52 protein-coding genes and 2 pseudogenes (1 of these 54 running past the window's edge) are annotated in these 57,671 nt (G+C 59.1%); 43 read left to right on the top strand and 11 right to left on the bottom strand.

The genetic code is table 11. The features are described from left to right. Positions 1-623: 623 nt before the first annotated feature. The 4 genes from J2R80_RS41965 to J2R80_RS41950 all read right to left on the bottom strand — a co-directional run bounded on the left by J2R80_RS41965 (position 624) and on the right by J2R80_RS41950 (position 6,832). Positions 624-1,010 carry a response regulator transcription factor gene (locus J2R80_RS41965; RefSeq protein WP_253640875.1) on the bottom strand — a complete coding sequence of 129 codons (387 nt, stop codon included), beginning with the start codon at positions 1,008-1,010 and terminating at the stop codon, positions 624-626. A 93-nt stretch (positions 1,011-1,103) separates the two neighbouring features. Next, positions 1,104-1,775, bottom strand: a complete 672-nt coding sequence (locus J2R80_RS41960; protein ID WP_253640874.1) for a response regulator transcription factor — start codon at positions 1,773-1,775, stop codon at positions 1,104-1,106. Beyond that, a complete protein-coding gene (locus J2R80_RS41955; protein WP_253640873.1) occupies positions 1,772-4,444 on the bottom strand; it encodes a PAS domain S-box protein in 2,673 nt (890 codons plus the stop codon). Before J2R80_RS41955 ends, J2R80_RS41960 begins: the two co-directional genes overlap by 4 nt. A gap of 1,083 nt (positions 4,445-5,527) precedes the next feature. Beyond that, positions 5,528-6,832, bottom strand: coding sequence for a dicarboxylate/amino acid:cation symporter (locus tag J2R80_RS41950; protein WP_253640872.1), 1,305 nt, complete (start codon positions 6,830-6,832; stop codon positions 5,528-5,530). Between the two features lie 635 nt (positions 6,833-7,467). Here J2R80_RS41950 and J2R80_RS41945 point away from each other — a divergent pair. The 26 genes from J2R80_RS41945 (at position 7,468) to J2R80_RS41820 (ending at position 35,339) form a co-directional block, all read left to right on the top strand. Next, positions 7,468-7,605, top strand: a complete 138-nt coding sequence (locus J2R80_RS41945) for a hypothetical protein (RefSeq protein WP_253640871.1) — start codon at positions 7,468-7,470, stop codon at positions 7,603-7,605. A gap of 720 nt (positions 7,606-8,325) precedes the next feature. Then, positions 8,326-9,375: an aromatic ring-hydroxylating dioxygenase subunit alpha gene (locus tag J2R80_RS41940; RefSeq protein WP_253640870.1), complete on the top strand. Its 1,050-nt coding sequence runs from the start codon at positions 8,326-8,328 to the stop codon at positions 9,373-9,375. 3 nt (positions 9,376-9,378) lie between these two features. Beyond that, positions 9,379-10,131 (top strand): GntR family transcriptional regulator, encoded by a 753-nt coding sequence (locus J2R80_RS41935; protein WP_253640869.1) that lies wholly within the window; start codon positions 9,379-9,381, stop codon positions 10,129-10,131. Positions 10,132-10,141: 10 nt separating this feature from the next. Beyond that, positions 10,142-11,122 (top strand): PDR/VanB family oxidoreductase, encoded by a 981-nt coding sequence (locus J2R80_RS41930; RefSeq protein ID WP_253640868.1) that lies wholly within the window; start codon positions 10,142-10,144, stop codon positions 11,120-11,122. A 730-nt stretch (positions 11,123-11,852) separates the two neighbouring features. Then, positions 11,853-12,533 carry a molybdenum ABC transporter permease gene (locus tag J2R80_RS41925; protein WP_253640867.1) on the top strand — a complete coding sequence of 227 codons (681 nt, stop codon included), beginning with the start codon at positions 11,853-11,855 and terminating at the stop codon, positions 12,531-12,533. A 102-nt stretch (positions 12,534-12,635) separates the two neighbouring features. Further along, positions 12,636-13,898: a serine hydrolase gene (locus J2R80_RS41920; RefSeq protein WP_253640866.1), complete on the top strand. Its 1,263-nt coding sequence runs from the start codon at positions 12,636-12,638 to the stop codon at positions 13,896-13,898. Positions 13,899-14,717: 819 nt separating this feature from the next. Further along, positions 14,718-15,809: a hydrogenase small subunit gene (locus J2R80_RS41915; RefSeq protein ID WP_253641104.1), complete on the top strand. Its 1,092-nt coding sequence runs from the start codon at positions 14,718-14,720 to the stop codon at positions 15,807-15,809. A 23-nt stretch (positions 15,810-15,832) separates the two neighbouring features. After that, entirely contained in the window at positions 15,833-17,623 is a 1,791-nt protein-coding gene (locus J2R80_RS41910) for a nickel-dependent hydrogenase large subunit (protein ID WP_253640865.1), read from the top strand. A gap of 4 nt (positions 17,624-17,627) precedes the next feature. Next, positions 17,628-18,347 carry a Ni/Fe-hydrogenase, b-type cytochrome subunit gene (gene cybH, locus J2R80_RS41905; RefSeq protein ID WP_253640864.1) on the top strand — a complete coding sequence of 240 codons (720 nt, stop codon included), beginning with the start codon at positions 17,628-17,630 and terminating at the stop codon, positions 18,345-18,347. A gap of 11 nt (positions 18,348-18,358) precedes the next feature. Further along, entirely contained in the window at positions 18,359-18,943 is a 585-nt protein-coding gene (locus J2R80_RS41900) for a HyaD/HybD family hydrogenase maturation endopeptidase (protein WP_253641103.1), read from the top strand. Positions 18,944-18,959: 16 nt separating this feature from the next. After that, positions 18,960-19,250: a HypC/HybG/HupF family hydrogenase formation chaperone gene (locus J2R80_RS41895; RefSeq protein ID WP_253640863.1), complete on the top strand. Its 291-nt coding sequence runs from the start codon at positions 18,960-18,962 to the stop codon at positions 19,248-19,250. Between the two features lie 189 nt (positions 19,251-19,439). Beyond that, the gene (locus J2R80_RS41890) at positions 19,440-19,850 is read left to right on the top strand and encodes a hypothetical protein (RefSeq protein ID WP_253640862.1); all 411 of its coding nucleotides are present in this window, start codon (positions 19,440-19,442) and stop codon (positions 19,848-19,850) included. Between the two features lie 20 nt (positions 19,851-19,870). Continuing rightward, positions 19,871-20,734 (top strand): hydrogenase expression/formation protein, encoded by an 864-nt coding sequence (locus tag J2R80_RS41885; protein WP_253640861.1) that lies wholly within the window; start codon positions 19,871-19,873, stop codon positions 20,732-20,734. A 103-nt stretch (positions 20,735-20,837) separates the two neighbouring features. After that, a complete protein-coding gene (locus J2R80_RS41880) occupies positions 20,838-21,932 on the top strand; it encodes a hypothetical protein (RefSeq protein WP_253640860.1) in 1,095 nt (364 codons plus the stop codon). Beyond that, positions 21,925-22,266 (top strand): hydrogenase maturation nickel metallochaperone HypA, encoded by a 342-nt coding sequence (gene hypA / locus J2R80_RS41875; RefSeq protein WP_253641102.1) that lies wholly within the window; start codon positions 21,925-21,927, stop codon positions 22,264-22,266. Before J2R80_RS41880 ends, hypA begins: the two co-directional genes overlap by 8 nt. Beyond that, positions 22,266-23,213, top strand: coding sequence for a hydrogenase nickel incorporation protein HypB (gene hypB / locus J2R80_RS41870; RefSeq protein WP_253640859.1), 948 nt, complete (start codon positions 22,266-22,268; stop codon positions 23,211-23,213). The genes hypA and hypB overlap by 1 nt, the downstream gene beginning before the upstream one ends. Then, entirely contained in the window at positions 23,210-25,468 is a 2,259-nt protein-coding gene (gene hypF, locus J2R80_RS41865) for a carbamoyltransferase HypF (RefSeq protein ID WP_253640858.1), read from the top strand. Before hypB ends, hypF begins: the two co-directional genes overlap by 4 nt. 1 nt (position 25,469) lies before the next feature. Further along, a complete protein-coding gene (locus tag J2R80_RS41860; RefSeq protein ID WP_253640857.1) occupies positions 25,470-25,706 on the top strand; it encodes a HypC/HybG/HupF family hydrogenase formation chaperone in 237 nt (78 codons plus the stop codon). Next, entirely contained in the window at positions 25,703-26,845 is a 1,143-nt protein-coding gene (gene hypD / locus J2R80_RS41855) for a hydrogenase formation protein HypD (RefSeq protein ID WP_253640856.1), read from the top strand. The genes J2R80_RS41860 and hypD overlap by 4 nt, the downstream gene beginning before the upstream one ends. Further along, complete coding sequence (hypE, locus tag J2R80_RS41850; RefSeq protein ID WP_253640855.1) at positions 26,842-27,888, top strand: hydrogenase expression/formation protein HypE; 1,047 nt, start codon at positions 26,842-26,844, stop codon at positions 27,886-27,888. Before hypD ends, hypE begins: the two co-directional genes overlap by 4 nt. A gap of 401 nt (positions 27,889-28,289) precedes the next feature. After that, positions 28,290-29,402 carry an alanine dehydrogenase gene (gene ald, locus J2R80_RS41845; RefSeq protein ID WP_253640854.1) on the top strand — a complete coding sequence of 371 codons (1,113 nt, stop codon included), beginning with the start codon at positions 28,290-28,292 and terminating at the stop codon, positions 29,400-29,402. 640 nt (positions 29,403-30,042) lie between these two features. Further along, positions 30,043-30,237: a 4Fe-4S dicluster domain-containing protein gene (locus J2R80_RS41840; protein ID WP_128971097.1), complete on the top strand. Its 195-nt coding sequence runs from the start codon at positions 30,043-30,045 to the stop codon at positions 30,235-30,237. A 194-nt stretch (positions 30,238-30,431) separates the two neighbouring features. Further along, entirely contained in the window at positions 30,432-31,928 is a 1,497-nt protein-coding gene (gene sufB / locus J2R80_RS41835; RefSeq protein ID WP_253640853.1) for a Fe-S cluster assembly protein SufB, read from the top strand. 72 nt (positions 31,929-32,000) lie between these two features. After that, positions 32,001-32,753 carry a Fe-S cluster assembly ATPase SufC gene (gene sufC, locus J2R80_RS41830; protein WP_253640852.1) on the top strand — a complete coding sequence of 251 codons (753 nt, stop codon included), beginning with the start codon at positions 32,001-32,003 and terminating at the stop codon, positions 32,751-32,753. A gap of 19 nt (positions 32,754-32,772) precedes the next feature. Continuing rightward, positions 32,773-34,095, top strand: a complete 1,323-nt coding sequence (sufD, locus tag J2R80_RS41825) for a Fe-S cluster assembly protein SufD (RefSeq protein ID WP_253640851.1) — start codon at positions 32,773-32,775, stop codon at positions 34,093-34,095. Next, positions 34,092-35,339, top strand: coding sequence for a cysteine desulfurase (locus J2R80_RS41820; RefSeq protein ID WP_253640850.1), 1,248 nt, complete (start codon positions 34,092-34,094; stop codon positions 35,337-35,339). The genes sufD and J2R80_RS41820 overlap by 4 nt, the downstream gene beginning before the upstream one ends. A gap of 228 nt (positions 35,340-35,567) precedes the next feature. On the opposite strand, the pseudogene J2R80_RS41815 reads toward J2R80_RS41820, so the two are convergent. The 6 genes and pseudogenes from J2R80_RS41815 to J2R80_RS41790 form a co-directional block, all read right to left on the bottom strand. Next, positions 35,568-35,702 (bottom strand): annotated as a pseudogene (locus J2R80_RS41815) (transposase); the annotation flags it as partial. A 508-nt stretch (positions 35,703-36,210) separates the two neighbouring features. Then, complete coding sequence (locus J2R80_RS41810; protein ID WP_253640849.1) at positions 36,211-38,094, bottom strand: TRAP transporter large permease subunit; 1,884 nt, start codon at positions 38,092-38,094, stop codon at positions 36,211-36,213. A gap of 3 nt (positions 38,095-38,097) precedes the next feature. After that, positions 38,098-39,123 (bottom strand): TRAP transporter substrate-binding protein, encoded by a 1,026-nt coding sequence (locus J2R80_RS41805; RefSeq protein WP_253641101.1) that lies wholly within the window; start codon positions 39,121-39,123, stop codon positions 38,098-38,100. A 165-nt stretch (positions 39,124-39,288) separates the two neighbouring features. After that, positions 39,289-40,299, bottom strand: coding sequence for a transketolase family protein (locus J2R80_RS41800; RefSeq protein WP_253640848.1), 1,011 nt, complete (start codon positions 40,297-40,299; stop codon positions 39,289-39,291). Beyond that, positions 40,296-41,141 (bottom strand): transketolase, encoded by an 846-nt coding sequence (locus J2R80_RS41795; RefSeq protein ID WP_253640847.1) that lies wholly within the window; start codon positions 41,139-41,141, stop codon positions 40,296-40,298. Before J2R80_RS41795 ends, J2R80_RS41800 begins: the two co-directional genes overlap by 4 nt. Positions 41,142-41,161: 20 nt before the next feature. Beyond that, complete coding sequence (locus J2R80_RS41790) at positions 41,162-41,911, bottom strand: SDR family NAD(P)-dependent oxidoreductase (protein WP_253641100.1); 750 nt, start codon at positions 41,909-41,911, stop codon at positions 41,162-41,164. Between the two features lie 139 nt (positions 41,912-42,050). Between J2R80_RS41790 and J2R80_RS41785 the strand changes: the two genes are divergently transcribed. From J2R80_RS41785 to J2R80_RS41735, 11 genes and pseudogenes are all read left to right on the top strand, one after another. Continuing rightward, complete coding sequence (locus J2R80_RS41785; protein WP_253641099.1) at positions 42,051-42,932, top strand: LysR substrate-binding domain-containing protein; 882 nt, start codon at positions 42,051-42,053, stop codon at positions 42,930-42,932. 391 nt (positions 42,933-43,323) lie between these two features. Further along, a complete protein-coding gene (gene nifD, locus J2R80_RS41780) occupies positions 43,324-44,826 on the top strand; it encodes a nitrogenase molybdenum-iron protein alpha chain (protein WP_253640846.1) in 1,503 nt (500 codons plus the stop codon). Between the two features lie 66 nt (positions 44,827-44,892). Beyond that, positions 44,893-46,449 carry a nitrogenase molybdenum-iron protein subunit beta gene (gene nifK, locus J2R80_RS41775; protein ID WP_253640845.1) on the top strand — a complete coding sequence of 519 codons (1,557 nt, stop codon included), beginning with the start codon at positions 44,893-44,895 and terminating at the stop codon, positions 46,447-46,449. An 89-nt stretch (positions 46,450-46,538) separates the two neighbouring features. Then, positions 46,539-48,185 (top strand): nitrogenase iron-molybdenum cofactor biosynthesis protein NifE, encoded by a 1,647-nt coding sequence (gene nifE / locus J2R80_RS41770; protein WP_253640844.1) that lies wholly within the window; start codon positions 46,539-46,541, stop codon positions 48,183-48,185. 9 nt (positions 48,186-48,194) lie between these two features. Further along, complete coding sequence (nifN, locus tag J2R80_RS41765; protein ID WP_253640843.1) at positions 48,195-49,601, top strand: nitrogenase iron-molybdenum cofactor biosynthesis protein NifN; 1,407 nt, start codon at positions 48,195-48,197, stop codon at positions 49,599-49,601. Next, complete coding sequence (gene nifX / locus J2R80_RS41760; protein WP_253640842.1) at positions 49,598-49,993, top strand: nitrogen fixation protein NifX; 396 nt, start codon at positions 49,598-49,600, stop codon at positions 49,991-49,993. Before nifN ends, nifX begins: the two co-directional genes overlap by 4 nt. Before the next feature lie 6 nt (positions 49,994-49,999). Next, positions 50,000-50,464, top strand: coding sequence for a NifX-associated nitrogen fixation protein (locus tag J2R80_RS41755; protein ID WP_253640841.1), 465 nt, complete (start codon positions 50,000-50,002; stop codon positions 50,462-50,464). 8 nt (positions 50,465-50,472) lie between these two features. After that, a complete protein-coding gene (locus J2R80_RS41750; RefSeq protein WP_253640840.1) occupies positions 50,473-50,682 on the top strand; it encodes a CCE_0567 family metalloprotein in 210 nt (69 codons plus the stop codon). Between the two features lie 3 nt (positions 50,683-50,685). Next, the gene (fdxB, locus tag J2R80_RS41745; RefSeq protein ID WP_229157522.1) at positions 50,686-50,985 is read left to right on the top strand and encodes a ferredoxin III, nif-specific; all 300 of its coding nucleotides are present in this window, start codon (positions 50,686-50,688) and stop codon (positions 50,983-50,985) included. 411 nt (positions 50,986-51,396) lie between these two features. Further along, the gene (locus tag J2R80_RS41740) at positions 51,397-52,257 is read left to right on the top strand and encodes a host specificity protein (RefSeq protein WP_253640839.1); all 861 of its coding nucleotides are present in this window, start codon (positions 51,397-51,399) and stop codon (positions 52,255-52,257) included. Positions 52,258-52,956: 699 nt separating this feature from the next. After that, positions 52,957-53,351: pseudogene (locus J2R80_RS41735) on the top strand (Rieske (2Fe-2S) protein). 9 nt (positions 53,352-53,360) lie between these two features. On the opposite strand, the gene J2R80_RS41730 reads toward J2R80_RS41735, so the two are convergent. Further along, positions 53,361-53,951: a hypothetical protein gene (locus tag J2R80_RS41730; RefSeq protein ID WP_253641098.1), complete on the bottom strand. Its 591-nt coding sequence runs from the start codon at positions 53,949-53,951 to the stop codon at positions 53,361-53,363. A gap of 276 nt (positions 53,952-54,227) precedes the next feature. On the opposite strand from J2R80_RS41730, the gene J2R80_RS41725 reads away from it, so the two are divergent. The 6 genes from J2R80_RS41725 to nifB form a co-directional block, all read left to right on the top strand. Next, positions 54,228-54,548, top strand: a complete 321-nt coding sequence (locus J2R80_RS41725; RefSeq protein WP_253640838.1) for an iron-sulfur cluster assembly accessory protein — start codon at positions 54,228-54,230, stop codon at positions 54,546-54,548. A gap of 20 nt (positions 54,549-54,568) precedes the next feature. Further along, complete coding sequence (locus J2R80_RS41720; protein WP_253640837.1) at positions 54,569-54,850, top strand: hypothetical protein; 282 nt, start codon at positions 54,569-54,571, stop codon at positions 54,848-54,850. Next, positions 54,847-56,052 carry a cysteine desulfurase NifS gene (nifS, locus tag J2R80_RS41715; protein ID WP_253640836.1) on the top strand — a complete coding sequence of 402 codons (1,206 nt, stop codon included), beginning with the start codon at positions 54,847-54,849 and terminating at the stop codon, positions 56,050-56,052. The genes J2R80_RS41720 and nifS overlap by 4 nt, the downstream gene beginning before the upstream one ends. Beyond that, on the top strand, positions 56,049-56,273 hold the full coding sequence (gene nifT, locus J2R80_RS41710) for a putative nitrogen fixation protein NifT (RefSeq protein WP_253640835.1): 225 nt from the start codon (positions 56,049-56,051) through the stop codon (positions 56,271-56,273). The genes nifS and nifT overlap by 4 nt, the downstream gene beginning before the upstream one ends. A gap of 14 nt (positions 56,274-56,287) precedes the next feature. Continuing rightward, complete coding sequence (locus tag J2R80_RS41705) at positions 56,288-57,133, top strand: SIR2 family protein (protein ID WP_253641097.1); 846 nt, start codon at positions 56,288-56,290, stop codon at positions 57,131-57,133. Positions 57,134-57,474: 341 nt separating this feature from the next. After that, positions 57,475-57,671, top strand: the start of a protein-coding gene (nifB, locus tag J2R80_RS41700) for a nitrogenase cofactor biosynthesis protein NifB (protein WP_253640834.1). Its footprint extends 1,363 nt past the window's final position; 197 of the gene's 1,560 nt are visible here — the first part of the coding sequence; the start codon lies at positions 57,475-57,477; its stop codon lies beyond the right edge, outside the window.

The raw sequence follows: 57,671 nt of genomic DNA, 5'->3' as shown, positions 1-57,671 counted from the left end.
AGCCTGCTGTTTTCGAGCGAGATACCGCTTGGAGTACAGCTGCACCGTCAGGTTTCGCTCCTACTGGGCAGCCGATCCGATGCGCAATCCAATAGATGGAGTTGCTCGCATCCGGTGATGGTCTACGTCAGATCAGAACAAGATGCGCCCGGTCGCCATTGGCGGCCGGCGTTTCGCTTGAGTATCTGGGCGGCTTGGCTGCGGAGGTCTTGTACACCATCTAACATGAGCAGAGTTGGGGAGCGTCGAGGAGGCCGCTTTAAGGGTGGTTTGAGGAAAGCGCAGAGCGATGGGAGGTAGGCAGGGAAAAATGCGGCGACTGGCGCCGTGGCGGAAGGAGCTCGCGCAGAACGTTCGCGCTTGAGCTTGTCGAACACCCTCTGCGCAATGTCCCCCGAAGTGCCAAAAAAAGGACGAGTAGAGCCTAGAAGCATACTCCGACCCTTGGTGGCAACGTCGTCCTGAGCGGCCTGATGCCTGGGCAGCTCACGGGCCAAGAAGGCAATGCGGCATCGACTGGCGCTGGGCCACCTGATTTCGCAAAGGCCGCTTCAGTAAGATCGTACCGAGTTCGCCGGATCTCGACATTCGGTACTGAAATGGCTCGCTGCCGGCTGATCGTTTCAAGTGCATCCTCCGTTGCGGTTTTCCTTCAGTGCGGCATCGAGGTGCTCGATCAGTGCATGTCCGGCGAAGGGCTTGGCCAAGAAGCCAACCGCTCCTGCACTCAGAGCTGAGGCGCGCACGCGGTCGTTCGGGAAGGCAGTAATGAAAATGAACGGCACCCCGTAACCGCGAGACCGCATTTCCGCCAGCAGGTCCAAGCCGCCCATAACGGGCATCTGCACGTCCGTAATTACGCAGGAGGTCTCGTTCAACCGCGGCGATCTCAAGAAATCCTCCGCCGATGTAAATGTTTGAACGATGTAGCCGCGCGATTTCAATAGGTTCTCCGTCGCCGCACGAACAGATGCGTCGTCGTCAACGACAGAAATCAAAGGCGTGGACAAGACGATCCCTCCTGGCGCGGGACTAACGGCTGCCGAGGCATTAGCCACCCTGGGCGAAAAGTGGGCTCGAGTGACGAAATTGTAAAATCATACTTAGGTTTGTTCAGAACGATTCGCGCCGATCCCCAGGGTCTCAGCCATTCTGATCAGATCGGCCAGCGAGCGGGCACGCATCTTTCTCATTACGTGTCCCCGGTAGATCTTGACCGTAATCTCGGCGAGCCCAAGCTCAGCGGCTACCTGCTTGTTCATCAGGCCGGAAGCGACCAGCTTCATCACCGCCTGTTCGCGCGGGCTCAGGGTCTCAAATAGCGACTGCAGGTTTGCGACTGTTTGCTGGGCCTCCCGTCTTTTGCGGTCGCGCTCGGTCGCGGCGATCACCGCGTCAAGCAATTCCTGATCGCGAAACGGTTTGGTAAGGAAATCGACCGCGCCTCCTTTCATCGCCCTGACGCTCATGGGAATGTCGCCATGGCCGGTAATGAAAATGATCGGAATATGTATGTTCAACTTCCCCAGCTCGGTTTGGAACTCCAAGCCGCTCAAGCCTGGGAGCCGGACATCAAGAACCAGACAGCTAACAACATCCGGAAGTGCGTTCTGCAGCATTTCGCGGGCCGATCCAAATGCAACGACGTCCAATCCTACCGAATGAAAAAGGTTGGTGAGCGACCGACGCATGGAGATGTCATCCTCGACGACGAAGACGATCGCCTTTGTCGAAGCCTCAGGATTGCTGCTTGGCGAGTCAGAGCGTCGCGTCATAAGACGATCTCCTCATGCAACGGCAGGGCAAACTGGAATGTCACGCCCGGCTGCTCCTTGCGCACCACTGACAGCCGTCCTCCGTGAGCCTCAACGATCGACCGGCAGATCGAAAGACCCATTCCAAGGCCGCTGGATTTCGTGGTGAAGAAAGGCTCTAGCACGCGGTCCGCATCATTCTCGGCGATCCCGACGCCCCAATCTGTCACGGCCACCTGCACATGCCCCATATCGTCCATAGACGACTGAATCAGCAATTCACGGGACCGGTCCGTGACTGCGTCCATGGCTTCGATCCCGTTCATCACCAGATTGATGATCACTTGCTGCAGCTGAATCCGGTCACCGAGAATCGTAGGCAGCGCTGCCGTCAACTCGGTTCTTAACGCCACCTGGTGGCTCACCAGCTCTCGCGTCACCAGCGCAATGACGTCCCCAACGACCTCATTGATATCGAGCGGCACCATCTCGATCTCGCCCTTCTTCGCAAGAGCGCGCACGCGACGGATCACTTCGCTTGCCCGTATTGCGTCTTCGATGATCCACTCAACCGAAGAGCGCGCGGCGGATAGATCAGGAGTTTCGCGGCCCATCCAACCGAGGCACGCGTCAGCGTTGCTGATAATGGCGGCGAGTGGTTGGTTGATTTCATGGGCAATGGAGGTTGTCAGCTCTCCTAACGTCGTCACACGTGTCACATGCGCAAGTTCCGCCTGTGCCTTCCGCAACTGTTGTTCGGCTTGATTTGCGCGAATAATAGCGGTGATGTCGGTGCTGACGCCGCGGTAGCCAAGGAACTTGCCGTTCGCATCAAAAAAGGGCTTGCCGCTCGTCCGAACGTAGATCGGAGATCCGGTCCGGTTGACAGTACGGTAGACCAGATCCCGGAACGGCAGATGCGCCTCAAGTGTGGCCCGGTGCTGCCGCCACTTCTCAGGTTCCTCTTCCACATCGCACGCAATGTCCCAGCGGAGCAGGCCGATCAATCCTGTCGCTAAGATTCCCGCAGCGCTGGTGTGCTCGGACAAGCGCGTAACCTGGTGATCCGGCCCGGTCTCCCAGAGCCAATCGGAAGCTGTCTCGGCGTAATCGCGAAAGCGCTGCTCGCTTTCGCGCAGCGCAGCCAGTGTGTTTTCCAGGCGCTCTCTGGCGGCGTATTGCTCGGTCACATCCATATGCGTTCCGATCAGTTCGCTCACGCAGCCATCGTTGCCGACCACGATATGCGCAACGGAGTGTATGCGCCTTATCCCGCCGTCTTTTAGAAGAATTCGAAAATCATACTCGAAGCGATCTTCCTTGAGCTCGATAGCCTGGCGCTGCACCTCCTGGAGCCCGGGGAGGTCGTCTGGATGGATGCGCGAGCGAATGGTCTCTATTGTTACGGTCTCTTGCGGATCAAACTCAAACAGACGATCGACCTCGGCGGAGCGATACACAAAATCGAGTCCGTGAACGTCCCAGGACCAGCTGCCCGTGTGACTGAGATGCTGGGCTTCGGCGAGATAGGCCTCACTGCGCCGCAGCTTCTGCTCTGCTTGCCGCTCCGCGGTAACATCCGTCGCTGCCCCGACAAACTCAATATCACCGCTGGCGGTTCTCGTGGCTCGTGCCCGCGCATGGATGTGCTTCACCGAGCCGTCCGGCAGCAGCAGCCGGTATTCATGCTCGAAATCCTTACGATCTCGCATCGCCCGATCAATAACCTCTTGAACCGAAGCCCTATCATCTGGATGGGTGCGCTCGACGACGAGGTGCGGCGACGGAACGGTCTGCGGGTCCAACTCAAATATTCGAAACGTCTCCTTTGACCAGAAGACCTCGCCGGTGACGACATTCCAGCCGAAGCTGCCTGTATGGCTCAGCTCCTGGGCCTGGGCCAAATGTGCTTCGCTCCGCTGTAGGGCAAACTCGGTCCGCTTCCGTTCGGTGATATCTTCGCAGGATATCAGAACAATGGGCCGGTCATCAGCCCAGATCATGGCTTTGGCATTTTCACGTACCCACAGTACCGAGCCGTCGTTCCTGACTTTCCGGGCCTCCCAGGTTCGCGATTGACCGATATCTTCAAGGCAGGCGCGAATGCATTCGCGAGCTAACTCGCGATCCTCCTCCAGAAAGACTCCCAGGATGGAGTGGCCGATCAGTTCGGAACGCGCATAGCCGAACTGTGCCGCGCCGAACGAATTGCTATTGAGGACGGTACCGGCTTCGTCGACCATGACGTACATAGCCGGATTGTGTTCGAAGATTGCTTGCCAGCGTTTCTCGCGGTCCTCCAAATCGGCCGCGCTGATCCGGAGCATGGCTGCGGCCTCACGCGCGGCTTGGCTTTCCTGGCGCACTTTTCCGATCAGGTGCGTTCCGACGATCGAGACAACGAAAAACGCAACGACCACCGGAAGATCTTGTGGATCATCGATCCGCAGACTGAACGCTGGCGGCGCAAAGTAGTAAGCGAGAGCTGCGATGGCCACGACGCAAAGCGCGGATGACGCGATGAAGCTGCCCATCAACGAAAACAGCAACACGACTAACAAATAGGCGAACGCCGTCGCAGCGAACTGCGCGTGAAGGTACAAGCAAGCCAGCGTTACCACGGCCAACGTTATGCTGCCGAAGGTAAACTGAGGCGCTGAAACTTTGAAACTGCTGATCTGGCTACGCATTTTTATACCGTCCGGCCTTTTCTCCGGCGGGAGAGCTATAACATTTTAGGCAAAAATGGGGCAATCCTTTCGCTGCCGACAGAACTTCGTGAGCGGATCCGAGATCGATTGCCTTCTGTTGAACTCAGCACGCGCCGAAGAAATACGCATTACAAACGTACGTATAGTTGTCCTAAACCTTTCAATAGTGCGCGCTAACCTGTGTACAATCGAGGCTGCGCTGTCTGGTTTCCTCCGCGGCCGGTGACCTCGGGGCAGGCATTGGAGGTTGCGGCCCTAGGATCGCCGCCGGGACCTGTTGGCACGCCACGACGAGGACAAGGGTTACAGTTCAGCGAGGACGTCGCGGCCGAAAAAGCACCCCGCTCGCCGAATCCGGAAAGGATAGATGCAAGCTGCGGGACCACGCATCTCGCGGTCGATCATGCGGAAGGGAACGCAATGTAATGTGCCAAGATAGTAAGGCGAAGTTATGCAACGGCTGTCTATGACTCGCGGCCATCTCAGCTCAGGTTTCGTGCCGATGAGCCGTTAGCCGGAATCGAGAGCGCGTATATGACGCCGAGCCGACACTAGCTTCTTCGAGCCGCCTCGTCTCAGTCAAGGTGCCAATCTAGTCCACGCAGATCACACTTATCGCGATCTGGATACGTACCGTTAGACTGAGTCGAACGCGGAAGAAGCTACCGCCTAGCCGGCCGGGCGAGGCGAGTGCGGTGACCACGGACGTGGCCATTTGTGGGCAGGTCAACACCTTGGTCCGTCACGCTGGATACGTTCTTTCGCAGTCTTACTGTCTGGCTCGGCAATGTTGCACAGGCGCTCGGCTGGCCAGAAGCCTAACCTCGAAAGACCACGCTTGAAAATGACTTTCCAAAATTGCAGCTCCTTCTCGCGTGCGGTAGCGCCTCACAGGCGACTGCCGGGGGCGTGAAGCGGAGCAAGAGCTGCGTTCTGGAGATCCAGTGGGAGAAAGCTCCGACTCGCAGTTCGAGCACGGTGCCGACTTGAACTACGAAGAATCGTGAATGCGGTTGCGCTTGGATTCGACGCGTCTTGCAATGACGGCGACCGAGATCCGGGCTACCTCCTTGTGTCGACAGTGGTGGGCCGGTCGAGCCGAGCGTGCAACGTCGCGTGCTCTAGCTCGCCTTCCCACCAGGATACGAACACGGCTGCAATGCCATTGCCGGTGATGTTGGTAAGGGCGCGTACCTCGCTCATGAACTTGTCGATCGAGAACACGATTGCCATACCCGGTACCAGCGCTGGGTTGACGACCGACAATGTTGCGGCGAGCGTAATGAAGCCCGCGCCGGTGACGCCGCTTGCCCCCTTGGAGGTCAGCATTGCCACGAGCAAGATCGTGAGCTGTTGGCCAAAGGTGAGATCGACTCCGAGTGCTTGGGCAATGAACAATGTGGCAAGTGTCATATAGATGTTGGTGCCATCGAGGTTGAAGGAGTACCCAGTTGGGACCACCAGGCCGACCACGGGCTTGGAGCAGCCCAGCCGCTCAAGCTTCCCCATCAATTGCGGCAGCGCGCTTTCCGAGGACGAAGTGCCGAGCACGATCAAAAGCTCGTCCTTGATATAGGCAATGAACTTGAAAATCGAAAAGCCGACGATGCGTGCGATAATGCCGAGCACAACCACCACAAAAAGCGCAGCCGTCACGTAAAATAGTGCGATCAGACCGATCAGATTGCCGAGCGCTGCCGGCCCGAACTTGCCAATCGTGAAGGCCATGGCGCCGAAGGCCCCGATCGGGGCCGCTTTCATAATGATGGCGATTACGCCGAACACCGCGTGCGCGACGTCGTCAATCATGCCGCGCAGCCGCTCCCCGCGTTCTCCTAGCGCCATCAGAGAAAAACCGAACAGGATCGCGAACAGGAGCACCTGCAAAACATCGCCGCGAGCGAACGCGCCAACTATGGTATCGGGAATGATGTTGAGAACGAAATCGACGCTCTTGGAGGCTTCCGCTTGCTTGACGTAATTGGCGACCGCTGCAGCGTCCGGCTTGACTGCAAGGCCATGACCGATTTGGACCAGATTACCCATAATAAGGCCCAACAGCAGCGCAAAGCTGGAGACGATCTCAAAATAAACCAATGCCTTGACGCCGACGCGCCCGACTTTCTTTGCATCCTGAATGTGTGCGATGCCGGATGCGACGGTGCAGAAGATGATCGGCGCGATCACCATCTTGATGAGTTTGATGAATCCGTCACCGAGCGCCTTGACCCAATCGTTGGTCGCGACAGATGGCCACAGCCAACCGACCAAGGCGCCAACCACGATGGCGATCAACACCTGGACATAGAGGATCTTATACCAAGTTTGCGACGCGCGCGCGGGCGCCGCGGTTGCCATGGTGGTCATGACGCTTCCTTCCCGAATATACCCGAATGCAAGCCGCCGCGTCGTTGAGAGGCGACAGCATCATGCGAGGCTCGTCGTTTTAGCCGTGTCCGATTGAAGACGATCCGAGAAGCGGCGCGTCTTCCCAAAGGCAGGCGTTCAGTTACGTTATCTTTTTTCGCTAAGCAAGATATGCACCAGATGCCCGATCTGGGCCAATCAAGTGCCCGCGGATAAACCGTCTCTCGCCGTTGGCTCGGTCCAGGTGCTCGGACCGCGGTTGCAAGCTCGAACATGACGTTGCAGCATAATGTGTATGTTTGGTCGGCTGGGCGCACCGCGGGCACGTCTCGATCTGGAAACTTGGCGTGATCGGTATGCGCCGACTGATGAGATTGATGCAACACTGCGTGAGATTGGTAAAATCGATAGTTTCGATCGTAGGCATTCACACGATGGAAGTCTGGCACATCGAAGATCTAGGACCCGATTGCCGCAAATTCTGTGATGGAGGCGCTGCATTTTCGCTAGCGGCAAAGCATGTCCGTTCGCGGGGCATTTGTCTCCAGGTGAAGTGACCGCACAGTTCAGCAGAAGGCGGAGATCTGGCTGTGCGCACAAGAGCCCGCAGAGGGCGTCCAAGAAGAAGCAATCTTATGGCCCTTGAAGTCCTGCCGTCTGTTGCCGAGTTCAGCGGCAACGTGGCCCTCAAAGACGGGGTACCGTCGTCGCTGCTCGACCTCGCGGTTGGCGAGAATGGAACACCGCACATGCTCGATAGCTCCCGCATGTAGGCGCGCACTACAGAGCCGAATCGTGGCTCAATGAGAATCTCCGAGCACGAGCGCATGCGGCGCGGCGCAAGATGAATGGGCGCGCTGATTCCGTCGTTTTTATCGGATTGTTCAAGCATTGCGCGATGCTTGAGCAACGTGCCTTCACGCCATTCATGCGCATCGGGGGAGGGGCTGCCACTATCGTAAATCGCGCAGAGGCGCGCTTCGGCAAAAATTGGCGGAGGCCATTCGGATCGCACGGACCGATGGCGCCTTCTGCTTGGGTGTTGGACGTCGCCCATCGACTTTGCTATCGCTTTGGGGGAGCGCGCGTATGCACGATATTGGCATCAATAAAGGTGCTGCCATCGCGCTGCGCATTTCACCTGGAGCTATCAAGCTCGATCCGATCTCGGGCTATCGCGCGGTTGTCGCGCACGCTGGACGGTGCTGAGAGCCCGATCAGGCTAGGGACGCAGCAGATCGCATATGAGGACAGCGCAGATTCTGGCGCGAGATGCGGTCGGGCATGCGCGCCGGCGAGGTCGAACTCAGCGGGTACTGCCGTTTTGCCGCGCGCTAACCCAGCTGATGCTCGGCTGGCGAGAGCAGTTCAGGCCCCTTTTCTGTATACATACTTTTCGGACTAGAGACTCAGTTGCGCATTTATGGCCACACTTCAACCGAAGTTACCGGCGAGTGTATACATGCAGTGTCCAGAACTGGAGGGGTTGATACATGAGCCGGTGCTTTCCGATGAATGCCTGGTACGCAGCCGCTTGGGATGCCGAGGTGAAGCAGGCCTTGCTGCCGCGCACGATCTGCGGCAGGCACGTGGTGATGTATCGGCGCACCAATGGCGAAGTGGTAGCGCTCGAGGACGCCTGTTGGCATCGACTAGTGCCTCTCTCAAAAGGCCGCCTTGAGGGCGACAGCGTCGTCTGCGGCTATCATGGTCTGAAATTCAACGCGCAGGGCCGCTGCACCTTCATGCCCTCGCAAGAAACGATCAACCCCTCCGCCTGTGTGCGTGCCTATCCCGTCGTCGAGCGCCATCGCTTCGTCTGGCTATGGATGGGTGATCCGGCGCTAGCCGACCCGGCCTTGGTGCCGGACATGCACTGGAACGATGATCCCGCTTGGGCCGGCGATGGTGATACCATTCATCTGAAATGCGATTATCGTCTGGTTATCGACAACCTCATGGACCTGACGCACGAAACTTTTGTGCACGGCGCCAGCATCGGCAATGACGCCATCGCGGAAGCGCCGTTTGACGTCACTCATGGGGAGAAGACCGCCACCGTGACGCGCTGGATGAAGGGGATTACCGCGCCGCCATTTTGGGCCAAGCAGTTGCAAAAACCTGGTCCGGTGGACCGCTGGCAAATCATTCGTTTCGAGGCCCCGTGCACGATCAATATCGACGTCGGGGTGGCGCCCACTGGAACCGGCGCGCCCGAAGGCAATCGCGCTGCCGGCGTCAATGGTCTTGTCCTCAACACGATCACGCCCGAAACGGAAACGAGCTGCCACTATTTCTGGGCATTTGTGCGCAATTATCGGTTGAACGAACAGCGCCTGACCACCGAGCTCCGCCAAGGTGTTTCTGGCATCTTCCGTGAGGACGAGGTCATCCTCGAGGCGCAGCAGCGCGCGGTTGACGAAAATCCTGACCGCGCCTTTTACAATCTTAATATCGATGCGGGCGCGATGTGGGCCCGCCGCCTGGTAGACCGGATGATCGACGCCGAGATTCCGTCGCACAGTCGGCAGGCCGCGGAGTAGGGCATGACCGAGCGCGAAGGCGATCGCTCCGTCTCACAAACTGTACGCGCCCAGCTCAGCTTGCGCGATCTGATCCTCTCCGGAGATTTGCGGCCGGGGGAGCGGATCTCCGAATTGCAGGCTGTTGAAACGACCGGCGCTTCGCGCACCCCGGTGCGAATGGCATTGGTCCGCCTCGAAGAGGAAGGACTTCTGGAAGCGCTTCCTTCTGGCGGCTTCATGGTGAAGGCGTTCTCCGAGCGAGATGTCCTGGATTCGATCGAACTGCGTGGCACGCTCGAAGGTCTGGCCGCTCGTTTTGCAGCCGAGCGCGGTGCTTCGTCGCGTGATCTCGAGCCTCTGAAACGATGCCTTGACGAGATCGACGGCGTGGTGCGGCAGGATCCAATCTCCGTCGACGCTTTCTCCTCGTACGTTGCGCTCAATGCGCGCTTTCACGCCATGTTGACCGAATTGTCGCGTAGCCCGCCCTTGATCCGGCAGGTGGATCGCGCCTCCGCGCTGCCCTTTGCCTCCCCGAGCGGCTTTGTGGTGACCCAATCGACACTGCCGGATGCGCGCGACACGCTCATGATTGCGCAAGATCAACACCGCGTCGTGATCGACGCAATCGAAAACCGCGAAGGTGCGCGCGCTGAGGCGATCATGCGCGAGCATGCGCGAGTGGCGGCGCGCAATTTGCGCTTTGTGCTCCAGAACAAGACGCATTTTGACCTACTGCCGGGGCTGGCGCTTATCAGGATGGCAGGCGAGTAAAGGAATCTGCATGCGGTTCATTGAAAGCTGGATACCGGCAACCCTTGTCGCGACGCGCGATCTGACGCCTTCGATCCGCGAGTTGCTAATCAGACCGGAAAGCTTTGATGTCGCGACCTATCCGGTCGGCAGCCATATCAATGTCGCTGTCACTATCGATGGGCGCCCAGAGACGCGGTCTTACTCGCTGGTCGGCGAAGCCGACCGAGGCGGCTATCGTATCGCGGTGCGCCGCGCCGAGGACACCCGCGGCGGCTCGCGGTACATGTGGTCCCTTGCGCCGGGTGCGCGGCTGAGCATCACATTGCCTGCCTCGTTGCTGCAGATCGACTGGGCGCGCCGGCACTACTGCCTGATTGCGGGCGGCATCGGCATTACGCCACTGGTTGGGGCAGCTCAGGCGCTCGCCCGTCGCGATGCCGATTTCACGCTGCATTATGCTGTGCCCTCCCGCGAGCAAGCCGCCTATTTGGATGTCCTCGCCCCCTTGCTGAACGAGCGGCTTATTGTCCATGCAGGCAATGAGGAGCGCCGGCTCAATTTCGATAATCTGTTCGCCTCGCTGCCGCCTGACGCCTTGACCATGTTGTGTGGTCCGATGCGGATGCTCGATGCCGCGCGCCGGGCCTGGGATAGCGCAGGACGAACGGTGTCCGACCTGCGCTACGAAACCTTCGGGTCGAGCGGCTCGCTGCCGACTGAAGGATTTCGGGTTCGCTTTGTCGATCGGAACCTCGAAATCGAAATTCCGAGTGATCGCTCGCTGCTGGACGTACTCAATGAATCCGGTTGCGAGGTGATTGCGGATTGCCGGCGCGGCGAGTGTGGTGTTTGCGCCATCGACATCATCAAGATCGACGGTGAGCTTGATCATCGCGACGTCTTCTTCAGCGAGCCGCAGAAACGCGCGAACGAAAAGATCTGTGCATGTGTCTCCCGCGCCCGGGGCACTATCACGGTCGATATACGGCACCGCCCGGAAGCTCTGTAGGTCGCTGCAAACCGTTTTCGGTGCCTCCCTCACAACTAGCTGCATGTCGCGTTTATCACGGTGCGCACATGATTACCGGATAAAGGCGTCGCTGCTTGGAGGTCCTTTGCGGCCATGTCCAGCAAGGCATGAATTCCGATACCCTTGCTACCAGCCGCGTCCATTATCGTAAATGGCACTGTGGCGGGTTGTGCTTGCGCTCAGCCGCGCCCGCGTTCGAGCGAACTCTAAACGACCGGGGCAATTTTCGAAACAGAATCCACTTAAGGGGCGCGTCGAGTGATCATGAAGCGCCGTAAGATCCAATAACAAACCCTAGGCGGGGGCAAACCCTGCCGCATCATTGTGCCGTCGCTGTCTGCTCGGGAACAAAGATGCCGGAAACCTGACAGAGCGCAAGATCCACTCCACGGCGGACTCGTCGTCTGTGCGTATTTTCTCACGTCGAGCCTAGGGTGGTGCACCACATTGCGCAAGCGGCACAGGTATTGCTGGATGACGAGCGAGGAGCTGCCGCCGTCAAGACCAGTCGAAGCGGCCCGTGACAGGAGTTTCCTATGAAGTTTGCGACGCTGCTCTTGCTCGCGAAAACGACGCGCGTCAATGTGGTGGCCGCCGCGAAGGTCTGCACCACTAAGAGGCGCTGCGCGTTCCATACCTCGGCGCGCCGGATGTGCACACGATCACTGCCTCGAGACAGCGACCGTCTCTCACTGGGGCGCTGAAGCCTATGGATGCGTTTTCGGCAGAGATTTGGCAATCCGTTGCGCTTACGATCGAGCTCGCCAGCGTGACGACCATGATCCTCCTGGTGATTGGCGCGCCGCTCGCGTGGTGGCTAGCGTGTTCACATACTGTTTTGCGCGAGGCGGTGGCAGCGATCATCACGCTACTGCTGGTGCTGCCGCCGACGGCACTCGGTTTCTGTGTCCTCGTGCTGCTCGGCCCCGGCGGACCGGGGGGGCTTCTCGCTTCTTTCTGGGGCGAGCGCTCGCTCGCCTTTACCTTCGCAGGAATCGTAGTCGGATCGGTGCTCTCGGCGCTGCCTTTGGTGGTGCAGCCGATCCGCAACGCCTTTGTCGCGATGGGCGACCCTCCGCTGGAAGCTGCGGCGCGGGTTTCTCCGTTGTATGCCTTCATTACCATCGGTTTGCCGCTGGCACGATTGGAGTTTGTCAAAGCCGCTGTAATTGGCTTTGCTCATACGATCGGCACATTCGGCGTCGTGATGATGATCGGCGGCAATATTCCTGGGCGCACCAAGGTGTTGTCAGCCTACGTCATAGACTACGTCCAAGCATCACGCTGGCGCGAGGCGGGTGTGGTTGCGGGCGGTATGGTGATGTTTGCTTTTGCGGTCATCTTCACCTTAGCTCTCCTCGACAGACGCTGTGCCAGGAGAAGCACATGAGCGCAGGCGCGCCAGACCGGACCGAGTGGCTTTCGGCTCGTCAGACCAGACATGCCAGAGCTGGAACAGCGCAAGCCAGCTCCGTCTATTGGCGAGGATAGAATGAACAAGCTTGTTATGACCGCAGTGGTTGCTGGAATCAGCTTCAATTCAGTACATTCAGCGCCTCTGCCCGAGGCCATGGCCGATGACGTCGGAGTTTCTCAGCAACGCCTTGCCAAGCTAGATGAGTTCTTCGATCGTGAGATCGAAAGCAAGCGCGTGCCGGGCGCGGTGGTTGCAATCGCCCGAGACGGCAAGCTGATTCATTACAAGGCGTATGGCCAACTTGATCCTGCAAAAGGATCGTCGATGCGCCTCGATGCGATGTTCGCGCTTGCATCTATGACCAAGCCGATGGTGGCCGTTGCCGGGCTCACCCTCATGGAGCAAGGTCGCCTGCCTCTACAGGGCAGGCTTACGGACTATTACCCGGAATTCGCAAACATGAAGGTCGCGGTGCCACGGCCTGACGGTTCGTTAATGTATCAAGCGCAGAGTTCTCCGATCTACATCCACGATCTTTATCGGCACACATCAGGTCTCACCTATGGCGCGCCTCCAGATAGCCCAGACCAAGTGGCGCGTCTCTACCCGGATTTTGCAGCCCCGCCGCTAAAGGGTGACAAGCAGGCGTTCATCCAGGCCATTACCAAGTTGCCGCTAGCGCACCAACCGGGGACGGAATTCGAATACGGCTTCTCGACCGACGTGCTCGGAGCTGTGGTGGAACAGGTCAGCGGACAACGATTGGGCGACTATCTTGCCAGCAACTTGTGGAAGCCGATCGGGATGCAGGATGCCACTTTCCATTTGTCCACATCACAACGCGAGCGCCTCGCGCATCCGTTTCCAGACGACCCGCTGACTGGAAAGCAACAAGAGATCGAGCTCCTCGAAAGTCCGACACTGTTTGACTGCGGAGGGGCCTGCGCGTTTGCGACAGTCGGTGACTATGTGCGCTTCGGGCAAATGCTGCTAAACGGCGGGGAGCTCGATGGGCAGCGCATTCTCGGCCCGAAGACGGTGCGCCACATGATCTCCAACCACCTCGGGCCGGAGATCAAGAATAAGATTGCCAATGTGGAGGCGCATCGCGCCGGCTTCGGCTTCGGACTCGGAGTGGCTGTGCGCATAAGCGAGGGTATCTCGGCGGTTCCGGGCAATCCAGGTGAGTTCACCTGGACCGGCGCTTACGGAACACAATTTTTCTGCGACCCGAAGGAGCGTCTGATCGTGGTGGTCGGAACGGCCGCGCCCGGAGAAATCCGCAAGTACTATCGCGAACAAGTCCAGTACATCGTCTATGCTGGAATAACTCGATAATTCGCCCGGCGTTGACCCGACGACAGTTTTGGGTGGTTGGAAACCGGCGTTGCCGCTGGACACCGATGACTGAACTCAGCGCCGGAACGGCTATCCTCGGCCGGATTGCGCCGATGCTAGGAACGAACGTGACGCTTCCGGCATCGCGAAGAGACTCTCGTAGGCGAGTGCGGTGTCGCGATATGCTAAGAGGACCGCGGCTTGCCGTCGATTGGCTCGCGCGATGCTCTCCTAGATGTCGCTTTAGAACATCCAGACCGTCGCGTCCGATCCCTTGGTAATGCCGTGCGGCAGCCACACTGAATGACAGACAGATCAGATCGATCCGCCTCGCAAATCAAAGCATGTGCGCTGCGCGGCTCGGCATCGCGTTCTGTTCGGCGCTGGGCCGGCCACTTTGGCGTGTTTCCGCAGTCGGACTACGACGCGGATCGAACCCCATTTGCCCCGCGGAGAGCAAGTCTGATTGAGATGGACGGTGCCCGTCAACTGCACCAACTCGTTCTGTCACCAACTCGTTCAAGAAGCGGTATGCGCGCGCTTGTTCCGATTGTGCAAAAGCCGGTATGACGTGGTCGCCCTGGATTGGCAAATAATTGTGCTGCTCTGTTGAAGTTCTCACATCGACGTTCAAAGCCCGACATCACTGGCGTGACATGGCTCAACGGCGCGAGCCTGGGGCTTGCTGGCCGGCTCGCCGATAGGGCAAGAGTCGAAAGGCTGGCTTGGCGCCCAGTCAAGCGTTGGGTTCCGATGGCCTGTTTCTTGCTGCTGCGCTAGCAGTTCGGTCGGCCGACGACGACTCACATGGAAGGCTTCATGAGCGGGGCAACGGAGACGCTTTACAGCGTGATCAGACGTCAGGGCATCACGCGTCGTAGTTTCCATAAATTCTGCAGTTTGACGGCCGCCAGCTTCGGACTTGGTCCGCTTGCCGCAAGCACTATTGCCGACGCCCTGGAGACCAAACCGCGCGTACCCGTCATCTGGCTGCACGGGCTCGAGTGCACCTGCTGCTCGGAAAGCTTTATCCGCTCGGCCCATCCGTTGATCAAAGACACGCTGCTGTCAATGATTTCGCTCGACTATGACGATACGATCATGGCGGCGGCTGGACACCAGGCTGAAGCCATCCTGGAGGAAGCCCGCGCCAAGTATAAAGGCAAGTATGTGCTTGCGGTCGAAGGTAATCCGCCGCTGAAGCAGGGGGGCATGTTCTGCATTGACGGCGGCAAGCCGTTCGTTGAAAAGCTCAGGTCGATGGCGGAAGAGTCGATGGCGATCGTCGCTTGGGGCACGTGTGCGTCCTGGGGGTGCGTGCAGGCGGCCAGACCCAATCCGACGGGCGCGGCGCCGATCGATCAGGTGATCAAGAACAAGCCGATCATCAAGGTACCCGGGTGTCCGCCTATCGCAGAGGTCATGAGCGGCTTGGTGACTTTCATCACCACGTTCGGAAAGCTTCCGGAGCTCGATCGCCAAGGGCGCCCAAAGATGTTTTATTCCGAGCGCATTCACGACAAATGCTATCGACGTTCCCATTTCGACGCCGGCCAATTCGTCGAAGAGTGGGACGATGAGTGCGCACGCAAGGGTTATTGCCTCTACAAGATGGGCTGCAAGGGGCCAACCACCTACAATGCCTGTTCGGCCCTTCGCTGGAACGGCGGTGTTTCATTTCCAATTCAATCCGGCCACGGCTGCCTCAGTTGCTCCGAAGACGGCTTTTGGGACAGAGGTTCATTTTACGACCGACTCACGACCATCAAGCAGTTCGGCATTGAGAAGAACGCCGATCAGATTGGTATGGCTGCTGCAGGGGTAGTTGGGCTGTCCGTCGCCGCCCATGCGGCGGTCACTGCCGTGAAGCGGTTGACCAACAAGCCGGATCGCACAGCCTCACAAAAATAAGCGGAATTGAGAAGAGGACGACGGTGGCCGGACAGATACCAAAAGGGTTCAATCTCGATCGCTCCGGCAAGCGAATCGTCATCGATCCGCTGACGCGGATCGAAGGCCACCTGCGTGTCGAAGCCAATGTCGATTCCGACAACGTGATCCGCAATGCGGTTTCGAGCGGGACGATGTGGCGTGGCATCGAAGTCATCTTGCGCGGACGTGATCCGCGCGACGCCTGGGCGTTTACTGAGCGGATTTGCGGTGTCTGCACCGGCACCCATGCGCTGACCTCCGTGCGCGCGGTTGAGAATGCGCTAGGGATCACGATTCCGGAGAATGCCAATTCGATCCGAAACATCATGCAGCTGTGCTTGCTCGTGCATGATCATCTCGTGCATTTCTACCATCTGCACGCGCTCGATTGGGTCGACGTGGTATCCGCGCTCAAGGCCGACCCCAAGACCACCTCCGCGCTGGCGCAGTCCATCTCGCCGTGGCCGTTGTCATCCCCTGGCTATTTTAAGGATTTGCAGATCAGGCTGACTAAATTTTTCGGATCAGGGCAACTAGGTCCCTTCAAGAACGGCTATTGGGGGCATCCGGCCTACAAGCTGCCAGCGGAGGCGAACCTGATGGCCGTGGCGCATTATCTGGAAGCGCTCGACTTCCAGAAAGAGATCGTCAAAATCCAGGCCGTCTATGGGGGCAAAAATCCGCATCCTAACTGGCTGGTCGGCGGCGTGCCCTGCGCGATCAACATCGACGCAACTGGTGCGGTGGGTGCGATCAACATGGAGCGACTTAATCTCGTATCCTCGATCATCGACCGTTCGATCGAGTTTGTCGAGCAGGTCTATCTGCCCGACGTCGCAATGATCGGCTCGTTCTATAAGGATTGGCTACATGGTGGCGGACTTTCAAGCAAAAGCGTAATGTCCTATGGCGACATCCTCGAAAACGCCAACGACTGTTCTGCGAACAATCTCAAGCTGCCACGCGGCGTCATTCTTGATGGCAATCTCGAGGAGATATTGCCGATCGACCATAGCGATCCGGACCAGATCCAGGAGTTCGTCACGCACTCGTGGTATAAGTACCCGCGCGATTGCTGTGGACTGCATCCATGGGATGGCATCACCGAACCGAGTTTCGAGCTCGGGTCAAAAGTCAAGGGGAGCAAGACAGATATCGAGGAACTCGACGAAGGTGGCAAGTATTCGTGGATCAAAGCGCCGCGCTGGCGCGGCCACGCCGTCGAAGTCGGACCTTTGGCGCGATACATCATCGGTTATGCGCAGGGCAAGGCCGAGTTCAAGGAGCCGACCGACAGACTGCTCAAGGGACTCAATCTTCCCCTGACGGCGATGTTCTCGACGCTTGGCCGTACCGCGGCGCGGGCACTCGAATGCCAGTGGGCGGCGCATCAGCTGCGTTATTTCCAGGATAAGTTGGTCGTCCATATTAAGGCAGGCAATACGGCAACTGCAAATGTCGCAAGATGGAAGCCGGAAAGCTGGCCCAAGGAGGCCATGGGCTACGGTTTCACTGAGGCGCCGCGCGGTGCGCTTGGGCACTGGATCAAGATCAAGGACACGAAGATCGACAACTATCAATGTGTCGTACCGACGACATGGAACGGATCTCCTCGCGATCCCAAGGGCAATATTGGCGCCTTTGAAGCCTCCCTGATCGGCACCCCGTTGGCCGATCCGCTGCGCCCCCTGGAGATCTTGCGTACGATCCATTCCTTTGACCCGTGCCTGGCGTGCTCGACCCATGTGATGAGTCTTGACGGCCAAGAGATGGCTTCAGTCAATGTTCGTTAGGGACATGCTGAACAACGCTCCGCAGCCCCCCGCTGCCGTCGATGCGGCACCGACCGAGCGCGGCATCGGCCGTCGCGGCGCCTACGTTTATGAGGCGCCGGTGCGACTGTGGCACTGGGTCAATGCGGCGGCCATTCTGATGCTGGCCTTGACCGGCTATCTGATTGGAACGGGGACGCCGGCGATGTCGGGACAGGCAAGCGGCAATTACCTGTTCGGTTATATCCGATTTGCGCATTTCTCTGCGGGATATGTGCTCAGCGTCGGCTTTCTTCTGCGTATTTACTCGGCCCTGATTGGAAATCGACATGCCATGCAGATCTTTTGTGTTCCGCTCTGGCGCGGGTGCTTTTGGCGCGAGGTGCACCACGAGATTCGCTGGTACGCGTTCCTTGCAGTTGAGCCCGACAGACGCGTCGGGCACAACCGCCTGGCTCAGCTCGCAATGTTCCTTATGTTTACGCAAACGATCACCTTCATGATCGTCACAGGTTTTGCACTTTATGGGCAGGGCGCCGGTAGCGACAGTTGGCAGGACAGGCTGTTCGGGTGGGTGTTTTCAATCTGGCCAAATAGCCAGGACGTCCATACCTGGCATCATCTCGGTCTGTGGGTGATCGTGGTCTTTGTGCTGGTTCACATCTACGCGGTGATCCGGGAGGACATCATGTCGCGCCGGAGCATCTCCTCGATGATTTCGGGTGAGCGCGAGTTACGCGATTGAATGGCAAGCGGATACTAGTTCCGGAGAACAAGCAACGGATCCTTGTGCTTGGCATCGGCAATATCCTGTGGGCCGATGAGGGGTTCGGCGTGCGGGCGGTAGAGGAGTTCCATCGCCGCTATGTAGTCGCTGACAATGTCACCATCCTTGATGGCGGCACGCAGGGGCTCTACCTGGTAAGTTATCTTGAGCAGGCCGATTGCATGATCGTGTTCGATGCCATCGACTTTGCACTCCCGCCCGGACAGTTGAAGCTCATGCGGGATGCCGAGGTGCCAAAATTTGCTGGCGCCAATAAGATAAGCCTACATCAGACCGGTTTTCAGGAGGTCTTGAGTGCGGCCGATCTGCTTGGCCGCTGCCCGCGAGACCTCGCTCTCATCGGATGTCAGGCGCTGGACCTGGAGCATTGGGGCGGTCCGCTGACAGCTCCGGTGCGCTTCCAGATTGCGCCGGCGATCGAACTGGCTTGCAAACTCCTGGCGCAGTGGGGCTCGCCGGCCACACCGCGAACGACGCCGCTGCCCGCATCAGAACGGCTGTTGGCGAACAATATCGACCATGCAAGTTATGAGATGGGAGCGCAGCCAATCTAGCGGCCCGCGATTGATCATGTGCCTCGGCTTGCCAATGACGATTGTTGAGACGGACGACATCACGGCACTTTGTGAGTATCGCAACGAACAGCGGCGTGTCTCGGTCATGCTGCTCTACGGCGCCCCGGTCGGCGCCAGGGTGCTCGTTCATATCGACAGCGCCGTGCGACTCTTGGATGAGGATGAAGCAAGACTGATCTCGGAAGCTCTCGACGGGCTTGACGCCAGCCGTAACGGCCAGGACTGCGATCCCTTCTTTGCAGACCTGGTCGGCCGTGAGCCGCAATTGCCCGAACACCTACGTTAGCGGTTCTGCTGCGGATGTTGCGGTGACTACGCCTGCCCGCAAATCGATCAATCGCGCGCACCTTCTGCATGGAAAGATCAAAATGCTTCGAGCCATTGATTCCGGTCTCCCCCACAGCGAGACAGTGATTGGCACGTGCCTTGCTACATCTCACCTAGCTCAAACCAAGAACTATCAGAAAGGAGTCTGATGAAATTCAAGCTGGCGCGGCATGATCTGGCACCCTGTCCGTCCGAGGTAGAGAGCGTCGGCGCGGATGCACGCCTCGTCACGCACGCTTCCGCGAGCACGCCGGAAGTGCCGCTGGCGGTCGATGCCGTACATTCGCTCCGGGCCGTCCATCTCGCATTATCCCTTCCTGAATTGATCAAGGCTTTTCGGCGTTGCGTGCAAAGCACAGGGCCTGCGCATGCGTTGGCTGGAAAGCTGGTCGGAAGACTCGGCCCGCGTCGTCGATTGACGCCAATTTTGTGCCATCGGCACGATACGCTCTGCCTGATCGGCAGGCGTCTGGACCGTTTGATCAGGATCGACCGCATCGTCGTACCGATCATTTGGCTGTACGCGGGTAGCATTTGTGCCGGCTATGCCTCCCGATAGATCCAACGGGACATCGTATCATGAAGACAGCGGTCCGCGTCGTATCCGAGGACGCCGAGCAGGTGGTGAGCAAGTCTGCCACGGGCACGGAAAGTCTCGATGTATTCCATAGCGGGCTCACGACTATGGAGGCGGTAGCCAAGCGCGCTCGGCGCGACGGCAACGAGCTTGCAAGGAACTATCCGAATGTCACGGTGCTGTTGTCGAATGTCGCCGCTGCCGCTCGCGGCCAGAGGCAGAGCACTCGGACGCAACTGTACGGACTCGCCAATCTCAGCAAGCTCGAGCGCAAGCTGATTGGCGAGGTGCTCGGGGAGGGCGAGGTCGCCGGCGTGGTTGCGCTGCCAGATGGCTCCTTTGCGCAACTCCGGGAGGCGGTCCTTGCGGGAATCTGGCGCGTGCGTATCGGGGCCGAATCGGCGCACGAATATGTCGAGGTTGGGGCAATCCCGCAGATTGTGCAGCGCGCCGCAACTGAGTTGACGTCTGCCGACTTTCCGATCGGCGCGGCGCCGGACGGCGCCATGAACGTGCTCGCGGTGCTTGCGGAAATACGCGCGCGGGCGCGTGTGTGGCGGTCGGGCATGCGGGCGCATGTTATCAATCTGACGTTGCTGCCGATGAGTGCTGTGGACATGACGTTCCTGCAGCAAAGTTTGGGCCATGGTCCGGTCCAGCTCATCTTCCGCGGTTACGGCACATGCCGCGTGCAGGCGACAGGAGTGAGGAACGTCTGGTCGGTGCAGTACTTCAATTCTTTGGACGACGTCATCCTCGATACGGTGGAGGTCGGAGACGTGCCGATCGTTGCCTTGGCTGCTGACGAGGATTTCGAGGACTCCGCCGGGCGCCTGCAGGAAATTATGGAGGCGTACCTCACATGAAGAACTTAAAGATATTCGAAATTCAGTGGGATCTCGCAGACAGCGTAGACAGCGCAGGCAGCGCGGCTGCCGTTCCGCGCGAGCTAATGACGCAGCGGTGCATATGAGCTTCGCGATCCGCAATAAAATCGATGTCACGGTCTGGCTTGCTGCCGACGTAATTGCCGCGGTCGAGATCCTACCGCGAGCCCGGCCACCGCTGGCGCGGCTGTTCGTCGGCAAACCGGCCTCGTCGCTGCTCAAACAGATCCCGCGGCTCTTCGCATTGTGTGCCGTTGCGCAGCAAACCGCGCTTCTGTCTGCGATCGAGACGGCGCGCGACGAAGCGATCAGCCCCACGACAAGGCAGCATCGTGTTGCGCTGGTCGTTGCCGAGCGCATCGCGGAATTGCTGCGGGGTCTCTTGGTCGGACATCTTGCCCAGGACACCGCCAGTGCCGCGGCTATTCGCTCCGTGATGCAGGGAATGTCAGCACTTATCGGTAGCGGACAACCGGCCTGCGGTCCTGCTCGACGCGAAGCGACGGCAAGAATTGTGGCTGGGCTGGCCGCGATCGGCATGCCGAACGGAGATGGCGCGCCCAGGCCCTGCAGCCCATTGGCAATTCGCATAGCCGCGCTGGACGAGATCGACCTGAAATCGATCCGGATCGCGCACTCGTTCCTGTCCGTTGCCGACGACCGCAACATCATTGAACGGCTGCTCGGTGATGACCCGACATTTTGTCATTGTCCCGACCTTGGGGGGCGTGCGCCCGAGACGGGTCCATGGGCACGCCAAATGACGCGTGATCGGCTCTGGCTGGGTCGGTCGGGTGCGGTCGAGCGGCTGAAGGCCAGAATTGCAGAAATCGTTCGGCTCTGCGATTGGCTCAATTCCGGCGCTCATATTGACTCAGCGGAGCCTGGGATCATCGAAAGCTACCGGTTGGGTTCTGGACGCGCCGCGACCGCGGTCGAATGCGCCAGGGGCAGGCTCTATCACGCGGTTGAGCTTGATCCTTGGGGCCAGATATACCGCTTCGAATTTCTTGCTCCGACGGAATGGAATTTCCATAGGAGCGGACCGGTTGTCCGGAACCTGCACGGCGTGGTGCTGAGGGCGAGACGGCATCAGAAAGCGGTTCGTGCGGTGATTGAATCGCTTGATCCCTGTGTCGGATTCACACTCAGGTTTCGCAAAGTTGACGATGCATGAAATGGCGATTTGTCTGGGCATCATCCAAATCGTCGAGGAGGAGATGCGTCAGCGATCGTTGTCGCGGGTGCGGAGCATCTGTCTGGAAATCGGGGCGCTCAGCCATATCGCGCCTGATGCGATCAGGTTCTGCTTTGCTGTCGTTGCGACGCGAACGATTGCCGAGGGGGCAGCTCTTGAGATCCTCGAACTTCCGGGTGTCGCCTGGTGCATGAGCTGTTCTAACAGTGTGGAAATTGCTCGCCGCGGTGACCCCTGTCCTTGCTGCGGCAGCTATCAGTTGCAAGTAACGGGCGGCGAGCAGATGCGAGTGAAAGAACTGGAGATCGATTGATGTGTACCGTTTGCGGTTGCAGCCAAGCGACGTCTTCGATCGAACTTGCCGGAGCACGTGATCCGGAGAGCCAAGGCCGTTGCTATCCTCATAGTCAGGACGATTGCGGGCGCCATGACGTACATTTTCACGGCGACGAGAGCGTGCAGAATTCATCCCATGCCCGCCACAGTCATGATCACGAACATTATCAGAGTGATGGTCGGCAAGCGCTTCTGAGCTGCAGCGCCGGCCCAGCTGGATCGAAGGTCAAGGGCGCGAGCCGCGAACGCATCATTCGGGTCGAGCGTGACATCCTCGGCAAGAACAATGCGATCGCCGCCGACAACCGGACGCTCTTCGCGGCCGATGAACTGGTGGTATTTAATCTTATGTCGAGTCCCGGTGCTGGCAAAACCTCGCTGCTCGTCCGCGCCGTATCCGAGCTCAAGCTCAGCTATCCGACCGGCGTCATCGAGGGCGATCAGCAGACCTCAAACGATGCCGAACGCATTCGAGCGGCCGGCGTGCCAGCTATTCAAGTCAATACGGGTAAGGGGTGCCATCTCGATGCTGCAATGATTGGCGAGGCTTATCGCCGCTTGCCGCGGCTCACGCGCGGTATTCTCTTCATCGAGAACGTCGGTAACCTGGTCTGTCCCGCGGCCTTCGATCTTGGCGAGGCCTGCAAGATCGTTGTGTTGTCGATGACCGAAGGTGAAGACAAGCCGCTGAAATATCCCGATATGTTCGCGGCTTCTTCACTCATGGTGATCAACAAGATCGATCTGGCCTCACTGCTTGAGTGCGATCTGGACAAGACCATTGGATATGCCAGACGCGCCAATCCAAAGATCGAAGTGCTTACGGTCTCGGCCCGTACCGGCGAGGGTTTTGACGCGCTCTACGCTTGGATCGATAGAAAGGTGGTCCACCAAAGGCAGGCCGTAGAGGACGCCAGGCGATGAGCGCCGCAACCATTTGCGACCGAACACGACTGCGCGTGCGCGTGAGCGGAGCGGTGCAAGGGGTCGGCTTTCGTCCTTACGTCTATGGCCTCGCTACGCGGTACGGATTGGCAGGATTTGTCGCCAACGGCCCGGAGGGCGTCACAATCGAAGTCGAAGGTGGCCGTGCGTCAGAATTTCTTGCCACATTGCCGCTCGAGGCGCCTCCGTTGGCGCGCATCGACCACATCTGCGTTCAGGAGACAGCGGCGCTCGCGACAGAAAAATTTTCGATCGGCGCGAGCGAAGGCGGAAAATTGTCAACGCACATCATCGCCGACGCCGCGACCTGCGCGCAATGCCTCAGCGAGCTGTTCGATCCACAGAATCGCCACTACCTTTATCCCTTCATTAGTTGTTCCCATTGTGGTCCACGCTACACTATTGCCGGGCGGCTCCCATACGATCGCCACAACACGGTGATGAAGGCGTTTAGGCTGTGCGCCGCCTGCACGGCCGAATATGCGGATCCGGCGAGCCGCAGGTTTCATGCGGAGGCGATCGCGTGTCCAGAATGCGGCCCTCGGCTTAGCCATGGGATCAACGCCATTGTCGCTGCAATCGCAGGCGGTCAAGTCATAGCCATAAAGGGTCTCGGCGGCTACCAGCTCCTTTGCGATGCCCGTAACGAGGACGCTGTGCAGCGCCTGCGCAGCAGAAAGCAGCGCCGTCAGAAACCGTTTGCAGTTATGCTCGGTTCCATAGAGTGCGTCAACGAGATCGCGGAAGCGAACGCTCTCGAGCTCGCGCTGCTCGAATCCGCAGCGCGGCCCATTGTGCTTTTAACTTCGCGCAAATGTCTAGCGCCCGCCATAGCGCCCGGCTTGTCTCGCGTTGGCGTCATGTTGCCTGTAGCGCCGCTGCATCATCTGATCTTTCATGCGCTTCGCTCGACAGGAGCGTGGATTGCGGAACCAAGCCCGGTCATCGTCGTCACCAGTGCCAATCCTTGCGGCGAGCCGCTCCTGATCGACAACGCGCAGGCGCTGCGCCGACTCGAGGCGATCGCCGACCTTGTCGTGACCCATGATCGGGATATTTTGACGCGTGCTGATGACTCCGTGGTCGCGGTGGTGGCTGGCCGCTCCCAATTCATTCGTCGCGCTCGTGGCTATGCTCCCGAACCGATCCGGCTCGCGCAGTCTGTGCCGCCCGTGCTCGCCGTCGGCGGCGCGCTGAAATCGACCGTCACCATCACGCGGGACAACCAAGCGTTCGTCTCCCAACATATTGGCGATCTCAATACGCCCGAAGGCATCCGTGTGTTCGAGGGGACGATTCAACACCTCACATCGATCCTTGACGTAGAGCCTGTCGTCATCGCTCATGATCTGCATCCCGACATGGCATCCACCCGCTTTGCGCAAGCAAGCGGCCGCGCGCTGATTGCAGTCCAGCACCACCACGCACACGCCGCCGCCGTGATCGCTGAACATGGCCATGCAGGACCGGTGCTAGCTCTGGTGCTCGACGGCCATGGCTTTGGCTCGGATGCTGGTAACTGGGGTGGCGAGCTATTGTTGTGCGAAGGCGCGATGTGCCGACGCATCGGGCATCTCGCGCCGCTGCAAATGCCTGGCGGCGATCGCGCAGCCCGTGAGCCGTGGCGCATGGCGAGCGCGATACTACACTGGCTCGGACGGGGTAACGAAATCGCGCCGCGCTTTGCAGCGCAACGGCAAGCTCGATGTATCTCGGCCTTGCTCGATCAGTCGGGCGGGGCCAGCACGACCAGCGCGGGCCGGCTATTCGACGCGGTGGCGGCGCTGCTGGGGATTGTGAGTTGGCAGAGCTATGAAGGAGAAGCCGCGATCAAGCTCGAGGCGCTAGTGCGGCGGACTGCGATTCTAGAGGCCGGGTGGACGATCGATGGTGGCGTGCTGTCGCTTCGTCCGCTGTTTGCGCGATTGATTGCGGACGACATTGACGCCGCAGGCGCAGCCGGCCTGTTTCATGGCACCTTCGCCGCTGCCTGCGTTGACTGGGTCATGCGCTCCGCGCGGATAACCGGCGTCAATACCGTCGTTTTGAGCGGAGGCTGCTTTCAGAACGCGGTACTGATGGATGAGATCTGGCGCGGGTGCTGCGCTGCCGGCCTGACCCCGCTGGTGCCACAGCGGGTGCCGGCCAACGATGGTGGTTTGAGCCTTGGCCAAGCCTGGATTGCCGCTTTGCAGATTGCTGGACAGTCGTCCGCCACCGAACGGAGAATCTGATATGTGTCTTTCGGTTCCGGCAAAGATCGTAAAACTTCTTCCCGACCACATGGCCGTCGTGTGCATCGACGGTGTTAGCCTGGAGATATCGATTGCTCTTATCGACGAGCTCGACGTCGGTGATCACGTCCTTGTCCATGTTGGGTACGCGCTGGCCAAGATCGATCCGATAGAAGCCAAGCGCACGCTGGAGCTCCTGCAGGAGCTAGGCAGCGCAGGGCAGGAACTCCGGCCATGAAATATGCCGACGAATTTCGCGACAAGACCCTTGCGCAGCGGCTCGCCGGTGCGATTAGCGCCGAAGCTGATCCGCAAAAGGCCTATCGGTTCATGGAATTCTGCGGTGGACACACTCATGCGATATCACGCTATGGCCTTGAGGATCTGCTGCCCGCGAATATTCGCATGATCCACGGGCCCGGTTGTCCGGTCTGTGTCCTACCTGCCAGCAGGATCGACATGGCGATTCGTCTCGTCGAGCGGCCGGAGGTCACCCTTTGCGTCTACGGCGACCTGATACGGGCGCCTGGCTCGCAAGGACGGTCCCTGTTGCGAGCCAAGGCGCTCGGCGCAGACATCCGGATGGTGTACTCGACGGTCGACGTTATCCGGATCGCCGAACAGGCGCCGAGCCGCGAGGTCGTGTTCTTTGCCATCGGATTTGAGACCACGACACCCCCGACGGCCGTGATGATCCGGATAGCCGAGAAGAAGCGGCTGAAGAGCCTTAGCGTGTTCTGCAACCACGTGCTTACACCCTCTGCGATGCAGAGCATTCTCGAGAACCCGAAAATCCGCAATATCGGCGGGGCTGCAATCGACGGTTTCGTCGGGCCTGCACATGTCAGCACGATCATCGGGACGCAGCCTTACGAGCTCCTGGCGGAACAATTCGGCAAGCCGATCGTGATCGCGGGATTTGAACCGCTCGACGTGATGCAGGCGATCCTGATGCTGGTGCGACAGGTGAACGAAGACCGCTACGACGTGGAGAACCAATACAGCCGTGCAGTGAGGCGTGAAGGCAATCGGCGCGCCAAAGACGAGGTCTCGCAGGCATTCGAACCGCGTGAGCAGTTCGAATGGCGCGGGCTCGGTTTCGTACCAAATAGTGGACTGAAGCTGAAGCGGGCCTACGCGCGGTTCGACGCGGAGGCGCGTTTTGCGATGCACGAACTGAGGGTCGCCGACAATCCGGCGTGCGAGTGCTGCGCCATCCTGCGCGGCGCCAAGCGGCCAGTCGATTGCAAGCTGTTTGGAACCCTCTGCACGCCGGAAACTCCCATAGGATCCTGCATGGTCTCATCGGAAGGCGCCTGTGCGGCGTATTGGACATATGGCCGCGTTCGCGATGATCAGGTGAGCCGAACGTCATGAGCGTACAGGGCTATCAACGCAAGCTCGATCTCGAGAACGGACGCGTTGATCTTTCCCATGGGGCCGGGGGACGAGCCATGGCACAGCTGATCTACAGCCTTTTTCACCGAGCCTTCGGTAATGAATGGCTTGCCCGCTGCAATGATCAATCGGCCTTTGACGTTGCGACGGGTAAAATGGTGATGACGACCGACGGTTATGTGGTTTCGCCGCTGTTCTTTCCTGGCGGCAATATCGGCTCACTCGCTGTGCACGGGACGATCAACGACGTCGTGATGTCCGGCGCGCGCCCTCTCTATCTGTCGGCCAGCTTCATCATTGAGGAGGGGTTCCCGCTGTCTGATCTGAAGGCGATTGCGGATTCGATGGGCGCGGCAGCGCGCGGCGCGGGCGTTTACATCATTGCGGGGGACACTAAGGTCGTCGAGCGCGGCAAGGCTGATGGTCTGTTTATCTCCACGACCGGAATCGGGGCTCTGGCCCATGGGTTCGATCTCTCCGCCGATAAGGCTATGGTCGGGGACCGTGTGTTGGTGTCGGGCAGCCTTGGCGACCATGGCGTGGCGATCATGTCAAAACGCCAGAACGTCGGGTTTCAAACCGAGATCGTGTCGGATTCCGCAGCGCTACATGACCTTGTCGCCGTTATGATTGCGGCTGGCGGCGCCGGCATCCGGGTGATGCGCGACCCCACGCGCGGCGGTCTTGCCGCAACCCTCAACGAAATTGCGCATCAATCGGGCCTTGGCTTCCGTCTACAGGAAGCAGCCATTCCGGTGAAGCCAGCGGTCGCGGCAGCCTGCGAACTCCTTGGGCTTGATCCGATCCATGTCGCCAATGAGGGCAAGCTCGTTGCGATCGTCACGCCCGATTTGGCCGATGCAGTGCTTGCAGCTATGAAGGCGCATCCGCTCGGACGCGATGCTGCTGATATCGGCGAGACGGTAGCTGACGATCACAAATTTGTGCAGATAGCGACCAGTTTCGGCGGCGGACGGATCGTCGATTGGTTGTCAGGCGAACAGTTGCCTCGGATTTGTTGAACAATCCACGCCCATTTGCGACGAGCATGAAGGCGTCAACCGTGCGCATCTAGGAATCAGATTGATGATCAATGGTCATTTGGCCATCAGCGGTGGCAAACAATCCAGCCTCTGGGTAAATCCTGCCTCACTGGCAGACTACGTTGTTCGTTCTTCGACAAGGTCGGCAAGACTGGATTCGTTGTTAACTTTTCCGCGAGCCGAGAATTCGATTAAGCGCGTCATCTCTATCGCGGAGTACGACGGTTAAGCTTAGCGAGCACGGTCGCTCAACCCATTCGGCATCGAAAACCTGCGCGGCTGGTCAAAGATCGCTGAATTCCTGCGCCATTTGGGCTGCTGCGTCGCAATATCGCTGCGCTCTTTCAATTAGAAAGGCGCACTAGGCAGGGAGTTTGCAAATGAAGGTCGGAGTTCCCAAGGAAATCAAGGCACACGAATATCGCGTGGGCCTGACCCCTGGAGCCGTCCGCGAATACGCGGCAGCAGGACACCGCGTAATGATGGAGACCAATGCCGGCGCTGGCATTGGCGCAACCGATGACGATTATCGCAGCGCCGGTGCAGCGATTCTGGATTCTGCAGCTGAGGTATTCGCATCGAGCGAAATGATTGTGAAGGTCAAGGAGCCTCAGCCGTCCGAATGGAGCCAGCTGCGGGATGGCCAGATCCTGTTCACCTATCTGCATCTGGCGCCGGACCCGGAGCAGGCCAAGGGGCTTCTAAAATCGGGATGCACCGCAATCGCTTATGAGACCGTGACTGATGGGCATGGTGGCCTTCCGCTGCTGGCTCCGATGAGCGAGGTCGCAGGCAGGCTCGCGGTCGAAGCGGCGGGTAGCGCCCTAAAGCGCAGTGCAGGCGGACGAGGGCTGTTGATCGGTGGCGTGCCCGGTGTTCAGCCGGCCCGCATCGTGGTGATCGGTGGTGGCGTCGTTGGTACGCACGCGGCACGGATGGCGGCCGGTCTGGGTGCAGAAGTGAGTATCATCGACCGCTCGATACCTCGGTTGCGCGAGTTGGATGAGCTATTCGAAGGGCGCGTTCGAACCAGGTTTTCGACCATCGAAGCTGTGGAGGAAGAGGTATTTGCGGCCGATGTTGTGATTGGTGCCGTGCTCGTTCCAGGTGCGAGTGCGCCGAAGCTGATCCGCCGGAGCATGCTGAGCTCGATGCGTAAGAGGGCCGTGCTCGTGGATGTCGCTATCGATCAGGGCGGCTGTTTTGAGACTTCGCACCCAACCACTCACGCCGATCCAACCTATGAAGTGGATGGCATCATTCATTATTGCGTGGCCAATATGCCCGGCGCCGTGCCGCTGACCTCGAGCCAGGCACTAAATAACGCCACGCTGCCGTTTGGCTTGGCTCTGGCCAATAAGGGGTTTTCCGCCGTGTTGGAAAATCCGCATTTGCGTGCAGGCCTCAACGTCTATCGAGGCCGGCTGACTTACAAGGCGGTGGCCGACAGTCTCGGGCTCCCGTTCTCACCGATCGAGCAGGCTGCAGCCTGATCCCAGAGGCCCCTACGGGCGTTTCCTCCCTGACTTGGGCCACCCTCCGGGGTGGCTTTTTTTCGGCTCTATCAATCTGCTGCGGTTCGCTGAGATTTGTTTGCGACGCCGAGCGCGGCCGTAATCTGCGAGATTTGAACATTTGCGTGCGCCGGCTCGGCCAGGGGGCCCTCGATTACCGGAGCGGTTCTATTTGGTGCCATCGCGACGATTTTTCTCGTTGCGATATGGAGACGTTGCTTGAGCCGATGACGACGTCGCCCGATTGACATCGTGGTGCCTTCGCTGCCGCTGTCCGGGTGAGCAGAACCATCGCCAGAGGGCGATCTGCGATCCCCCGAGACGGTGGCACGGCTACAATCGATACCACTTCAAAAGCGCTCCGCCGCCACGTCAGGTCGAGCCGAGCTGCGTCCTATAGGCGAACCCCTTCACATGATCGCTGGCTATCGCGAAATCTCGACAATGCGCAAGCTACGAGATCAAGCAGCTGCGATGCCGATTGTAGGGTTTACGACACCTGGTCGAGGCGGCGGCTTGCGCTATCGAAATTAGCCAAGACAAATCAAGCACAAGACTCCTTGGCATGAGACTTGAAGGCAAGGCGTCGTCCCGCACCTTCGCTTATGGAATCGTAGTGATGGCCTACAAAATAATCGCGTCACAATGCACGGTCTGTGGTGCGTGTGAGTACGAATGCCCTAATGCCGCGATCAGCCTGAAGAACGACATATATGTGATCAATCCGAGCCAGTGCACTCAATGTGAAGGGCATTTTGATGCGCCGCAATGCGCCGTCGTTTGTCCGGTGCCTGATACCTGTGTGCCGGCATAGATCGAGTAGCCGACGGATGGCACTCCGGCGCGAAACATGATCGAAACCCTATCCAGGGCGGCTCCCTTTTGGGTCAGTCTCCTGGTTCTTTCCCAACCTGGCCTCGAGTCGGCCATGACTTGCGCGATCCGCTCGGAGGAGAGGCGACGCGATCATCGCCGCCGGGAATCGTCCATGCGTGAACGGAGTGGGCAATGGTAGCTGTACAAGAGACGGTCGAGCGCGTCCGGCGCATCGACGTCGACCAGTATCGATATGGGTTTGAGACGCTGATCGAGTCCGACAAGGCCCCGAAGGGGCTGTCGGAAGACACCGTCCGCTTCATCTCCGCAAAGAAGAACGAACCGGCCTGGATGCTGGAATGGCGCCTGGAGGCGTATCGCCGCTGGCTAACCATGACCGAGCCGACCTGGGCGCGCGTCGACTATCCGAAGATCGACTACCAGGACATCTACTACTACGCGGCGCCGAAGCCGAAGAAGACGCTGTCCTCGATCGACGAGATCGATCCGGAAATCCTCAAGACCTACGAGAAGCTCGGCATCCCGCTGCGCGAGGTTGCGATCCTCGAGGGCGTCGAGCCGCCGCCCGGCGGCGAGCAGACGCCGAACCGCAAGATCGCGGTCGATGCCGTGTTCGATTCGGTTTCGGTCGCGACCACCTTCCAGAAGGAGCTGAAGGCCGCCGGCGTAATCTTCATGCCGATCTCGGAGGCGATCCGCGAGCATCCCGAGCTGGTGCAGAAATATCTCGGCACCGTGGTGCCGACCTCGGACAATTACTTCGCAACATTGAATTCGGCTGTGTTCTCCGACGGCTCGTTCGTCTACGTGCCGCCGGGCGTGCGCTGCCCGATGGAGCTGTCGACCTATTTCCGCATCAACGAGCGCAACACCGGCCAGTTCGAGCGCACGCTGATCATCGCCGACAAGGGCTCCTACGTCTCCTATCTCGAGGGCTGCACCGCACCGCAGCGCGACGAGAACCAGCTGCACGCCGCCGTCGTCGAGCTCGTCACGCTCGACGATGCCGAGATCAAATATTCGACGGTGCAGAACTGGTACCCGGGCAATTTGGAAGGCAAGGGCGGCATCTACAATTTCGTCACCAAGCGTGGCGACTGCCGTGGTCGCAATTCGAAGATCTCCTGGACCCAGGTCGAGACCGGTTCGGCGATCACCTGGAAATATCCGAGCTGCATCCTGCGCGGCGACAATTCGAGCGGCGAGTTCTACTCGATCGCGATCTCGAACGGCTTCCAGCAGGTCGACTCTGGCACCAAGATGATCCACCTCGGCAAGAACACGTCGAGCCGGATCATCTCCAAGGGCATCGCCGCCGGCAAGTCGCAGAACACCTATCGCGGTCTCGTCAGCGCCCATCGCAAGGCCACCGGCGCGCGCAACTACACCGCCTGCGACTCGCTTCTGATCGGCGACAAATGCGGCGCGCACACCGTGCCCTATGTCGAGGCCAAGAATTCCTCGGCGACGTTCGAGCATGAAGCGACGACGTCGAAGATTTCCGAGGACGTGCTATTCTACTGCTTGCAAAGAGGCTTGAGTGAGCAACAGGCCATCGGCCTTGTCGTCAACGGTTTCGCGAAAGATGTCCTGCAAAAGCTTCCGATGGAGTTCGCAGTGGAGGCGCAGAAGCTGATCTCGATCTCTCTCGAGGGATCTGTCGGATAACCAAACGTCCCGCGAGCCCCGCGAACGCGGCTCGCCGTTCCGGACGACGCAGTTTGAGGGATCAGATAAAAAATGACGCTGCTCGAAATCAAAGATCTGCATGTTGGTGTCGACAGTCGTGAAATAATCCGTGGCCTCGATCTTATGGTCAATGCGGGCGAAGTGCACGCGATTATGGGGCCGAACGGCTCCGGCAAGTCGACGCTCTCCCACGTCATCGCCGGCAAGCCGGGCTATGAAGTCACCGGCGGGCAGATCCTGTTCAGGGGCGAGGACCTGCTGGAGATGGAGCCCAACGAGCGCGCCGCCAAGGGCGTGTTCCTGGCGTTCCAGTATCCGGTCGAGATCCCCGGCGTCACCACCTGGAATTTCCTGCACGCGGCGCTCAACGCCCAGCGCAAGGCGCGCGGCCGAGGGGAATTATCCACGCCCGAATTTCTGAAAAAGGTCCGTGAGGTGGCCGAGTCACTCAACATTACCCGGGACATGCTCAAGCGCGGCGTCAATGTCGGCTTCTCGGGCGGCGAGAAGAAGCGCAACGAGATCCTGCAGATGGCGTTGTTCGAGCCGAGTCTATGCATACTGGACGAGATCGATTCCGGGCTGGATATCGACGCCCTGCGTATTGTCGCGAGCGGCATCAACGGCCTGCGTTCGCCGCAAAGGGCGATGATCGTGATCACCCACTATCAGCGGCTCCTTCATTACATCGTGCCCGATTATGTGCACGTGATGTCGAAAGGCCGCGTCGTGACGAGCGGCGGCAAGGAACTCGCGCTGGAACTCGAGGCCTGTGGCTACGCCCAGTTCGAAACCGCGGCCTGACGGCTCTATGGATTTCCCCATGAAGCAAGTATTGGCTAAGGCCGATGCCGGGTGCGCAACGAGCAATTTTCTCGCAGCTGCGCTCGGACGGTTGCCTGGCGCGGGCCTCGTCCCCCATATCCGTGCGAGGGCATTCGAAGCCTATGAGCGCGCCGGCCTGCCGCATCGGCGCATGGAGGCCTGGAGATACACGGATCTGCGTGCCCTGATCGGCGAGGTGTTGCCACTCGCCCCGCGACCGGATGCAGCGGCGTTGGCGCGCGCAAAGGCGTCGGCCAGGCGAGTGGCTGTCGATCAGGCGGTCAAATTGGTCTTGGTGGACGGCATATTCGCGCCTGAGCTATCGGATCTCGGCGAGCTGGAAAATGAGCTCCATGTGCAGTCACTGCGAGAGGTGTTGGAGAATTCGTCCACTGGCGCAATGGCCGGTTTGGTGCTTTCGACGACGGACGATGCGGTGATCTCGCTCAATGCGGCAATGGCCTCAGATGGTTTGGTGATTTCGATTGCCGAAGGCAACACGATTAGACGCCCTATTCAAATCGTTCAGGTCGCAACGGGATCGTCGGTGTCCGCTTTTACACGCTCATATCTGCAGCTCGATAAAGGGGCGCATGCGACCGTGGTGCAAAGTTTCATCTCTGCCGAAGGCGCGAGCGGCTATCAGGCCAACGATGTCTTAATCGCCCTGGCTGGGGACGAGGCGAGCCTTTCGCATATCCGCATAGCGGCTGACGCCGCTGATGCGGTGAACATCTCGTCGGGGATCATCGCGGTCGGCACCAGAGCTAAGCTCGATCTCTTCAGCATGACGTGCAGCGGCTCTATTAATCGCTATCAGGGATTCGTGACGCTGGGTGGCCAGGGATCCAAACTCTCTGCGAACGGGGTAAATCTCATCAAAGATAAACTGCACGCCGACACAACAATAGTGGTCGACCACGCCGTGCCGCATTGCACCAGTCGGCAGAAGTTCCGCGCGGTCGTTGATGATTGCGGCCGCTCGGTGTTTCAGGGCCGGATCGTCGTTCGTCCCGTTGCCCAGAAGACCGACGCCAGCCTGTCGACGCGAGCGTTGCTCTTATCCGACCAGGCCGAGGCCGACAATAAGCCGGAACTTGAAATCTCGGCCGACGACGTGACCTGCGGCCACGGAGCGACCTCAGGAGCGCTAGACGGCAATCTCGTATTCTATTTGCGCGCGCGGGGGCTGTCCGAGAAGGACGCGCAGTTGTTGCTGATTAAAGCGTTCATTGGAGAGTCAATTGAGGAGATCTTCGCCGATAACCTGCGCGATTTTGTGACCGCGCAAGCTGAACACTGGCTGCAGGAACGGCAATGAGCGAACATCCCGCGGTCAGCAATGGTCGTTACGAGGTCGACCGTCTGCGTTGTGACTTTCCGGCGCTGGCCATGACCGTGTACGGCAAGCCGCTTGTCTATCTCGATAACGCTGCGTCCGCGCAAAAGCCAAATGCGGTACTTGACCGCATGATGCAGGTGTACTCCAGCGAATATGCCAACGTTCATCGTGGCTTGCACTATCTCGCCAATGCGGCGACCGAAGCGTATGAGGGCGCCCGTACCAAGGTAGCGCGGTTTGTGAACGCGCATTTGGACGAAGAGATTATCTTCACGCGCAGCGCCACCGAGGCGATCAATCTGGTCGCACAGACGTTTGGTCGCGAGCGCATCAGCCCGGGTGATGAGATCGTTCTGTCAATTTTGGAACACCACTCCAACATTGTGCCATGGCATTTTCTTAGGGAACGGCTCGGTGCAGTGATCAAATGGGCACCAGTGGATGATGCCGGCAACTTCTTACTCGATGAATTTGAGCGACTGCTGACCTCGCGCACCAAGATGGTCGCAATCACACAGATGTCGAACGTGCTCGGCACGGTCTTGCCGGTGAAAGACCTGGTGAGGGTCGCACATGCTCGTGGTATCCCGGTGCTGGTCGACGGCTCGCAAGCATGCGTCCATCTGAGTGTCGACGTCTGCGATATTGATTGCGATTTCTACGTCATGACCGGCCACAAACTCTATGGTCCGACCGGAATCGGCGTTCTTTACGGAAAATCCGAGCATCTGGCATCGATGACGCCCTTCAATGGCGGCGGCGAGATGATCCGCGAGGTCTCGCGTTCCGGCGTCATTTATGGGGATCCGCCGCACCGGTTCGAAGCGGGTACGCCGCCGATCGTCGAGGCGATCGGGTTGGGCGCAGCCGTGGATTACATCAATTCAATAGGCAAGGCTCAGATCCGCAAGCACGAGAGCGAACTGCTCGCTTACACGCAGGAGAAGCTCGGGGACATCAACTCCGTGCGCATGATCGGGGCGCCGGCCGAGAAGGGGCCGATCATCTCGTTTGATGTGAAAGGTGCGCATGCGCACGATATTGCCACCGTCGTCGATCGCGCCGGTGTAGCGGTGCGGGCAGGGGCTCACTGCGCGATGCCGCTGCTCAAGCGCTTCGGGGCGTTGGCAACATGCCGTGCGTCCCTTGGACTTTACAACACCCGTGAAGAAATTGATGTGCTCGCGCGCGCACTTATCAAGGCACGCCAGCTATTGGCGTGATCGGCTGGCGTGCTGCGTCGAGGTGAGAGAGAGCCTGCATTGAGCTGCGAAGTTGAATGACGTCGTGCCCCTGAGCATTATCGTCATCGCAGAAGGTCAACACCTGAGGTCTCGGCAAGCAAAGTTCGCATTGGCAGGCCTGGTCGGCCAGGGTACCTTGCAGCCGTTTTTCCTTTGCGACCGCCTTCGTCGAGCGCGGGGGCCGTGTTCTAACGGCAGGTCGCGTCATGGCGCACCTGAACGCAGGACCCAAAAGATGCCACTAAGCACGCGGCGGTCATTTACGCGCTGAACGCCGCGCGGCTTGTTCGGCAGCATCGGTTTGATGGCGGTCCATTCGCAATCGCTGAATTCGTGGCGCATGATTCGAGGCTCCGGTTTCGGAGCTTGAATCATGCCTCGGGCAACGCCATCAACCGGCAACGCCCCGTGGCGTGCCGCTAATGCTCTGAATACACATCCACTTTTTGGCGGCGTAGCGGACTTGGCCGGGCTTGCTTGTGGCTCGACCCGGTCGTGAATGATCCCGAAGCGGACATGACGCAGGATCGGCCTTGGAGGACTACCAGAGGCCAGTCGCGCTGGTCATGAAAAGTGATCGGAGCTTCGAACGAAAGGCGACTCGCATTCACGTCAGGCCTTTGTTCGAAACTCGCATGCGATCTGGTCGATGCGCGATCCATAGTCGCGTATGGCCCTGAAGGCCGTGCGTCGCTCCGCGCCCCGAGGAAGGCGATCGTTGCCTCCACGAGGAGCAAAGAACTGTGCGAACAACCTGTCTAGCTCGCCAGAATCTCACCTCGCGTCCCTCCGAATGCGGTGAAAGGAGAGAGGTGCGGGCGATCTCCGTAGCTGAGACGTTTCGCAGAGTTTAAAGGAAACCTATGGAAATCCACGGCACTGCAGCCACTATGACTGTGCCGAGGAGCAGGGCCAGCATGTACGCCAGGATCGGACGCATGCCTTCGTCGGGATGGATCCGGCTGATGGCGCACGCCGCATAGTAGCCGACGCCGAATGGCGGCGCGAAAAGTCCAATCCCCATCGCCAGAACGACGACCATGGCATAGTGGACCTCATGCACCCCCACCTGACGGGCAATGGGGAAAAGCAGCGGACCGAAGAGCACGATGGCAGGGATGCCTTCGAGCACGCTTCCCAGGACGACGAACGCAAGGATCGTGACGATCAGAAATATCGGCGCACCACCCGGCAAGGAGGTCATGAACTTCGCAAGTGATGCCGAGAAGCCCGATTGGGTCAAAGCCCAGGCCATCCCCGTCGCCGCACCGATGATGAAGAGGATCGCGCCGGAAAGAGCCGCGGTCTCAACCAAGATCGGATAGAGGAGGCGCCAGTCGAACCGGCGATAGATAAAAAGCCCGGCCAATACGGAATAGACGATGCCTATCGTCGAGACCTCGGTGGCTGTTGCTACCCCCTCGATCACCGCAGCGCGGATCACAAATGGAAGGGCAATGGCGGGAAGCGCGATCAGAAAGGAACGGCCGATTTCACGGCTGGTCGCACGCTGAACGTGCGACAAATCCTCTCCACGGTACCGCCACCACACCACCGCGCACAGTCCGACCGCGAGCACGATCGCCGGCAATAACCCGCCCGTGAACAGGGCCGCGATCGACACACCCGTCACCGATCCGATTGTGATCAACACCAATGATGGGGGGATCGTCTCGGTCTGAGCGCCGGTCGCCGCCAGGAGCGCGACCAGGTCACCACGCTTCGCGCCGCGTCTGGTCATTTCGGGGAAGAGCACAGGCGCTATTGCTGCCATATCGGCCGCCTTGGATCCCGAAATACCCGAGACCAGATACATCGCACCGACAAGCACATATTGGAGACCGCCCCGAACGTGGCCAAGCAGGCTGGCGAGGAAAACGACCATGGCGCGGGCCATGCCGGTCATTTCGATCAACAAGCCGAGGAACACGAACATCGGCACCGCAAGCAGGATGAGATGGCTCATGCCTTCGTCCATGCGACCGATAACGACCACGTCGGGTGTGCTGGTCGTCAGCATTATGTAGCCGATGGTCGTAAGGCCGAACGCGAAGGCGATCGGCACTGCTGCGAAAACCATGGCGCCAACGATAAACACGAAGAAGATCAACAGGTTCAGATTGCCGAGCGGTTTAAGGATCGGTGCGAGCAGCGCGAGAACCCCGATCAGCGTTCCCACCGCAGCGATTGCAGCCGCGAGGTGCTTCACATTGGCCGTGGCTGCCAGCCTCAGAGTGGCAACGACCAGCATCAAGCCGATGCCGACCGGCAGGGCGGCGGCGCGCCAAGTGTTGACTATTCCCAGAGCCGGAGTTGTGACGAAGACTTCGTCGGCCGCAAACTCGTAGGCGGGGCGAACTACCAGAAGCAAGAACGCGAACGAGGCAGCCGTCGCAAAGACGTCAAGGAACAACCTGGCTTCCGGGCGGATCATGCCAACGATGGCCGTCATCCGCATATGCTCGGCCCGCTGGAAGGCGACGACCGATCCCAGCATCGCCAGCCACAGAAACAGGATGCCGGCGAGCTCGTCCGACCAGACAATCGGGGTATGGAGCACGTAGCGAGAGACGATGCCGACGAAAAGGACTATCACCTCTGCGATGACCAGCAGTGCGGCAGGAATGGCGACGACGGGCTTCAGTGCCTTGTTCAGGTTCACAACGGCCTTGCGCCATCCGGAGGCAGGCTCAGGAAGAGCAAGTGTCGCCCCGTCCATGTGCGCTTGTTCCATGGCTCACCCCAACTTGCCCGCGGCTTTCTCAAGTTGAACCCAGGCCTCCGCGCCGAATTTGGATTTCCAGTCGGCATAGAAGCTCGTCTCTGCCAGCGCCTGCCGGAAGGCGGATCGGTCGACGTCGAGGAATTGCATGCCCTTGGCTGTCAAGTCGGTGCGGAGGGATTCACTGAGCTTTGCGATGTCGGCTCGTTCATCGTTGGCCGAGCGATCGAGTTCGTGCGTCACGATCTCTTGCACGTCCTGCGGAAGCTTCTGGAACGCGCGCTTGTTGCCGAGGATCCAGTAATTGTCCCAGACGTGACCCGTCAGGCTGCAGGTCTTCTGCACCTCATACAGGCGCGCCGTTGCTATGATCGGAAGGGGATTTTCCTGACCGTCCACGACCTTGGTCTGGAGCGCGGAATAGACCTCGTTGAAGTTGATCGGCGCTGGTCCTGCCCCGAGCGCAAGAAACAGCGACGTCAGATTGGGTGCGGCAGGTACCCTGAGCTTGAAGCCCTTGAGGTTGTCCGGTGTCTTGATCTCACGGCCCGACGACGTGATGTGGCGGAAGCCATTGTCCCAAGGCTTGGACACCGCCATGATAGGCGTCTTGGCGATCTGCGCGCGGATGTAGGCGCCGAGTTCGCCGTCCATGGCCTTCCAGACGGCATCATAGTTGGGGAAGAGGAAGCCGAGATTCACGACGCCCGCGGCGGGTACAAGGGTAGCGAGGATTAGAGAGGAAAGGTTGAAAAACTCGACGCTACCGTTGCGAACCTGCGTCAGCAGATCCGTATCCGAGCCAAGCTGGTTGGCGGGAAAGAGATTGATTTCCAAGCGCCCGCTAGTCGCTTCCTTGATGCGATCGGCGGCCTCCTTGGCCCGAGCATTCACCGGATGCGCGGGGTCCTGCCCGGTCGCGAGCTTGTAAGTGAACTCTGCGGCGGCGGCCGGGCGGCTGAGGACGGCGCACAACGGGACAGCCGCGCCGGCCAGGAGCAACTTGCGACGGGTGATGGCAGTCGATTTGCGTTGGGTCATTGCTTCCTCCTTGTTGAGTATCGGTATGTTGATCGGCAGCAGCACGCTTCTGCAGTTCCGGCCGGTTCTCGGGCACCGGCCGTCAGGCAGCGGCCATCGTTCTCCGCGGCGACGCCGCGTAGGCGATGCTTCCCTCAGTCGAAGTTGACGTATCTAGGTGCGCGCTTAGCGCAGCCACCCCTTGATCTGCCTTGCAACTTCCGCAGTCGAAATGCCGTAGCGATCGTGCAGCGTGGGAAGCGCCCCAGCGGCAAGGAACTCATCGGGCAACGCGATCTGGCGGAAAGCTGGATGGACGCCGGAGCGCATCAACAGCGCTGCAATCGCCTCTCCGAGCCCGCCGATGATGGTATGGTTCTCGGCGACCACGACGAGACGGCCGGGTTTTGCTGCTTCGCGCAGTATCGCTCCGTGGTCGAGCGGCTTGATTGTCGGTACATGCAGCACGGCTACGTCCACGCTATCACCGGCGAGTTCCTTTGCAGCATCCAGCGCTCGCATGGTCATGATTCCAGAGGAGATGATCAGGACGTCCCGAGCGTCCCGAATCAAGGATGCCCTGCCGAGCCTGAATTGATAGTTGTACTCGTCCAGGACGAGGGGCACCTGACCACGCAAGAGCCGCATATATACGGGCCCGTGATGCGCCGCGATGGCCGGAACGATCTGCTCGATCTCGTGAGCGTCGCAGGGATCGATCACGGTCATGTTCGGCATTGCGCGGAACAGCGCGAGGTCTTCCGCCGCCTGGTGGCTTGGGCCGTAGCCGGAAGTGAGACCTGGCAAGGCGCAGACGATCTTTACGTTGCGGTCTTCCTCTGCAATCGTCTGGTGGATGAAGTCGTAGGCGCGCCGCGAGGCGAATACGGCATAAGTTGTTGCGAAGGGCATGAATCCTTCAGCCGCCATGCCCGAAGCCGCACCGTAGAGGAGCTGCTCCGCCATACCCATTTGATAGTAGCGGTCTGGAAACTGCTTCGCGAAAATGTGCAGGTCCGTGTACTTGCCAAGATCGGCGGTGAGGCCCACCACCTCGGGGCAGCTCCGGGCCAATTCGACAAGCGCGTGACCGAACGGCGCTGGTTTCGTCTTTTGTCCCTCGGCGGCGATCGACGCGATCATCGCGGAGGTGGTGAACCGCGGTTTCCCGGGCGTACCTGGGGTAACCGACTTCATGACCTGTCTCCCGCATCAAGTTCTGCCAGCGCCAATTTCCATTCGTGCGCTTCGACCCGGATGAAGTGATTCTTTTCTCGCTGTTCGAGGAACGGAACTCCCTTGCCCATGAGAGTGTCGGCGATGATGATCCTCGGTTGCTGCTCGGGGTGCGAAATCGTTGCGTCGAATGCTGCCACGACGGCGTCCAGGTCATTGCCGTCGACGCGGCGTACGAACCAGCCGAAGGCCTCGAGCTTGTCGACCAACGGCTCGAACCCCATCATCTGTTTCGAAGGGCCGTCGGCCTGCTGGTTGTTGACGTCAATGATCGCGATCAAATTGTCGAGCTTGTGGTGCGCAGCCGACATCATTGCTTCCCACTTCGAACCCTCGTCGAGCTCTCCGTCCGAGAACAGCGTGAAAACGCGGCTCTTGGAGCCCTTGTGCTTCAACCCGAGGCCCATGCCGACCGCGATGCTCAGTCCGAGCCCCAAGGACCCGCCGGACATTTCCATACCGGGCGTGTAGGACGCCATGCCTGACATCGGCAGGCGGCTTTCGTCGAAGCCATACGTCTCGAGTTCGACTTCGGGGATAATGCCGGCCTCGATCAGTGCGGCATAAAGGGCGATCGCGTAGTGACCGTTGGAAAGGAGGAAACGATCGCGATTTTCCCAGGTGGGCTCCTCAGGCCGGTAGCGCATCGCGTGAAAATATGCGACCGCCAACACGTCGGAAATATCGAGCGCCTGCGCGATATAGCCTTGGCCTTGAACTTCGCCCATGCGCAGGGCGTTGCGGCGAATGTTGCGCGCACGCTGCGAAAGGCTGGGCGTGTTGACAAGTAAACTCGTGGACATCCGTCTCTCCATCGCTGCTCTTAGTGAATGAGCATCCCGCCGTTGACGTCGATCACGGAGCCGGTGACGTATGCCGAGAGGTCCGATGCAAGAAATGTGTAGATACCGGCAACGTCCTTGGCCTCCCCGAGCCGTCCGAGCGGAATGCCTTCCAGAATCTTCGCTTTCATCTCGTCGTTGAGCTTGCCAGAGGTGATGTCGGTGCCTATCAATCCCGGCGTGACGCAGTTGACGCGGATACCATCGGCGCCAAATTCCCGAGCCATCGCCTTGGCAAGCCCAAGGACCCCGGCCTTCGCCGCCGAGTAGTGCGGACCACCGAAAATGCCGCCGCCGCGCTGGGCCGATACCGACGACATGCATGCAATCGATCCCGATTTTTGCTTGCACATATGCGGGATCACAGCCTGGGAGAGGAACAGAATGCCCTTCAGGTTGACGTCCTGGATACGGTCCCAGTCGGCCGGCGTGATGTCGAGGAATTTGACCGGCTGTGTGATGCCGGCATTGTTGATCAGGATATCGATTTGGCCGAAAGCGTCAGCGACAGCTTCGACTGCCTTCTGACACGAAGCCCGGTCGGCGACGTCGCAAGCAATTCCGATATGAGCGTCGCCGAGGCCTTGCGCGGCAGCCTGTGCGGCGGTCCCATCGATGTCGAGGATGGCGACCCGCGCGCCCTCTTCGGCAAATCGCCTGGCGGTTGCGAGGCCAATCCCACGAGGCGAGGCCGCCCCCGTGATGATCGCCGTTTTGCCGCGAAGCAGCATTCGAATCCTCCCTGTCCCTGTCGTTTTGGACGCCGCGGTAGGCAGCCGGTCCTCTTGCCCCATTGCTAGAGCCGAGGGGCCGGCCGGGACAAACGCGCAGTTGTCTTGGATGTGTGAATCTGGTTCACTTATGGGTATGCTGCTGTCGAGCATCCCGATCTCCGCTATCCGGGCCTTCGAAGCGGCTGCGCGCACTGGCTCCTTCAGCGATGCGGCCGACGAGTTGCATTTGACGCCGAGCGCCGTCAGCCACGCGATCCGCAAGCTGGAAAGCACCATGAGCACCGTTCTGTTCGAGCGGAGTGCTCGTTCCGTCCGTCTAACGCCCGCTGGCGAGAACCTGATGCGCCACGCCGGTGCGGCCTTCGACAATTTGCGGCGCGGGATCGAAGAAGTCGCAGGTCGCGGGCCGCAGCTCCTGAGGGTGCATTGTGCCCCAAGTTTCGCAGCGCAATGGCTGGCCCCGCGCCTGACCAAATTTCTCGCGGCCGAACCGAAACTGGAGGTTCGGCTCGCCGCCAATACGGAGTACGCCCGCTTCACGAACGACGATTTCGATCTGGACATCGTCTACGGTTCACCTCGCGGTGAGGGCCTCGAAGTGATCCCGCTTGGTGAGGAAACCGTCACCCCTCTGTGTGCTCCTCAAATCGCGAAGAGAATCCGCCAGCCAAAGGATTTGTTGAGCCAAGTTCTTATTCGCTCCGACGTGAAGCAGGTTCAATGGTATCAATGGTTCGCCGCGAACGGGCTCGAACCTCCAGCGATCCATGGAATGCGATTCGACCGCAGCTTCCTCGCAATAGCCATGGCTTGCGGCGGGGTTGGCGTGACGTTGGAATCAACTCGGTTGGCTGAAAGTGAGATAGCGTCGGGGCGCCTGATAGCGCCCCTGGCTGGCCGCTCCACCGACATCCGCTACGTTGGTCATCATCTAGTGTTCCCGCGCGCTGGCCGTCAGCGCCGCGCTTTGCAGACCTTCGTGGAATGGATCAGATCTGAGATTGCGCCAAGTTCATAGATTAGCGTGAGCTGGAGCTGACATCCGCTCCTGACCCTTCGCGTTATTTCGTCGCGCTGCGGAATTTGGTCGCTATCGGGCCATAGCGGATTCTGGCAAGCCGTCCGCCCGGCAGATTTATGGGTTCATCGTCTAGAACGAAAACACGCGCTGATAGCTGAGCGGGGCCATTTCGCGCATAGCTCCCCCTTGTTCCGTTTCGAACAGGTCAAACCAAGAAGCCTCCGAGCAAAGCGCGATGTCGCGTTCGCAACAACGGCGTTGCCACCGCGCGAGACGCGCTAACTGCCGTTAATCGTTGTGGGTTTTGTGTTCGCGAAGCGCTGGCATGCTGGTTGCAAAAGTTCTGGTCCGAAGCCGCTCTTGCAACAGCTAACCTTGAGGACATCAGATGAGTCTCGCCACGACCCAGAGTATCGCAGATATCAGGGCTCGCAACAAACAGCTGATCGAGGAGGTGCTGAAGGTCTATCCGGAGAAAACCGCGAAAAGGCGTGCCAAGCACCTCAACGTTCATCAGGCCGGCAAGTCCGACTGCGGGGTGAAGTCCAACATCAAATCCATACCCGGCGTGATGACGATCCGAGGCTGCGCCTATGCGGGATCCAAGGGCGTGGTTTGGGGACCGATCAAGGACATGGTCCATATCAGCCATGGTCCTGTTGGCTGTGGTCAGTATTCGTGGGGATCGCGCCGCAACTATTACGTTGGTACGACGGGGATCGATAGCTTCGTGACCCTGCAATTCACCTCCGACTTCCAAGAAAAGGATATCGTATTCGGTGGTGACAAGAAACTGGTCAAAGTTCTTGACGAAATCCAGGAGCTGTTTCCCCTCAACAACGGCATCACCATCCAATCGGAATGCCCGATCGGACTGATCGGCGACGATATCGAAGCTGTCTCAAGAACTAAATCCAAGGAGTATGGAGGCAAGACCATCGTGCCAGTCCGCTGCGAGGGTTTTCGTGGCGTATCGCAGTCACTAGGTCACCACATTGCCAACGACGCGGTACGTGACTGGATCTTCGACAAGCTCGAGCCCGACGGCACACCAAAGTTCGAGCCGACGCCTTACGATGTTGCGATCATCGGCGATTACAATATCGGCGGCGATGCCTGGTCATCGCGAATTCTGCTGGAGGAAATGGGCCTGCGGGTGATCGCGCAGTGGTCCGGGGACGGTTCACTCGCTGAACTCGAGGCAACTCCGAAAGCAAAGCTCAACCTTCTGCATTGCTACCGTTCAATGAACTACATCTCCCGCCACATGGAAGAGAAATTCGGCATCCCCTGGTGCGAATACAACTTCTTCGGACCTTCAAAGATCGCAGAATCGCTGCGGAAGATTGCGGCCTATTTCGACGACAAGATCAAGGAAGGGGCCGAGCGCGTGATTGAAAAGTACCAGCCGCTGGTGAACGCAGTGGTTGCGAAGTATCGCCCGCGCCTGGAGGGCCGGACGGTCATGCTGTATGTCGGCGGGCTTCGTCCGCGTCACGTGATTGGCGCCTACGAAGACCTCGGGATGGAAGTCGTGGGCACCGGATACGAGTTTGGCCACAACGACGATTATCAGCGCACCGCTCAGAACTACGTAAAGGACAGCACGCTGATCTATGACGACGTCAATGGGTACGAGTTCGAGCGCTTCGTCGAAAAGCTCCAGCCTGACCTCATCGGCTCGGGCATCAAGGAGAAATATGTGTTCCAGAAGATGGGGGTGCCGTTCCGGCAGATGCATTCCTGGGACTATTCGGGTCCATATCACGGCTATGACGGCTTTGCGATCTTCGCGCGCGACATGGACATGGCTGTCAACTCGCCTGTCTGGAAAAAGACGAAGGCGCCCTGGAAGGAATCGCCGAGGGCCAAGCTCTTGGCTGCAGAATAGGGCAACAAGTCACGCTCTTAGCGGAGAGCTGAGGCGATCAATTTCGACAGTAAAAGGATCTTAATAATGGCGCAAAGTGCCGAGCACGTGCTCGATCATCTCGAACTGTTCCGCGGTCCAGAATACCAGCAGATGCTGGACAAGAAGAAAATGTTCGAGGATCCCCGCGAGCCTGCCGAAGTCGAGCGTATCAAGGAATGGACGAAAACGCCGGAGTACCGCGAGAAGAATTTTGCGCGGGAGGCGCTAACGATAAACCCGGCCAAGGCCTGCCAGCCGCTTGGCGCCGTATTCGCCTCCGTCGGCTTTGAAGGCACGCTGCCATTCGTCCACGGCTCGCAAGGCTGCGTGGCCTATTACCGCAGCCATCTGTCGCGACACTTCAAGGAGCCGAGCTCCTGCGTCTCATCGTCGATGACGGAGGACGCTGCTGTATTCGGTGGCCTGAACAACATGATCGACGGGCTCGCCAACAGCTACAACATGTACAAACCTAAGATGATTGCGGTCTCCACGACCTGCATGGCTGAGGTGATCGGCGATGACCTGAACGCCTTCATCAAGACGTCCAAGGAGAAGGGCTCGGTTCCGGCGGAGTTCGACGTGCCGTTCGCCCACACGCCGGCCTTCGTCGGCAGCCACGTCACCGGCTACGACAACGCGCTCAAGGGCATCTTGGAGCATTTTTGGGACGGCAAGGCCGGAACGGCGCCGAAGCTGGAGCGCAGGCCGAACCAGGCCATCAACATCATCGGCGGTTTCGATGGCTATACCGTCGGAAACCTTCGCGAGATCAAGCGCATCCTGGAACTGATGGGAATCCAGCACACCATACTCGCCGACAACTCCGAAGTCTTCGACACCCCGACAGATGGCGAGTTCCGGATGTATGACGGTGGCACCACGCTGGAAGACGCAGCCAACGCCGTTCACGCCAAGGCGACAATCTCCATGCAGGAGTGGTGTACGGAGAAAACGTTGCAATTCGTGGCCGAGCATGGTCAGGATGTCGTGTCCTTCAACTACCCGATTGGCATATCCGCAACGGATGACTTGCTGGTGGCGTTATCGCGGATCGGCGGCAAGGACATTCCCGAGCAACTCGCACGAGAGCGTGGCCGCTTGGTCGATGCCATCGCCGATTCCAGTGCGCATATCCATGGCAAGAAGTTCGCGATCTATGGTGATCCGGATCTCTGCTACGGAGTAGCTGCCTTTCTGCTCGAACTGGGCGCCGAGCCAACCCATGTGCTTTCCACCAACGGCAACAAGGCATGGCAGACAAAAATGGCGGCGCTGCTTGCCAGCTCGCCGTTTGGGCAGAGCTGCCAAGTCTACCCTGGCCGGGACCTCTGGCACATGCGCTCGCTCCTATTTACCGAGCCGGTCGATTTTCTGATTGGCAACACGTACGGCAAGTACCTTGAGCGCGACACTGGAACGCCACTGATCCGAATTGGCTTTCCAGTCTTTGATCGGCATCACCATCACCGCTCGCCCGTTTGGGGGTATCAGGGCGGCCTGAATGTGCTGGTCAAGATCCTCGACAAGATCTTCGACGAAATCGACAAGAAGACCAACCTTCTTGGCAAAACCGACTACAGCTTCGACATCATTCGTTGATGACGAATGGTGCACGTGCCATCGCCGAACGCGGCGATGGCACAAACGCATTAAACACTTTCAATTGACTTCCGCTGAGGGGAAAACGGATGAGTTCGCTGGCGGCTACGGTCCAGAATATTTTCGACGAGCCGGGCTGCGGCAAGAATGGCAATAAGCCGGAGGCTGAACGCAGGAAGGGCTGCACCAAGCAACTGCAGCCGGGCAGTGCTGCGGGGGGCTGTGCCTTCGACGGTGCCAAGATCGCGCTGCAGCCGTTTACCGATGTCGCTCACCTGGTGCACGGTCCGATTGCGTGTGAAGGCAACTCCTGGGACAATCGCGGCTCCGCGTCTTCTGGCTTGAACCTGTGGCGGACCGCATTCACAACCGATCTGAACGAAACCGATATCGTGTTCGGAGGCGAGCAGCGGCTGTGCAAAGCAATCAAAGAAATCATTGATAAGTGGGACCCTCCCGCGATCTTCGTCTATCAGACTTGCGTCCCGGCGATGATCGGCGACGATATCGATGCGGTCTGCAAGGCTGCGTCTCAAAGGTTCGGTAAGCCAGTGATCCCGATCAATTCCCCCGGGTTCGTTGGCTCCAAGAACCTGGGTAACAAGCTCGCCGGCGAGGCCCTGCTCGAACATGTCATCGGAACGCAGGAGCCGGACTACACAACGCCGTACGACATCAACCTGATCGGAGAATACAATCTTTCGGGAGAGCTCTGGCAAGTGAAGCCATTGCTGGACGAGCTCGGAGTCCGGATTCTCTCCTGCATCTCTGGCGACGGAAAGTATCGCGAGGTCGCTTCTTCTCATCGCGCGCGGGCGGCGATGTTGGTCTGCTCAAAATCTATGATCAATGTCGCACGCAAAATGAAGGAACGCTACGGGATCCCGTTCTTCGAGGGGGCGTTCTACGGTATCCAGGATTCGAGCGATTCGCTTCGCCAGATCGCCCGCTTATTGGTCGATCGCGGCGCCCCCGAAGAGTTGCTCGGGCGCACTGATGCGGTGATCGCGCGCGAGGAAACGCGCGCCTGGGCTGCCATCGAACCGTACAAGCCACGATTCAAAGGCAAGAAGGTCTTGTTGATTACCGGCGGCGTCAAGTCATGGTCGGTCGTGGCGGCGCTGCAGGAAGCCGGTCTCGAATTGGTCGGAACCAGCGTGAAAAAATCGACCAGGGAGGATAAGGAACGCATCAAGGAGCTGATGGGGCAGGATGCCCACATGATCGAGGAGATGACGCCGCGCGAAATGTACAGAATGTTGAAAGAAGCGGAGGCGGACATCATGCTGTCGGGCGGCAAATCGCAGTTTGTCGCACTGAAGGCGGCGATGCCCTGGATCGATATCAACCAGGAGCGGTGCCATGCCTATCTGGGCTATCTTGGAATGGTCAAACTGGTGGAGGAGATCGACAAGTCGCTCTCCAATCCGATGTGGGAGCAGCTGCGTCGACCTGCGCCATGGCAGGTCTTGGCGAAGGCGATGGTGCAGATGCGATCACCGCTGGCCGAGATCGCTTGCGATCCTGCGCTCGGCGAAACGGCGCGCCGAGCCAAGGAGATCTGCTGCTGCAACAAGGTCGATCTCGGAACAATCGAGGATGCAATCACCGCGCATGGCTTGATCAGCGTGGAAGCTGTCAGAGAGCACACCAATGCGGTCGGCGGCTGCTGCAACAGACGCATCGAGGGAATCTTGGCGGCCTCACCATCTGCCCTGCCACAGGCCGCAGAATAAGGACCTGTTATGGCCCTCGTCAAAGCGTCTACAAAATCTTGTGCGGTCAATCCGCTGAAGATGAGCCAGCCGATCGGTGGAGCCTTCGCCTTTATGGGGTTGCGTGGGGCTATGCCGCTTATGCACGGCTCGCAAGGCTGTACATCCTTCGGGCTCACGCTCTTCGTGCGCCATTTCAAGGAAGCAGTACCGCTGCAAACCACCGCTATGAGCGAGGTCGCAACCGTGCTCGGCGGCTACGAGAATCTCGAGCAGGCGATACTCAATATCCACAGCCGAGCCAAGCCAAAGATCGTGGGGATCTGCTCGACCGGGGTTACAGAGACCAATGGCGACGATGTCGATGCCTACCTCAAGCTGATCCGGGACAAGCATCCGCAACTTGCAAAATTGCCGCTGGTCTATGTCTCGACACCAGATTTCAAGGGAGCGTTCCAGGACGGCTGGGAGAAGGCTGTGGCGCGCATTGTGGAGGCGTTGGTCGAGGGGCCGGGCGTAAGTGGACTGCGCGACCCATCCAAGGTGAATGTTCTTCCAGGATGCCACCTTACCCCCGGTGATCTAGACGAACTCCGGGCCATCCTGGAGGATTTCGGATTGCGGCCGTCTTTTTTGCCTGATCTGGCAGGCTCGCTTGATGGGCATATCCCCGATGAGTTTACGCCGACAACCATAGGCGGCATCGGCATCGACGAAATTGCGAGCATGGGACGCGCTCAATGGACAATCGCAATCGGCGCACAGATGCGACGCGCGGCGGAGGTCCTGCAGGCCAAGGCCGGCGTGCCATTTCGCCTGTTCGAACGACTTTGCGGTCTCGATCCCAACGACGAATTTATCACCTTTTTGAGCGAGATCAGCGGCCGGCCCGTACCGGTGAAATATCGGCGGCAGCGTGGCCAGCTCGCCGATGCAATGCTGGACGCGCACTTCCATATTGGTGGTCGCAGAGTTGCGATTGCCGCCGAGCCGGACCTCCTGTTCGACCTGTCCACTATGCTGCATGACATGGGTGCGCAGGTGACCGCAGCAGTGACAACCACGCAGTCGGTCGTTATTGAGCGAGTCAAGACCGAGGAAGTCTTCATCGGCGATCTCGAGGATCTCGAAGAGCTCGCCAGAACCAGGCAATGCGACCTGCTGATCACGCATTCGCATGGCAGGCAAGCGGCGGCTCGGCTGAAAATCCCGTTCTATCGCGCGGGCTTTCCGATGTTCGATCGGCTTGGTGCAGGACACCAGCTATCCGTCGGCTACCGTGGTACGCGCGACATGCTCTTCGATATCGCCAATCTCGTGATTGCTGACCGCGAGGAGAATCATCAGCCTACGCCCGATAGCTGGCGAGCTCCGCCCGCACTGCCACGACGAGCCGGCTACAGCTCGCATGGCGCAACTGAGAGGCCGATAGCATGAAGGTCGCATTCGCTACGCAAGATCTTAGACGGGTCGATGCGCATTTTGGTTGGGCAAAGAATATCGCAATCTATGATGTCGCGCCGGGCGGGCACGTATTTCTTAAAGCAGTCGAGTTTGAGGGCGATTTCAAGGAGGACGGCAACGACGATAAGTTGGCGCCAAAGATCGAGGCAATCAAGGATTGCGCAATTCTCTACGTCGCCGCCATCGGCGGTGCTGGGGCCGCGCGGGTGGTGGCCAACAAGATCCATCCCATCAAGGTGAGCAAGCCGGAAAGCATCCTTGAGCTGCTTGAAAAGCTTCAGGACGTACTGAAGGGAACGCCACCTCCCTGGCTTCGCAAGGCCATGGCCAAGGACCAGCGCCGCGCGTTTGAGTTCGACAAATGAGGTGAGATGACCGAAGAAATTGTGCGGCAGGGTAGCGGCATCGACAAACCGTTCCTCATGGAGTTGATCAAGATTTGGCGTGCTCAGGATGCCAACGGCGCCTGGACGAAGAAGAGCGATCTCGACCTGCTCGAACCCTATATCTTGGATAAGGAGAAGCGGCGCGCCCTACCTATTGTCGGCGATCCCGATCCGGACACGCTGTGGCGGCTTGAACTATTCTTCGACGCGGTCGCGCTCTCGATCGAGAGGGTCACCGGTGTGATGATCCAGCCCATTATGAAGCTGCATCATGAAGGCTTCGGCCGCGTGGTGTTGATCGCTGGCCGGCTGATCGCCGTGAACAAGCAGCTACGCGATGTGCATCGTTTCGGCTTCGTTAGTCTCGTAAAGCTGGCACAGGAAGGCGACAAATATGTCAACGACGGAATCGAGATGGTTCGCAGATTTCCGGACGTGGCGAACTATTGAGGACGCTCATGAGCGAACGTGAAGCATTGAAAGCAGAACTGAAGAAGCTGTCAGGCAAAGCGCTGCAAGCCAAAATGGATTTGCACGACCTGTCGGAGGAATTGCCCGTCAACTGGGGCTCGATCATGACGGTGGCGCAGAAGGCGTACGATGCCTATGCCGAACTCGAGCGCAAGAACCATGATTTGAAGGCGTTTGAAAACAATCAAAGGGGCTGACTTATGTCATTTGCAGCGCGCGATGGCCGCAAGTGGATACCGGAATACTTGATATCGATCGATGACAAGAAGTGCATCGGTTGTGGCCGCTGTTTCAAAGTGTGCGGTCGAGATGTAATGACCTTGAAGGGAATCAGCGAAGAGGGCGAGCTTGTCGATCTGGACGATGACGCGGACGATGAGATCGAAAAGAAGATCATGGTTCTGAATGATCAGGGCGCATGCATCGGCTGCGGCGCCTGCGCCAGGGTGTGCCCGGCCAATTGCCAGATCCACGCCTCAGTCGGAGCGGAAGTCGCGTGAGAAGACCGCCTCGTCCAACCGCAGCAGAGGATAGTGCACGCACATGCGCCGCCTGCGGATGACGCGCACGTGGTCAGTGAGCTCGCAGCTTTGATCAGGCCGTCGTGCTCAAACCTCCGAGACCAAGTGACTTGGAAATGATTGATTGGGTATTTTAGTTGGTTGAGAGTAACAACGTCGAGCGGCACGTCGTTGATCGCCCGTCCGCGACAAGGGACACGCAGTTCATCTATCCAGTGGAGCCTTAAGGCGGCCGAGTCGTTGTCTGTCTTCCGGCGGATGCCTTGCCGAGCCCGTGGTGGGCCGGTGGCGTGGTAAGCTTGTGGTCAGCTAGAGATTGTATCCTCGTCGGCAGAGCTTGCGCGGCACGAGCTCGATTGCGTGCAATTCGCCGATAGGAGAACGATCCGGATGTATGGCAGAATCGTTGGCTCATCCAGCCAGTCCACAAGCGCTAATCAGGCTGATGATTCGAGCGAGGCGGGAGATAGCCCCCGTTTTGCGGAAACAGTTGCGCGCATGGAGCGAGGTGGGTCGTCGTCGGGGGCCGCGGCGCCATACTCTCTGAGTTCCGATCCACCCATTATCGAAATCCACGAACAAGACGACTTCATGGATCTCGTGGAGAGATACTTGCGTCGCGATATCATGGACATCGCAGACGACCCACAAGAAGAGTACCCTGAGTTTGTCTCGAAGAAAGCTGAGTGGGCTGCAACTGTTGCTGGAGCCTATGCCAACACTTACCATGACCCGAATAGACCCGCGCGGTTCTTCAGCTATCAACTGGGTAACGAAAGTGTCGGCCTGCTAGCAGTGGGTGGCCCGGTCCGGATCAAGGGAGACCGGTTTCGAGAACAGTTCGGGCGTAACGATATCACGTCCGTAGTAGATCTACGCGTTACTCACCCGCTCGTCGAAAACGCAGGCGATATCCTGCTCGAGCATCAATTGCGATTGGACGGCGATCATCCATTGGTATTGTCACGTCCTGCCCGACCGGGGATGGAGCCCCGTCTGGCTGAAATGGGTTTTGTTCACGTGGCTCAAAATCACTGGGTGCTCGACCCTCACCAGCATCCCGAAGTGTGGACGAAGAACGAGAACGACAAGTGGCAGCGAGTAGACAAGCCTACAAAATATCTTTCCAAAGTCGAAGAGGCCCGCAGCGGTCGTCAAGAGAGCGTTGAGACGAATTCATCTGACGATGACCCTTCGTTTTACTTGGAGCGCGAACTTCGACGAATGGCTGTTGAAGACGATTCGGAATAATCGGAGTGCGGCGGAACCGATCGGTTTTTCGCCATAGCTCGCGCACGAGCAGAAGTCGTAGCCTTGAAGGGGGCGTGCGCCACGTCGCGCTCCCTTATGCTTGCCAGATACCGGTTCGCGAGTTGGTTGGTGGAGCTGGGCCGGCCTTGTGTCATACGTGCCGGAGGGCCTGCGGCGCCGAGCCAGCGGGGCTTTGGTACGGTTTGGGAGAGGACCTGCTTTAGTCCGGCTTTTTGAGCGGCAATCTGAGGCAAATGCGAGAACCGATTGCGCTCACGAAATCAGTACTTTCGTTGAATCCGATATCACTTAGGCGGTTGCGAAGTTGGCGATCGTGAAAATCGTTCTGCGACGGCTAGCGCGAGGTGCCCCATCGGGAGTGCGACCAAACGAAGCGTTCCAGCATACGATCGAGCGTCTTGTCGGGCTCGTCCAGCAAATGGACGAAATTATCGGTAAAATAGAACATCAGCGTTATAGAGACGCCCGAGAGCGCCAATGCGCGTACGCCGGAGGCGGGATGGATCGCTACGCCAGGAGCAGCGAGTTGCGCACGCGCTTGCGATTCTGCTAGCCGGACAAGGTGTGCGGCACCGAAGGGGGCGCGTTGGGCTAAGAGAACGGCACGCAGCACTCGGACGATTCTTACAGCTCAAGGCACAGCAACAGTGCAGAGCCCTTGCGATAGACGAGCAATGAATGCAGGTAGATGCTATTTACGCGATTTGTGGTTTTAACGACATTCCGAGCCGCAAGGCCATGGGATTCCACCTTATGGTCCTCGATCATGACGGCAATCACCGGCCGTGGTCCATCGTTGTGGTGCGCTGGGGTAAGAAGGTGCTTGGCTATGTCAATAGATGCCAGCACAACGGCGTTGCTTTGGACTGGGAACGAAACGAGTTCCTCGATCCAGACGGCGTCCGGCTGATGTGCGGCAAACACGGATCCACCTTCGAGCTCGGAACCGGGCTGTGCGTCGATGGTCCGTGTAAGGCAGAACGCTCACGCCGATCGCCTTGACAGTTCTGGATGGCGATATCTGTGTCGTCGGCGTGCGTCTTGTCGAAGACGATGCGTCCCGGAACGAATGACGTCCGCGCTCAGACCGGCCGGTTCTCGTTGCGGTTTTTTACCGGCTCCATCCTCTCCAGCCCGTCTTCGTAGGAGATCTCGTCGTAGGATAGATCGAGAGCCTTCGCCGCATCGAGGAGGTAATCAAGCTTGCCGCCCGCATCCAGTTTCTTGAGGTCGTCCTTGTTGAGCCCGACCAAGTCCATCATCTCCTTCCAAACAGTGGATTCATCGCATGGCAGGACGTGGAAGGTAATGCCACCGAGCTTGATGTGGTACTTCGCCAGCAAATCGACGTTGTTACAGAACAAGAAATAGCTGCCCTTTTGGCTTAACGCACCGTCAAGCACAGCCGCGACGTCAGCAAGATAGGCGAACGAGTGCAGGTAGCCGGCCAGTACCGGGATAGTACGTTCTCCGTCCTGCGCGACCGTCAGAACCTGTTCGATCGAATAGTCCGGTGGCCGCTTCTCGTCCGCGACTTGCGTCTGAAATTTGAGTGCTATGTCGCCGCGAAAGCCAAACCGGCCCGGCTTGGTCGTCCCGCCCTTGAGTACAGCATTGAGCAGGCGGCCCTCCTTCTCAAGTCGACCGAGTGCGGTGTTCTCGATTGCAGTCATTAAATTCGTCCTCGATTTGAGCTTTTCACCGGCGCGCTGGCCGATGCCAGATGCGATGCAAATTGCTTGCCGCCGCATCTGTAACGACCTCCAGCCGTGCCTCGAAACAAAACGCGTATGCGAGAGGCGATCGCCTCAGGCAGCGTTGTCACGAACTCGACACCGGTCCCGAAGCCGACAGATGCGATCAAAAAAAGGTAAGTGGGGTCAAGCTTGTGCACGCTGGCACATGACTTGCCATTGTCGGGCAGACCTAAGCTCATGAGAGGGTAAGCCATGATCAACCTGACAGACAGCGCAGTGAGTGCCATCAAAGGCGCGATGGCATCATCGACGAACCCGACCGGTGGCCTGCGCATTATGGTCGAAGCAGGCGGCTGCAATGGGTTCAAATACAAGATGGGCTTGGCCGAGGCGCCGACGCTTGGTGACACCGTGATCGAATGCGGCGGTCTGAAGGTGTTTGTCGACAGCAAGAGCCATGAGCATCTGCTCGGCACGACCATTGATTTCGTCGTGGCGCCGGAGAGCTCGGGCTTCACCTTTCAGAACCCGAACGCCGCCGCGAGCTGCTCCTGCGGCAAATCGTTCAGCTGATAAAGAGGAAACATCGCAGCATGCTGGCTGAACCGGAAGAAGTATGGCAATCGTCGGCTGCGAGAGTGCGTCGCATTCGCGGCGCAATCGGACAGATGCGAGCGGATCTGCATGGCGATCGTGGCGACTGTCGGCTCATCGGGACCAATAGTCACAGGACCATCGCCAGTCTGAACGGCGCATCCGCGTTCTATAAGCGTCCTAGACTGACGCTGGACCGCATTCAGACGAGGCTGGTCGACAAAATCGGCGAATGCGTTCGTCTCGTCCCGATTGCGGCTGTCGGCCAGGCGCTGGATTGAGCGGGATTCAAGTGCCGATTTACCTCGACAATAATGCAACGACCCGGACCGATCCATCCGTCGTGCAAGCCATGTTGCCGTTCTTCACAGAGCAATTCGGCAACGCTTCATCCACGCATGTCTTTGGCGGCGAAGTCGCAGTCGCCATGAAGCAGGCCCGGGGTAGATTACGGGGGTTGCTAGGCTGCGCATACGATCGTGAGATCGTTTTCACCTCGGGAGGGACCGAGGCCAACAATGCCGCGATTCTCTCTGCGCTTGCGACCCAGGAAGGCCGCGACGAGATCGTCACCACCTCAGTCGAGCACTCTGCCGTTCTTACTGTAACTGAGCAATTGGCGGCAAGCGGAGTCAAGACGCATGTCGTACCGGTAGATTCCCGCGGCCGGCTCGATATCGAGGCGTTTCGGAGTGCGCTCGGACCAAGGACCGCGATTGCCTCCGTTATGTGGGCCAATAACGAGACCGGTACGATATTTCCTGTAGAGTTTCTTGCAGGGTTGACCCATGAGGCGGGCGCGCTGTTTCACACCGATGCGGTCCAGGCCGTCGGCAAGATGCGCGTAGACCTTAAGGATAGTGCGATCGACATGCTGTCGCTATCCGCGCACAAACTGCATGGTCCCAAAGGCATCGGCGCGCTATATCTGCGCAAAGGGACAAGTTTCCGGCCGCTGATCCGGGGCGGATCCCAGGAACGACGGCGCCGCGGCGGAACGGAGAATATTCCCGCAATCGTCGGCCTTGGAAAGGCTGCAGAGCTAGCGGCGGAGCGGCTTGAACCGGAGCGCGTTCGCATTGCTGCGTTGCGCGACCGCCTGGAGCAGGGGATACTGCACATTGGTCAGTGCATTGCGCTCGGCGATATCAGTAACCGGCTGTCGAACACGACCAATATTGCCTTCGACCATCTCGAAGGCGAAGCGATCGCCCATCATCTCAATCGGGCCGGCATTGCTGTGTCGCTCGGATCAGCCTGTAACGCGGGCTCAATGGAGCCATCGCATGTCTTGCGGGCCATGCAGGTGCCGGCGTGGAGCATGCGTGGCGCGGTGCGCTTCTCGCTATCGCGAGAAACCTCATTTGCAGAGGTCGACGAGGTCGTGTGCGCCGTGTCTGACATCGTGGCTCGCCTGCGCGCCGCTTCGCGGGAGTCGGCTCGCTTGGCGAGCCATGGTTCACAGTCAAGGAGTTCAATGTGAAAATCATGATCCGCCGGTCTCCAGAGGCAGGCCTGTCGATCTACGTACCAAAGAAAGATCTCGAAGAGCCGATCGTTGAGTCCGAGTATGAGACGCTCTGGGGTGGGTGGATCAAAATAGCCAACGGTTGGGTACTCGATTTGCCCAAGATGGCGAGCGATACAAAATTGCCAATCACAATCGACGCCAAAAAACGAGGAACGGACGGAGAGGGTCAGTGAAGGGGCCTCGGCGGATCGACTTGGTCGATGCAGCTGAGGCTAGGACCATTCTCGTCGACATCGCTGCCGGGTTAAGGGTTGCGCGCGTCGTGCCCTATCTCGGTCCTGGCCTCACCGAACTGTCCAGATCCGATGTGCCGACTTCGCCCGAGGCGCTGGCCGACTTCTTCGCCAGCAAGGTTGCACTGCCTCGGCGGGCCAAAGGCAATGCATGGGCATCGGCGCAGCATATCGAGGTCAGCAAACATCGCTCTACGCTGACGACATTGATGGTGCAGGCCTTCGCTCGGTCAGCGGAGCCGACGCCGCTACATCATCATTTCGCGTCCCTGTCGCTTCCCGTCATCGTCGATGCATGGTACGACGGCGCAATGCGCGCCGCGCTGGGCAAGCGCGAGGGCTGGGGTGAAGTTCAGGGCATTACCCGTGCCGGCATTGGCGAGAATCGTTGGTACCGCTTCTATGATTTCTCTGGCCAAGAGGTCGACAGTGCCGTGGCCGGTAGCTGGGCGACAGTGCTCTATAAGCCGCATGGCAGCGTGCGTCCAGCCAACAACTTCCTGATCTCCGATGCTGACTATGTCGAGGCCGTGACCGAGATTGACATTCAGAGTCCAATTCCGGACATCATCAAGGAAAGGCGGAGCGGACGGGCCTTTCTCTTCATCGGTTGTCGCTTTAACGACCAGCTGTTGCGCGGCTATGCGCGGCAGATTATCAAGCGCTCGGGTGGCGCCCACTATGCGATCGTCGATCCGGACACGCTGTCGCGCAACGAGCTCCGTTTTCTGCTCGAACAAGGTCTGGCGCCGCTTGCGATTCGGCTCCCTTGCGCGGTTGAGATACTGCTCAACCGTTAGATGTGTGAAGCTGGATAGCCCGACTTGTATCGCCAGTTGTGAGTGGGGGCGGCGCACGAAAGGCCCGCTCAGATGGAGCTGGGTGTTGCGCGCGCTTTGCCGCCATCATTGACGCGCCAGCCCGCGAAGCTCTGAGTGAGGATGGGGACGCATCTGTCGCATTCTTAACAAGCGTATCACTGCGGCTCTTACATGTCTCAACGTCGGCCGGGTCCGCTAACGCTATGACAAACCGATGAAAGTTCGTCTTCTGCGCCGTGGCATGTGAGTTGCTACGCCTCGTCTAGAGGCTCGCTCACGGATGGTCCTGGGAAGCCAATGTGCCTGCGGGGAAAAAGAGAATGAATGCGGTCGTGGGGGGCGGAGGATACGCCAAAGCTGCGCTGGATAACGGCACGATGATGCAGTCTGCCGCCGAGCAACAGGGCTGTCGCATCGCAGCCAAGACCGCCCAGGCAGACTGCGGGTCACGGACAAGCCAAGGCGATCTGCCGAGCGAAATCTGGGAAAAGGTGAAGAACCATCCCTGCTACAGCGA

The organism is Bradyrhizobium sp. USDA 4541 (assembly GCF_024171085.1).
Taxonomy (GTDB): domain Bacteria; phylum Pseudomonadota; class Alphaproteobacteria; order Rhizobiales; family Xanthobacteraceae; genus Bradyrhizobium; species Bradyrhizobium australafricanum.
This window is presented reverse-complemented; position numbering and strand designations above follow the sequence as displayed.

What these genes read in the sequence shown, in the direction of transcription:
- J2R80_RS41720 (WP_253640837.1), top strand. Translation starts at nt 54,569, where the DNA reads ATGCTGGCTGAACCGGAAGAAGTATGGCAATCGTCGGCTGCGAGAGTG.
- J2R80_RS41880 (WP_253640860.1), top strand. Translation starts at nt 20,838, where the DNA reads ATGAGCTTCGCGATCCGCAATAAAATCGATGTCACGGTCTGGCTTGCT.
- J2R80_RS41790 (WP_253641100.1), bottom strand. Translation starts at nt 41,911, where the DNA reads ATGCTGCTTCGCGGCAAAACGGCGATCATCACGGGGGCGGCCTCGCCT.
- hypF (WP_253640858.1), top strand. Translation starts at nt 23,210, where the DNA reads ATGAGCGCCGCAACCATTTGCGACCGAACACGACTGCGCGTGCGCGTG.
- J2R80_RS41920 (WP_253640866.1), top strand. Translation starts at nt 12,636, where the DNA reads ATGAACAAGCTTGTTATGACCGCAGTGGTTGCTGGAATCAGCTTCAAT.
- J2R80_RS41725 (WP_253640838.1), top strand. Translation starts at nt 54,228, where the DNA reads ATGATCAACCTGACAGACAGCGCAGTGAGTGCCATCAAAGGCGCGATG.
- J2R80_RS41890 (WP_253640862.1), top strand. Translation starts at nt 19,440, where the DNA reads ATGAAATTCAAGCTGGCGCGGCATGATCTGGCACCCTGTCCGTCCGAG.
- J2R80_RS41955 (WP_253640873.1), bottom strand. Translation starts at nt 4,444, where the DNA reads ATGCGTAGCCAGATCAGCAGTTTCAAAGTTTCAGCGCCTCAGTTTACC.
- J2R80_RS41730 (WP_253641098.1), bottom strand. Translation starts at nt 53,951, where the DNA reads ATGACTGCAATCGAGAACACCGCACTCGGTCGACTTGAGAAGGAGGGC.
- sufD (WP_253640851.1), top strand. Translation starts at nt 32,773, where the DNA reads ATGAAGCAAGTATTGGCTAAGGCCGATGCCGGGTGCGCAACGAGCAAT.
- hypB (WP_253640859.1), top strand. Translation starts at nt 22,266, where the DNA reads ATGTGTACCGTTTGCGGTTGCAGCCAAGCGACGTCTTCGATCGAACTT.
- J2R80_RS41940 (WP_253640870.1), top strand. Translation starts at nt 8,326, where the DNA reads ATGAGCCGGTGCTTTCCGATGAATGCCTGGTACGCAGCCGCTTGGGAT.
- nifK (WP_253640845.1), top strand. Translation starts at nt 44,893, where the DNA reads ATGGCGCAAAGTGCCGAGCACGTGCTCGATCATCTCGAACTGTTCCGC.
- J2R80_RS41795 (WP_253640847.1), bottom strand. Translation starts at nt 41,141, where the DNA reads ATGTCCACGAGTTTACTTGTCAACACGCCCAGCCTTTCGCAGCGTGCG.
- J2R80_RS41945 (WP_253640871.1), top strand. Translation starts at nt 7,468, where the DNA reads ATGGCCCTTGAAGTCCTGCCGTCTGTTGCCGAGTTCAGCGGCAACGTG.
- ald (WP_253640854.1), top strand. Translation starts at nt 28,290, where the DNA reads ATGAAGGTCGGAGTTCCCAAGGAAATCAAGGCACACGAATATCGCGTG.
- hypE (WP_253640855.1), top strand. Translation starts at nt 26,842, where the DNA reads ATGAGCGTACAGGGCTATCAACGCAAGCTCGATCTCGAGAACGGACGC.
- J2R80_RS41740 (WP_253640839.1), top strand. Translation starts at nt 51,397, where the DNA reads ATGTATGGCAGAATCGTTGGCTCATCCAGCCAGTCCACAAGCGCTAAT.
- nifD (WP_253640846.1), top strand. Translation starts at nt 43,324, where the DNA reads ATGAGTCTCGCCACGACCCAGAGTATCGCAGATATCAGGGCTCGCAAC.
- J2R80_RS41930 (WP_253640868.1), top strand. Translation starts at nt 10,142, where the DNA reads ATGCGGTTCATTGAAAGCTGGATACCGGCAACCCTTGTCGCGACGCGC.
- J2R80_RS41915 (WP_253641104.1), top strand. Translation starts at nt 14,718, where the DNA reads ATGAGCGGGGCAACGGAGACGCTTTACAGCGTGATCAGACGTCAGGGC.
- fdxB (WP_229157522.1), top strand. Translation starts at nt 50,686, where the DNA reads ATGTCATTTGCAGCGCGCGATGGCCGCAAGTGGATACCGGAATACTTG.
- J2R80_RS41960 (WP_253640874.1), bottom strand. Translation starts at nt 1,775, where the DNA reads ATGACGCGACGCTCTGACTCGCCAAGCAGCAATCCTGAGGCTTCGACA.
- nifN (WP_253640843.1), top strand. Translation starts at nt 48,195, where the DNA reads ATGGCCCTCGTCAAAGCGTCTACAAAATCTTGTGCGGTCAATCCGCTG.
- J2R80_RS41925 (WP_253640867.1), top strand. Translation starts at nt 11,853, where the DNA reads ATGGATGCGTTTTCGGCAGAGATTTGGCAATCCGTTGCGCTTACGATC.
- J2R80_RS41755 (WP_253640841.1), top strand. Translation starts at nt 50,000, where the DNA reads ATGACCGAAGAAATTGTGCGGCAGGGTAGCGGCATCGACAAACCGTTC.
- sufB (WP_253640853.1), top strand. Translation starts at nt 30,432, where the DNA reads ATGGTAGCTGTACAAGAGACGGTCGAGCGCGTCCGGCGCATCGACGTC.
- cybH (WP_253640864.1), top strand. Translation starts at nt 17,628, where the DNA reads ATGCTGAACAACGCTCCGCAGCCCCCCGCTGCCGTCGATGCGGCACCG.
- hypA (WP_253641102.1), top strand. Translation starts at nt 21,925, where the DNA reads ATGCATGAAATGGCGATTTGTCTGGGCATCATCCAAATCGTCGAGGAG.
- hypD (WP_253640856.1), top strand. Translation starts at nt 25,703, where the DNA reads ATGAAATATGCCGACGAATTTCGCGACAAGACCCTTGCGCAGCGGCTC.
- J2R80_RS41840 (WP_128971097.1), top strand. Translation starts at nt 30,043, where the DNA reads ATGGCCTACAAAATAATCGCGTCACAATGCACGGTCTGTGGTGCGTGT.
- J2R80_RS41750 (WP_253640840.1), top strand. Translation starts at nt 50,473, where the DNA reads ATGAGCGAACGTGAAGCATTGAAAGCAGAACTGAAGAAGCTGTCAGGC.
- J2R80_RS41950 (WP_253640872.1), bottom strand. Translation starts at nt 6,832, where the DNA reads ATGACCACCATGGCAACCGCGGCGCCCGCGCGCGCGTCGCAAACTTGG.
- J2R80_RS41805 (WP_253641101.1), bottom strand. Translation starts at nt 39,123, where the DNA reads ATGACCCAACGCAAATCGACTGCCATCACCCGTCGCAAGTTGCTCCTG.
- J2R80_RS41935 (WP_253640869.1), top strand. Translation starts at nt 9,379, where the DNA reads ATGACCGAGCGCGAAGGCGATCGCTCCGTCTCACAAACTGTACGCGCC.
- J2R80_RS41820 (WP_253640850.1), top strand. Translation starts at nt 34,092, where the DNA reads ATGAGCGAACATCCCGCGGTCAGCAATGGTCGTTACGAGGTCGACCGT.
- sufC (WP_253640852.1), top strand. Translation starts at nt 32,001, where the DNA reads ATGACGCTGCTCGAAATCAAAGATCTGCATGTTGGTGTCGACAGTCGT.
- nifE (WP_253640844.1), top strand. Translation starts at nt 46,539, where the DNA reads ATGAGTTCGCTGGCGGCTACGGTCCAGAATATTTTCGACGAGCCGGGC.
- J2R80_RS41895 (WP_253640863.1), top strand. Translation starts at nt 18,960, where the DNA reads ATGTGCCTCGGCTTGCCAATGACGATTGTTGAGACGGACGACATCACG.
- J2R80_RS41885 (WP_253640861.1), top strand. Translation starts at nt 19,871, where the DNA reads ATGAAGACAGCGGTCCGCGTCGTATCCGAGGACGCCGAGCAGGTGGTG.
- nifX (WP_253640842.1), top strand. Translation starts at nt 49,598, where the DNA reads ATGAAGGTCGCATTCGCTACGCAAGATCTTAGACGGGTCGATGCGCAT.
- J2R80_RS41800 (WP_253640848.1), bottom strand. Translation starts at nt 40,299, where the DNA reads ATGAAGTCGGTTACCCCAGGTACGCCCGGGAAACCGCGGTTCACCACC.
- J2R80_RS41860 (WP_253640857.1), top strand. Translation starts at nt 25,470, where the DNA reads ATGTGTCTTTCGGTTCCGGCAAAGATCGTAAAACTTCTTCCCGACCAC.
- J2R80_RS41810 (WP_253640849.1), bottom strand. Translation starts at nt 38,094, where the DNA reads ATGGAACAAGCGCACATGGACGGGGCGACACTTGCTCTTCCTGAGCCT.